Raw genomic sequence first — 56,969 nt, forward strand, 5'->3', positions numbered from 1 at the left:
GTTCAAGCGGGTCAACGACACCGCCGGCCACGCCGCCGGTGACGCGGTCCTCGTCGAGACGACGCGGCGGATGCGCGCGGTCCTGCGCGAGCAGGACACCGTCGCGCGGGTCGGCGGCGACGAGTTCGTCGTCGTCGTCGAGCCCTGGCAGCGAACGCCCGGCAACGGACCGACCGACGCGCCCTTCGACGACCGCGCGCTCGCGGTCGAGCTGGCCGAGCGCCTGGCGGAGGCGCTCCGGCAGCCCGTCGAGGTCGACGGGGTCGAGCACGTCGTGACGGCGAGCATCGGCATCACCTACGCCGGCACCGTCGCGGTGGCCGCCGAGGACGTGCTGCGCGACGCCGACGCCGCGATGTACCACGCCAAGCACGCCGGCAAGGACCGCTTCGAGGTCTTCGAGGACGGGCTGCGCGTCGACCTGGCCGAGCGGGGGCGCGTGGAGCAGCTCCTGCGCCGGGCTGTCTCACCCACCGTGGTGCCTGCACCCCGCGGGACTCCTACGCTGGCCGCGGCATACCAGGCGGTCGTGGACGCGGCGACCGGTAACCTGGTCGGCTTCGAGGCGCTGGCCCGACTGTCCGACGGCGAGGGGGGGACCATCCCCCCCGACGTGTTCATCCCGGTCGCCGAGAGCACGGCCCTGATCCGCCCGCTGGGCATCTTCATGCTCGACCAGGCCTGCCGACAGCTGGCCGAGTGGCGTCGGACGTTCCCCGGCATGGCGCACGTCACGATGGCCGTCAACGTCTCAGCGCTGCAGGCTCAGCACGCAAGTCTGCTGGACGACGTCCGCGGCACCGTGCGGGCCCATGGGCTCACGGGCTCGGACCTCGTCCTGGAGCTGACGGAGTCCTCGCTGCTGCAGGCGGCGCACTCCACCCTCTCCGCCCTTCAGGCCCTGCGCGACGACGGCGTCGGCATCGCCATCGACGACTTCGGCACCGGCTACGCCAGCCTGCGCTACCTCACGACGTTGCCCGTGTCCGCGGTCAAGGTGGACCGCTCCTTCACCGCCGGACTCCCCCACGACCAGACCTGTCAGACCATCGTGCGCGCCGTCATCGGCCTCGCTGCCGAGCTCAACCTCTCTTGCATCGTCGAGGGCGTCGAGACGGAGGAGCAGCGGGAAGCCCTCCCCGCCGGCGTGCAGCTCCAGGGCTGGCTCACCGGCAGACCCACCTTGGAGCCTGACATCGCCGCACTGCTCGTCGGCACGATCAGTGCTCGGCCGTATCCGGTGTTCATGGTGCGATGACCCGGGCCACTGCGCCAAGTAAGGAGACCCGGCTCAGCCGCTGCCCCTGACGTCAGATTCCCCGGATCTCCGCTGTGCTATACCGTCTTCCGGCCGATACCGACGAAATGACCCGCCCGCGCTCGAAGCTCAGGATGCCCGGACACAACCGATGCATCCTGCTGTCGTCACCCCGGAGCACCGAGGAAGCGGTGCTTCCTCTCTCCCTCGAGACGACCATGCCACTCCTGGGCGTGGTCACGGCTGGATGCATCCTCGTGGGGTTCGTCTCGCTATCGACGTGGCTGGGCCGCAAGGATGGCGACTACCTCATGCAGTGGGGGCCCAGGACGCTCCAGGTCGAGAGCGTGGCCGCCGAGCACGGGCCGGAGGAACGTACCTGACCCACTTGACTCCGAGTCGAGCAGGCAGCTCTCGACCGGTCAGGCGTAGACGTCCGCGACGTAGCGGCTGTGCTCCCGCTGCATCTCGATCATCCACGCATCGGCCCGCTCGGCCGTCGCGCCGGTCGCCTCGATGTAGATGCGGGTGCAGGTGTCGTAGACCGCCGGGGCCATCCGCTGACCGTCCCCGCAGACGAAGAAGATCGCCCCGGCACGGACGAGGTCGATCACCTCGGCGCGGTCGGCCCACAGCCGGTCCTGGACGAACGTCACGCCGTCGGCGGGGGTGACGGAGAACGCCGGCCGCACCGCGACGAGGCCCTGCTCCGCCCACTCGTCGAGCTCGTCGCGGTAGAGGAAGTCGACGTCGGGCTGGTCGCAGCCAAAGAACAGCAGGGCCGGCGCCGGAGTGACTCCCTGCTCCTGGGCCGCCAGCGCGCGGTCCTGCAGGAAGCCGCGGAACGGCGCGATCCCGGTGCCCGCGCACACCATCACGACCGGCGTGGCGAGCGACTGCGGCGGGTGGAACGCGACGTTCGACGGTCGCACGGTCACCGCGACCTTCGTCCCCGGACGCGCGCGGGCGAGATAGGTCGAGGCCGCGCCCTCGTAGGTGCCGGAGCCCGACAGCGCCGGAGCGGTCAGCACCGAGACGGTGAGGGTGACGTGGTCGGTGCTCCACCTCGGCGAGGAGGAGATCGAGTACTGACGGGGGGTCAGGGGGGTGAGCATCTGCAGGAAGGTCCCGAACGCCAATTGGCATGCGGGATAACGCTCGAGGAGGTCGAGCACCGTGATCCGCGGGGTCAGGATCTCGTCGGTGTATGCCGCGGGGTCACCGGCGAGGGCGGCCAGGGCCGCCTTGTCGGGCGGGCACACCGTGGCGTCGGCGAGCAGCTCGAGCTGCTTGCGGGTGGCGGGCAGGGACAGCTCGACGTAACTGGCCAGCAGCTCGCCCGCGGTCACCGGCGTGTCGGTGGGCAGGAACGTGTGGCCGCCCTCGCTGATGCGGATCACGGTCTGGGCGTCGTACGCGAGGTCGAACCGGCTGAGGGCGCGATCCACGGCCAGCGTCGGGTTGAGCGGCAGGACCGCGAGATAGTCCCCCGTCTCGTAGGTCATGCCGTCGGGGAGGGCGATCTCCAGGTGACGCTTGGACCGGGCGCCCGAGGCGTCCATGTCCACCAGCTCACGGTTGGCCACGACCGCGCCCAGCTGCAGGTGGTTCTGGCGCAGGATCGGGTCCCGGGTCGCCCCGACGAACTCGACCTCGAGCAGCGGGGTCGGCGCCGGGACCTCGTCGTCCTGGCCCAGCGCGGTGGTGACCGGTCCCCAGAACCCGGAGTACCAGTCGTCGAAGTCGCCGAAGAAGTCGCCGCGGGCGTTGGCCGCACCGCGGTCGACCAGGCGGGTGGCCCCGGCGCGGGCGAGGTGCTCGTCGATCGCGGTGGGGACGGCCTGGTAGGTGCGGGCCCAGTCCGTGTTGCCGCAGCCGAACACGGCATACCGCACTCCCTCGAGCGCGCCCTCGGGCAGCTCGCTCACCCAGGCGAGGAACTGGCGGGCGTTGTCCGGCGGCTTCCCCTCGTAGGAGGAGCAGACCACGATGACGGCGCCGTCGGTCGGGAGGGGACCCGCCGTGCTGTCGAGGGTGTCGACGCTGGGGGTGTAGCCGCGCTGCTTCGCGTCTTGGCGATCCGCTCGGCGAAGGCCTGCGAGGTGCCCGCGTTGGAGCCGAAAAGCACGCGGAGGGGGATCCCGTTCGCGGCGGCCGCTGCGACCTGCCGACCGCCGGACTGCTTGGCGGCTTCGGGCGCCGAGACGATCGTGGTGTCGCGGCGTCGCGCTCTCATGTAGAGCTCGTCCGGCTTGATCGTCAGGGTCTGCTTGATCTTCAGCTGGTAGTCCGGGTCGACGGGGCTGAGATCGAAGCGCTGCAACAGCATCGCGAGGAACACGACCGCCTCCTGCAGGGCGAACCCACGCCCGATGCACGACCGCTGACCGTTACCGAAGGGCTTCCAGGCGTTGGGCGGCAGCGCCTGGGCGCGGTCGAAGGCGAACCGGTCGGGGTCGAACGAGTCGGCGTCATCGCCCCATACGGCAGGGTCGCGGTGCAGCGCCGGTATGACGACGAGGAGCGCCTGCCCGGCGTCGATGGCGAAGCGGCCACCGATGACGGTGTCCTCGTAGGGCGTCAAGGAGAAGGCGGGCGCGGTGGGCCACAGCCGCAGGGACTCCTTGAGGACCTGGTCGAGGTAGGTCAGGTCGGCGAGGTCGGAGAACTGGGGGGCGCGCTCGCCGAGCACCTCGTCGACGTGCGCGCGGGCCTTGGCCAGCAGCTCGGGGTGACGCAGCAGCTCGTAGAGCGTGAAGGTCAGCAGCCCGCTGGTGGTCTCGTGCCCAGCGATCAGGAAGGTCACCATCTGGTAGCGGAGGTTCTCGTCCGAGAGTCGTTCTCCGGTCTGGGGATCGGTGGCCGTGAGCATCGTGTCGAGGATGTCGTGCTGACCCTCGGGCAGCGGGTGGCGTCGGCGGTCGGCGATCAGCTGGTCGGCGACGTCGTACATCACCCGCTTGTCTTCGTCGTACTGGTGACGCGTCTTCAGCATCAGCCGGGTCTGCAGCGGCAGCCGCTGCCCGCGCGCCCTGGACTCGATCAGGGTGCGGGTCATCGAGCCGACGAAGGGGTGGGTCTGCTCGGAGTACATGCTGTTGAAGCGATAGGAGAACGAGCACAGGGCGATCGTGTCCAGGGTCAGCCGCGTCGCGTCGCCGCCGATGTCGATGGAGTGCTCGGGGCCCTGTCGCTCCCACTTCAACAGCAGCTGGTCGGCGATGTCGATCATCCCGTCGAACATCCCGTGCAGGGCTGCCGGTCCGAAGGCGGGCATCAGGATCCGGTGTGCCGCGCCCCAGTTCGGCTCGTCGGTGTCGGCCGTGAACAGCCCGTCACCGGCGAAGTCGCGCACCTGCAGGAGCGCGCGGTTCAGCTTCTTGTCGAACCGGGTCTCGTCGCACAGCTCGTTGACCAGCTCCTGGGAGGTGACGATCAGCAGGTTGTTGCCGAGGACCTCCAGCCGGAAGAGGGGGCCGTACTCCTTCGCCAGCTCCGCGAGCCCGAACACGCCCTTGTCCTGGTCGACGTCATTGAGGTTGCCCACGATGGGTCGCGGCTTGGGCTGGGGAATCGGTTGCAGGACGGGGAGTGGGCATGTGCGTACCTTCATCGGGGAGCCGGGACCAGCAGTATCGGGTAACAGGCTAGGTCGGCCACCTGAGGTCGGCGCGAGCAGGGTCGCGCCACACCGTCCCGATGGGCACACCCCCACCGAGCTCCTCCCCCTCACGAACGGGTAGCGGTGCCCGGGCTCTAGACGGCGGAGTCTGCGACGACCGCCTTGGCCCGGGTGACACCGACCAGGCTGACGACCATCAGAACGGCTTCGACGACGAGGCTGATGAGGCCGAGCGGCTCGGTCCAGTTGCCCCGGTCGTCGGCGTAGTCGGGCAGGCCCGGGCCACGCGACAGGCAGTAGCCGACGATCGGCACGAGCCCGGCGAGGAAGGCGACCGCCCAGACCATGACCGAGTTTCGGGTCCGGGGGGCGAGCAGGAGGACGGCGACGATGACGGCGGAGATCTCGAGCAGGTAGTAGCCGATGCCGATGTCGCCCGGGTCCTTCGACCCGGGGACACCACCCTGGTCGATGAGGTGGATCGCGGCCACGCCCAGGCAGAGCACCGCTGCGATGGCGGCCAGGACGATGGGGACGTTCAGGGTTCGCGAGCTGGCGAGACCGGGGGGGGCCATGGTGCGGTCGGGACGCGAGGACATCGTGGTACTCCTTCGGTGGGGGAAAGGTGCACTCACAACCGTGTCTCCGGTTTCTTGGAGGGATCTGGGAAACGGGCTTTTCGCCCGGTTCTTGACCGAGTCCAGACGAAATCCCGGCGAAGGGCGGGATGAATCGTGAATGTCGGCGGGACCTTCGGCACCTGACACGGGTGGCGGCCGGGCACACGATGGGGTCATCGGCCGTCCACCAGCAGCGAGACCCGCGCTGGACCGGTCCGCGTGACGCTCCTGGCCAGTTGAGGTGCGACGCAGGACTCTCTGAGACAACCCCAAGATGCCCGGCGCATGCTCTGGTCCAGGAGGGAAACGCGTCGTCCACGCGCTCCTCCCCCTCCGCTCCGACCCGGAAGCGAAGGGGCACCACCCGTGAAGGGAACTGTCATGACATCCACCGGCAGGCGCGGCGCGGCAGTTCGCGCCTGGATCCTCCGCAACATCGTGGCCGACGATCCCCATCCCGTCCCGAGCGCCCTCGACGTCCTGGACCATGCGAACCCACCGAAGCCACTGACCACCCAGGCCACTGCGGCCGAAAGTGCGGCGAGCGGCACGAGGGGCTGAGCCGAGTGGCCGACCGCGAGCAGGGCGACGATCCCGAGGACTAGGCGTGCGCCGGACCCAGCGACTCGCGCAGGTGGATCAGGGCGTTGCGGATCCTCGTTCTGGAGGTGCCGAGCGGGATCTGCAGGATGTGCGCAACCTCGGTATGCGTATGGCCACCGAAGTAGGCCAGCTCGAGCGCACGCCGCTGGACCGGGGTCAGCACGGCCAACGAGGTCCGCACCCGCGCCGCCTGCAACGACCCGGGCGACGCCTCCGCGATGACGTCGGCCTCGAACCCCGAGCCGAGCTCCCGGTCCCGGGCGTCGCGCCGGCCGGACGCCTCGGGCGACCGGACCCGGTCCACGGCCCTGCGGTGCGCGATCGTCAGCATCCAGCCCAGAGCGCCACCGGAGGCTGCGTCGAATCCCCCTGCGGTGCGCCAGATCTCGAGGAACGCCTCCTGCGTCACCTCCTCGGCCTGGCCGCGGTCACGCACCACCCGCAGGACCAGCCCGAACACCCGTGACGCGTAGGCGTCGTAGAGCCTCGAGAAGGCGTCCCGGTCACCGCTCGAGACCTGAAGGAGAAGCTCTGCCGCCTGGGAGGACCCGGACAGCTGGTCGGGCGAGGGCGTCGGGATCACAACGACACGTCCTTCAGGATCGCGATGGTGACCCGGTGGTGGGTCGTGGTCGGGCAGGCCACACGGTAGATCCTATTTATCCATAATCGTCCGTTTATTACGATTTCTTGGTCGTCCTGAGACACAACCGCAAGAAACCCGGCTGCCATCCGTGTCGCGGCCCCGTCGTCCGCGAGGAAGCCGTTGACGAGCGAAACCACTACTTGACGAAATGGATCACGCATGAGTAATTTGATGGTGACTGGAAAGAGGCTCCTCGTGAATCGAGTGGCACGACTAAGGCTGGACGACCAGCTCTGCTTCTCAATGTATGCCGCCTCGAACGCCATCGTCCGGGCCTACCGGCCGTTGCTCGGCAAGATCGGGCTCACCTACCCGCAGTACCTCGTGATGATGGTGCTCTGGGAGGAGGACGGCCAGTCGGTGCGCGACATCGCCGATCGGCTGCTGCTGCCCCCTCATGCCCTCAGTCCGCTCCTCGAGCGGATGAGCACAGCGGGCCTGCTCACCCGCGATCGGGACCCGCACGACGGGCGGGTCGTCCGCATCCACCTGACCAGGGCCGGGACCCGGCTGCACGACGCTGCCTCGCGGGTCCAGGCCTCCGTCGCCTGTCAGACCCAGTTGTCGCCGGACGCCTTGGCCGGCATGCGCGACCAGCTCCAGGAGTTCGTGATGGTCATGGAGCAGCGGCCCGATCTCGTGCCGGGCTGAGCCGGTGCCCAGATCGGCGAGCGAGCGTTTACCGCGCACTTCGTGCCGCGGCCGCATAGCAAACCCCGAGCCAAGGGAGTGAGTCGATGGAGTCCGCACAATGGGGCCCACGATCCATCAGCGTGGACGACGACCTCCTGCTGACGCTGGAGCGCCTCGACGAGCAGGTGCGCAGCCTCCAGGCGGCACTGCTGTCCAACCGGCGCATCGGGGTCGCGGTCGGGATCGTGATGAACGAGCTGCGGATCACCGAGTCGGCGGCCTTCGAGGCGCTCCGACGCTTCAGCATGGACAGCAACCGCAAGCTGCGCGACGTCGCTGAGGACGTCATCGACACCGGTGAGCTGCCCGATGACCTTCGGCGGAGGGTCCTCGAGCCCATACCCCTGCGTCCGGCAGGTCGGTAGCCGAGGAGGCCACCGGCGTGCCGGACCCCAGGCTAGTGAAATCGATTACCAGCCCCTAGGGTTCGGTGATGGTCAAGATCAAGGACGTCGCCCGCCTGGCCGGCGTTTCCTCGGCCACGGTGTCCCGCGTCCTCAACGGCGTCTCGACCGTGGACGCCGACATGGCAGAGCAGGTGCGCGCGGCGGCCAAGAGCCTCGACTACCGCGCCAACGGGGTGGCTCGCAGCCTGCGCCTGCAGCGCACCGACGTCTGGGCGCTGATCATCTCCGACATCGGCAACCCCTTCTTCACCGCGGTCGCCCGTGGAGTGGAGGACGTCGCACAGCGCGAGGGCTTCTCCGTGGTGCTCTGCAACACCGACGAGAACTCCGACAAGGAGGCGCGCTACATCGACGTCGCCGAGCGGGAGCAGGTCGCCGGCGTCATCATGTCGCCCAACATGTTCGGCAGCGACATCTCGCGCCTGACGTCGGCGGGCATCCCGGTGGTGGCGATCGACCGGCCGCTGCGGGAGCCGGTCGACTCCGTCCTGGTCAGCTCGGGTGACGGCGCCCGCGACGCGGTGCTCCACCTGTTCGAGCAGGGCTGGACGCGACCGGCGTGCGTCACCGGCCCCGCCCAGGCCGACACCGCGGAGCAGCGGCTGGCGGGCTACCGCGAGGCGTTCGCCCGGACAGGTCGGCGCCCGGCCAGGTCGTTGGTGCGCCACGGCGACTACCGCGCCGAGGCGGCGCAGTCCGCGGTGGCGTCCCTGCTCGACTCTCCCCACCCCCCGGACTCCTTCTTCGTCGCCAACTCCTCGATGGCCCTCGGGGCGCTGGCGGAGTTCACCCGCCGCCGCCTGGTGCCCGGCAAGGACGTCGGCCTCGTCGCCTTCGACGATGCGCCGTGGGCCAAGTTCGTCAGTCCCCCGCTGTCCGTCGTGGTCCAGCCCACCTACGACATCGGGGTCCGTGCCGGTGAGCTCCTCCTCGAGCGGGTGCGCCGGCTCACCGATGCCAAGCCGCGGATCGTGATGCTGTCGACGGAGCTCGTCGTGCGCGAGAGCTCCCTGAGACGAGGTCGGCGACGGTCTTGACGCTACGGCGACCCGAACCGTAGGTTGGGACGAGAAATCGATTCCCCACGCATGGGCTCGTCGCTGTCACACCTCGCGCAGTCATACCAAGGAGCTCTCCGTATGCCGCTCGTCCCGCCCGCCGACATCTCGACGCTGCGTCGCGTCCGGACCCGCTCGATCTCCCCGGAGAACTTCGACGGAGCCAAGGGCGGCGGCGGACGGGCCACCGAGGGCACCGGCGCGAGCTGTGCCGTCGACCTCGGCCCGGGCTGGAAGATCTCCCCCAGCGTGGACATCGCCGCGGGCGCGACCTTCGACATGGCCACCATCGAGGGCGCGGGCCGGATCACCCACATCTGGCTGACGACCCACCGCAGCAACTGGCGCTCCCTCGTGCTGCGCGCCTACTGGGACGGCGCGAGCGAGCCCGCCATCGAGGTGCCCGTCGGGGACTTCTTCGCCAACGGCTGGGGCACGTTCGCCCAGGTGTCGTCGTCGATGATCGCCGCCAACCCGCACGGCGGCTTCAACTCCTACTGGCCGCTGCCGTTCCGCACCGGAGCCCGGCTGACGATCGAGAACCTCTCGGACGCCGTCACGACGGTCTACTACCAAGTCACCTACGAGACCGGCATCGACCCGGCAGACCTCGGCGACGCGGGCTACTTCCACGCCCAGTTCCGCCGGTCCAACCCGCTGCCCGACCGCGAGACCCACCCGCTCCTCCTCGACGTGCAGGGCCGCGGTCACTACGTCGGGACCTACATGGCCTGGGGCGTCAACAGCCCCGGCTGGTGGGGCGAGGGGGAGATCAAGTTCTACCTCGACGGCGACCTGCGCCAGAGCGACGGAGCGTTCCCGACGATCGCGGGCACCGGCACCGAGGACTACTTCGGCGGCGCGTGGAACTTCGACGTGCCCGACCAGGGCTACACCGAGTACTCGACGCCCTACCTCGGTATGCCGCAGGTGCTGCGACCCGACGGTCTCTACCACTCGCAGCAGCGTTTCGGTCTCTACCGGTGGCACGTCCTCGACCCCATCCACTTCGAGGAGGACCTGACCGTCGACATCCAGGCGCTCGGCTGGCGGTCCGGCCACCGCTACAACCTGCTGCACGACGACATCGCCTCGACCGCCCTGTTCTACCTCGACCGGCCGACCACCACGAGGCCGCCCTTCCCCGACCGGGACGCGCTCGAGCTGGCCGGCGAACCGATGGACCCGCTCACCTGATGATCGACTGGCCGGTCGTCCGGCGGTATGACGGTGAGTCGCTGCGCCGCATCGCCATGCCCGTGGGGGGCATCGGCCCTCAGCATCAGTCTCGGCGGCCGGGGTCAACTCATGGACTGGGAGCTGTTCAACCGGCCGGCGAAGGGCTTCGACCCGCAGTCCTTCTTCAGCATCCGCGTCGACGGTGCGCAGGGCACCGAAACCCGCGTGCTCGAGGGGCCCCTCGACACCATCGACTACGAGGGCCACCTCGGGAGCCCGGTCCCGGTCCACGGACTGCCGCGCTTCCGCACTGCCGGCTTCGCGGCGGCATACCCCTTCGGGCAGGTGACCCTCACCGACCCGGACCTTCCCGTCGTCGTGACCGTCGGGGCCTTCAACCCGCTCGTCCCCGGCGACCCCGAGGCCAGCGGCCTGCCGGCGCTCGTCTACCGGGTGCGGGTCGAGAACACCTCGACCGCCCCCCTCGCCGTCGACCTCGCCGGCAACCTCCTCGCGGTCGTCGGGCACGTCCCCCACGCGGACCTCCCGGAGGGCAACCGCTTCGAGCGCGTCGACGACGAGGGGCTCTGCCTGCTGGTCGGTCGCTCGACGCGGGTCGCCGACGACGCCGAGGCCTGGGGTAGCCCCGCCCTCGCGGTCCTCGACCACCTGGTCAGCAGCTCCCGACTGACCTGGGCCCGGCGCACCTGGGGTGACTCGCTGCTCGACTACTGGGACGACTTCGGTGCGGACGGGCAGCTCGACGAGCCGCACGTCGCGGCCCGCGTCCCGACCGGGTCCCTGGTCGTCCACGACGAGCTGGCGCCGGGCGAGAGCGCCGAGGTCACCTTCGTCATCGCCTGGCACTTCCCGAACCGGCGCGGCTGGAGCCACTCCTTCCGGGGTCCACCCGACTTCGGCCACAGGGACGACATCGTCGGCAACCACTACGCGCGCCTGTTCACCGACGCCGAGGGAGTCGTGCGGCACCTTGCCCGCCGGCTCGACGACTACGAGTCCCGCACCATCGCCTACGTCGAGACCGTCACCACCTCCGACCTGCCACGCGACGTGCAGGACGCGGTCCTGTCCAACGTCGCCGTCCTCAAGTCGACCACCTGCTTCCGCATCGCGGACGGCACGTTCCTGGCGTGGGAGGGCAGCAACCAGGACCACGGCAGCTGCCACGGCAGCTGCACCCACGTGTGGAACTACCAGTACGCCCTCGAGCAGCTCTTCCCCGACCTCGCCTGGAGCATGCGGGAGGTGGAGCTCCTGCACTCGCTGGACGTCCGCGGACTGATGAGCTTCCGGGCCGGGCTCCCGCTGGCGACCGAGGGCACCGGGTGGCGGATCGCCGCGGCCGACGGGCAGATGGGCGCCCTCGTGAGGCTGCACCGCACCTGGGTGCTGTCCGGGGGGGACGCGCAGCTCCGTCGGCTGTGGCCGCAGGCCCGCCGCGCGATGGAGTTCGCGTGGATCGTGGGCGGATGGGACGCCGACCAGGACGGCGTGATGGAGAGGTGCCAGCACAACACGATGGACGTCGAGCTCTTCGGCCCCAGCGGGGTCAACCAGTCGTGGTACCTCGCGGCCCTGGCCGCCTGCGCCGACATGGCGGAGTCCGTCGGCGACACCAGCTTCGCGCAGCGGTGCGCCGACCTCGGGCGACGGGGTGCGGCCACGACGGACGCGGAGCTCTTCAACGGCAGTTATTACCAGCAGACCGTCCTGCCGCCGGTGTCGGTCGAAGCGATCGCCGATGGCCTACGAATCCGTTACGCGGACAACGACGCCGACATGGGCTCGGACGACGTCACCGACCCCGACTTCCAGATCGGCCCGGGCTGCACGACCGACCAGCTGGCCGGACACGTCATGGGCCTGCTCGGCGGGCTCGTCGACGGGCTCGATGCCCGCCACGTGCGCACCGCGATGCGGTCCGTCGTCAGCCACAACCACCGCGACGGGTTCCACACCCACGTCAACCACCTGCGCAGCTATGCGCTGGGGTCGGAGCGGGGGCTGGTCAATTGCACCTATCCGCGTGGTGGCCGTCCGCTGCGTCCGCTCCCCTACTGCCACGAGGTCTGGACCGGCTTCGAGTACACCGCCGCCGTCGGGCTCGCCGCCCTCGGCGAGCACGAGGTGGCCGGCCGGATCGTCACCGACGTCAGGGACCGCCACGACGGACGCAGTCGCAACCCCTTCAACGAGGTGGAGTGCGGCAACCACTACGTCCGGTCGATGGCATCCTTCGGGCTCGCCCACGCCTGGAGCCGCGCCGTCGTCGACGCCGGCCGCGGCGTGGTCGTCGTCGATCCCGTGCCCGGCCGGTGGCCGGTCATCGCCGGGGGGCGGCTCGGCCACGTCGAGGTCTCGGAGTCCGCCGCCGGTCCCGTCGCGCGTTACCACCGCCTGCTCGGGAATGCGCTCAAGGTCGAGATCCGCTGATGCCACCACGGCAGAACACGTTCTGGTCTCGATCATTGACTCAGAAATCGATTTCTGATTCCCCTACGGACATGCGCAACGTTGCGACTCTGGGGGTCGATGTCGGCACCTCGAGCACCAAGGGCGTCCTTGTCGACCTCAGCGGTCGGGTGCTCCGTCAGGCGACCCGCGCCCACGCGCCCGCCCGCCCCCGGCCCGGCTGGGTCGAGTTGGACGGCGATCTCTGGTGGGCCGAGCTGGTCTCGATCTGCCAGGAACTGTTGGCCGGCGAGCACCCTCCGATCGCCGCGGTCGGCGTCAGCGGGATGGGTCCGTGCGTCCTGCTCGCCGACGAGGACGACGTCCCCGTCCGCCCCGCGATCCTCTACGGCGTGGACACCCGGGCGTCTGCCCAGATCGAGCGCCTCACCGCTGAGCTCGGAGCCGACGAGATCGCCCGACGCACGGGCGCCCCCCTGTCCAGCCAGTCCGCGGGCGCCAAGATCGCCTGGGTCGCCGAGACCGAGCCCGCCGCCTGGGCCCGGGCCGCCCGGCTGTTCATGCCGAGCTCGTGGCTCGTGCGCCACCTCACGGGCGCCTACGTGCTCGACCACCACTCCGCGAGCCAGTGCGCCCCGCTCTACGACCTCGCCGACCAGGACTGGTATGCCGCGTGGGCACCCGCCGTCGCACCGGGCCTCGAGCTGCCGCCCCTGCGCTGGGCCAACGAGGTGGCGGGCACCGTCACCGCGGTCGCTGCTGCGGTGACCGGCCTGCCCGTCGGCATCCCCGTCATCACCGGCACGATCGACGCCTGGGCCGAGGCGATCAGCGTCGACGCCCACGGGATCGGTGACCTCCTGCTGATGTACGGCACGACGATGTTCCTCGTCAACACCGTCGACGCGCAGGTCACCGAACCCTCCCTGTGGTCGCCGGTCGGGGCCTACGAGGGGACCCGCAGCCTGGCCGGGGGGATGGCGACGACCGGGGCGGTCACCACCTGGCTGCGCGACCTCGTCGGGTCGCCCGACCACCAGCGCCTCGTCGACGCGGCGGGCCGGGTCCCGGCCGGCGCCGACGGCCTGGTGATGCTGCCCTACTTCGCGGGCGAGCGGACGCCGCTGCTCGATCCCGACGCCCGGGGCGTCATCGCCGGTCTCGCCCTGACCCATACGGCGGCCGACCTCTATCGCGCGGCCCTGGAGGCCACGGGCTTCGGCGTGCGCCACAACGTCGAGACCATGCTCGCGGCGGGGGCCAAGATCAGCCGCGTCGTCGCCGGCGGCGGCGGCGTCCAGGGCTCGCTGTGGCCGCAGATCGTCTCCGACATCACCGGTCTCGAGCAGGTCATCCCCACGCAGACCATCGGCGCCTCCTACGGCGCGGCATACCTCGCTGCGCAGTCGGTCGCCGACGTCGCCATCGGCGACTGGAACCCCCCGCGCGAGGTGCTGGTGCCCGACCCGCGCCCCCGCGACACCTACGACGAGCTCTACCGGCTCTACCGCGAGCTCTACCGCGGGACGGCCGACGTCGTCCACTCGCTCGCACGGCTGCAGCAGCAGGCGGCCACGCCGCCCACCACCCCCCGCACCCCAGGAGCCAGCAGATGACCACCTACACCTTGCCCGTGGCGAGCACGCGTCCCGCCACCGAGACGGGGGTCGTCTACCTCGTCGCCAGCGGTGACCTCCGTCCTATGGCCAACCTCACCCGCTGGCCGACGCAGCAGCAGCTCGAGGCCGACCTCGGCGCCGCCGTCGCGAGCCACGGGTGGCGCGTCCACCGGGCCCACGACGAGGACGCCGACAAGGGTCACGGGTTCATCGACAGCCAGCGGGCCGGCATCGAGGTCTTCAAGCGCATCCCCCTCGACGCGCCGCTCATCGTCGCGGAGGGCGTGTGGCAGTACAGCCACCACGTGCTCGCCGGGCTGCGTTCGCACCGGGGCCCGATCCTCGTCGTCGCCAACTGGAGCGGCGAGTTCCCCGGCCTGGTGGGCCTGCTCAACCTCGCCGGGAGCATGACCAAGGCCGGCATCGACTACTCGGTGCTGTGGAGCAAGGACTTCACCGACCAGTGGGCCGTCGACGGTCTCAAGGCCTGGCTCGTCGATGGCACGATCGTCCACGACCAGAGCCACGTGCGCGACCTGACGCCGCTGCCGGAGTCCGCCGAGCGGGAGCTGGGGACCGCGCTGGCCACGCAGCTCCGCACCGACAAGGCCGTCCTCGGGGTGTTCGACGAGGGCTGCATGGGGATGTACAACGCGATCTTCGACGACGAGCTGATCAACCCGCTCGGCATCTACAAGGAGCGCCTCTCGCAGAGCGCGCTGGTCGCCGAGATGCTCACGGTGACCGACGACGAGGCGCAGGCCGTCTACGCGTGGCTGAAGGACGCCGGGCTGACCTTCCACCTCGGGACCGACGAGGCCACCGAGCTCACCGAGGCGCAGCTCATCAGCCAGTTCCGAATGTATGTCGCCGCCCTGCGCATCGCCGACGACTTCGGACTCGACGGGATCGGCATCCAGTACCAGCAGGGCCTCAAGGACACCGTCCCGGCCAGCGACCTCGCGGAGGGCCTGCTCAACAACGTCGAGCGGCCGCCGGTCCGCAGCCGCGACGGCTCCCGCGAGCTGTATGCCGGCGCCCCCCTCCCCCACTTCAACGAGGTCGACTGGGGCGTCGCGGTGGACTCCCTCGCCACCAACCGGATCTGGACCGCGATGGGCCTCGACCCGGCGACCACCCTGCACGACATCCGCTGGGGCGAGGACTACGACGGCACCTTCGTCTGGGTCTTCGAGATCTCCGGATCGGTCCCTGCCTCGCACAACGGCGGCTACGACAAGTCGTGGAGCATGCGGCAGCCCCCGATGTTCTTCCCGCTGGGCGGCGGCACCCTGAGCGGGGTGTCCAAGCCGGGCGAGATCGTCTGGTCACGGGTCTTCATCATGGACGGCCGGCTGCACCTCGACATCGGCCGCGCCTCCGTCGTCGAGCTGCCCCCGGAGGAGACCCGGCGCCGCCTCGATGCGACCAACCCGCAGTGGCCGATCATGCACGCCGTCCTCCACGGGGTCGCCCGCGACCAGTTCATGGCGCGCCACAAGGCCAACCACCTCAACGTCGCGTATGCCCCCGACGGCGGGACGGCCGACCGGGCCCTCGTCGCCAAGGCGGCGTTCTTCGCCGAGCTCGGTGTCGTGGTCCACCTCTGCGGCGAGGTCTCGGTCTAGGTATGCCGTTCCTGCACAGGGAGACTCGCGCATCGACGAGGTGGCCCGGGTTCACCAGGAGGACGATCCTGGTCGCCACCCTGACCGGCATCGTGGCGACGGTGGCCGCCTGCTCCACCACCCGCCCGGCCGCGTCACCCCGGCTCCGCGTCGCCGACCTGCCCTTCCTCCTCACGGGTCTGTCCGGGGTCCGACAGGTCGCCCAGCTGACCGGACCCACGTCGATCAACCGCACCGGCACGGTCGAGGTCGCCGGCCAGGACCTCGGGTCGATGTTCGACGCCGACGGCAAGACGTGGTTCGTCTTCGGTGACACGTTCGGGCAGCGCGCCGCCGACCAGACCGGGGGCGGCGGCACCGAATGGCGTTCCAACGCCATCGCGTTCGCCTCCGACCAGGACCCGTCCGACGGCATCACCTTCGACGGTTACATCACCGACAGCACCGGCTGGGCCAAGGAGCTGATCCCGGCCAAGCAGGTCGACGGCGACGAGATGACGATCATCCCGACCTACGGCTTCGCCGCCGGCGGGGCGATGTATCTCGCGTTCATGTCCGTGAAGCACTGGGGTGACCCCGGGGAGTGGGAGGCGAACTACGCGGGTCTGGCGAAGTCGACCGACGGCGGGCACACGTGGACACCGCAGGCCGCGCCGCGTTGGTCCGGGGACAGCGGCTTCGTCCAGGTCAGCGTGACCGGCATCGACGGCGACCTCTGGTTCTGGGGTGTCACCCACGGCCGCTTCGGCGGCGTGAAGCTGATGAGGGTGCCGGAGGGCGACGTCGAGTCGCAGGCGGCATACCTCTATTTCGCCGGTGTCGAAGCCGGCGAACCGACGTGGAGCCACGACCCGAGCCAGGCCGTGACCATCGTCGAGGGGACCGTCGGCGAGCTCTCCGTCGTGTGGAACGACCACCTCGGTCGGTGGCTGATGACCTCGACGGACGGCGCCGCCGCCAGCGCCGTCATCCGCGAGGGGATCGCCCCGTGGGGCCCCTGGAGCCCACCGATCACCCTGCTCGCCCAGAGCGACCTGCCCGGCGTCTACGCGCCCTACCTCCACCCCAGATACGTCGCCGACGGCGGCCGCACCGTCTACTTCACCGTCTCGCAGTGGGGTCCCTACAACGTGTTCTGGTATCGGGCCGACCTCGTCTCGGCGTCCTGACACCTCCGCTGTATCCAGCAGCATCCCGTCCACCACCCACCCACCGAACCACCAAGCAAAGGGAGCAGGACCATGCGTCACCGCAGACTCACGATCCTCGCCGCGGCCATCGTCGCAGCATCACTCGGCACCGCAGGGTGCAGCTCGTCCGGCGGCGCCGCCACCAACGCCAACGGCACCGTGATCGTCACCTTCTGGCAGCAGAAGTTCGAGGACTACCAGCAGAAGTGGTTCAAGGAGAACGTCGACAAGTTCAACGCGTCGCAGACCAAGGTCAAGGTCAACTACCTCGTCGTCCCCGCCGACACCTGGGCCCAGAAGCTCAAGGCCGCCCAGGCCGCCGGGACGCAGCCGGACGTCGCGACGACCAACTACGGCGGGATCGGCTCCGGCGTCGCCAGCGGCCAGTTCGCCGCCCTCGACGGCCTGATGCCGCCCGCCGCGTTCACCGACGTCAAGGACAACGTCAAGAGCTTCGTCACGATCAAGGACAAGCACTACGCCTACCCCATGCTCGTCGAGCCGTCGACGGTGCTGTACTACCGCACCGACCTCGCCAAGGCCGCCGGGCTCGACCCGACCAACCCGCCGAAGACGTGGGACGACCTCGTCACCTGGGCGACCAAGCTCACGGCCGGCAAGGTCAAGGGCATGACGATCGCCTCGGTCGCCGCCGACCTCGGCTGGTCGAGCTGGGGTCTGCAGTACAACGCCTGCGGCAGGCTGCCGCTCTCGACGGACTGGTCGAAGGCGCAGGCCACCGACCCCTGCTACACCAAGCTCTTCACCCTCTACCAGACCCTCTTCCAGAAGGGCCTCATGCCGACCACACCCAAGGTGGGGTATGCCGACGCCTCCCCCTACGGTCAGGGTGAGGTCGCGATGATGGCCGACGGCAGCTGGGCCATCGGCCAGCTGAAGACGAGCTTCCCGGCGATGATCGCCAAGACGGCCGTGGCCCCGTTCCCGTCCATCGACGGCGACCCGTCGAGGACGACGGCGACGCTCGGTGGCTGGTCGCTCACCGTCGACTCCAAGTCCAAGGCCAAGCAGCAGGCCGCCGATTTCATCTCCTACCTGCTCGCGGGCGACCCGGCGACGATGGCGGGCTTCTTCAAGCTGAGCGGGTTCTCGAAGTTCACCGTGCGCACCTCGGTGGACCAGGCCCTGTCCACCGACAAGGACGCCACCTCCGACCCCTTCATGAAGATCGTCGCCGACAAGATCGTCCCGAACGGGAAGGCGGAGCCGTCCTATCCCTTCGACGTCTCGCTCGCCTTCGGCACGGCCATCGAGTCCGCCATGAAGGGCAAGGCGGACGTCGCCACGGCCCAGCAGTCGGCGAACACCGCCATCGACCGCGTCATCCAGCAGCAGCACCTCGCCGGCACCAACGCCGGCAGCTGACCACCCTGGGGTGGGCGCCCGGGGACGGGCGCTTACCCCCCACCCGACGAGGAGGACCCGTGTCCGCCACCGACACCACACCCGTCACCCTGCCGACGGCCGCGCCGGCCGTCCCCCCGCCTGCCGGGCGGGCCCGACGACGGGGGGCCAAGGACCCGAAGCAGACGACCGCGCGCCACCTGCGGTCGAACCGCACGGCATACCTGATGATCGCGCCGATGGTGATCCTGCTGGCCATCTTCGTCATCTGGCCGCTGGGCTACGCGTTCTACCTCAGCCTGTTCGAGATCTCGTTCTACCAGGACGCCAAGTTCGTCGGGCTGCAGTTCTACACCTACGTGCTCACCGATCCGAGCTTCTGGCACTCCCTCGGCGTCGGGCTGCGCTACGCCCTCATGGTCGTCCCGACCATCCTCGTCCTCGCCCTCCTGCTGGCCAGCTTCATCAAGACGCTGTCGAAGCGGGCCGCCGCGATCATGAAGACGACGATCTACGTGCCCGCCGTCGTCTCCAGCGTCCTCACATCGGTGATCTTCCTCTTCATCTACCAGGACGAGGGCGTCGCGAACTGGTTCGTCGGGCTCGTCCACGCCAGACCCATCGCCTGGCTCAACACCGACGCCACGGCGCTCCCGTCGATCGCCGTGCCCGGTGTCTGGCTCGGCTTCGGCGTCTCGACGCTGATCATGCTCGCCGGCATCCTCGACATCCCCGAGAGCTACTACGAGTCGGCGCTGCTCGACGGGGCGAACTTCCGGCAGCGCACGTGGTACATCACCATCCCCGGGCTGAAGAACGTCCTGCTCTACCTGCTCGTGACGGGCTTCACCCTCGCCCTGCAGGAGTTCCAGCTCCCGCTCATCATGACCGGCGGTGGCCCCGTGGACGCGACCAACACCCCGAACCTCTACATCTTCAACAGCTTTCGCGACGCCACGCCCTTCGCCACCAGCTACTCGCTCACCGCGTCGCTCCTGCTGTTCCTCGTCCTGGGCGCCATCTCCCTGGTGATCTTCAGGGCCGTCAGCTCCCAGAAGTCAGCGGACAGCTGATGGCACCGATCGGAGACCTCTCGTGAACCACACCCGCAGCGTTCCCACCCGCGTCGTCTCGGCCGTCCTCGCCCTGCTCATCGCGGTCGCCGCGCTCTTCCCGCTCGCCTGGATGGCCATCTCCGGCTTCAAGGGCAAGACCGAGGTGCTGCGCAGCCCGTTCCAGTTCTTCCCCGACGTGTGGCAGCTCCAGAACTACACCGACATCCTCCACGACCCGGCGTTCGTCCGGGCGATGACGATCACCTTCCTCGGCGCCCTCGTCTTCACCGTGCTGAGCCTCGCCGTCAACTCCTGTGCTGCGTATGCGTTCGCGCGCCTGGACTTCGGGCTGAAGGGCCTGTGGTGGGTCTTCTGCATCATGCCGATGTTCGTGCCCATGACGGCCATCCTGCTGACGTCGTTCGTCGTCGTCACCAAGCTCGGGATGCTCGACACCCTGGCCGTGCTCATCATCCCGGGGCTCGCCTCGAGCGCGCAGATGTTCTTCCTGGGGCAGTTCTACCTCAACATCCCGCTGGCCGTGGAAGAGGCCGCCCTCATCGACGGCGCCAGCCGCTGGCAGATCTTCGTGCGGATCTTCCTCCCGCAGTCGCAGGGTCCCTTCGTCGTCGTGGGAATCGGCTCGTTCCTCGCCTACTGGAACGCCTACGTCTGGCCGATCCTCGTCATCCAGAACCCCGACCTGACGCAGATCATGCAGTATCTCGGCAGCTTCCGGTCCGACCGCGGCAACGAGTGGGGCCTGCTCATGGCCGGCTCGACCCTGGCGGCGCTGCCCACCGTCGTCCTCGTGCTGATCTTCCAGCGCTACATCGTCAACGGGGTCCGCATCTCCGGGATGAAGTGACCTCTCGGGTCGCGGCGGGACACCGTCGTGGTTACAGTCGTCAGTAATCGATTTCCCACATTGGACGTCACCACCGAAGGAGCAGCTCGATGACTGCAGGAGCAGACGGACCGGACCTCCACCCCGCACTGGTCTCCCGGCGAACACTGTTGCGGGGGAGGGCTGCTGCGGCCGGCGTGGTCGCCGGAGGCGCCCTCCTCACTGGTCAGGGCGCGATGGCCTGTGCCGCGGCAGGACCGGTGGCGACGAAGGTCAAGAACCTCGTCGGCACCCAGACCCCGGTGCAGTTCGGTATCGGCGCCACCGACCTCGGCATCCCCGCCCGCTGCCCGGACGGACGCACGCTCTGGGTCTTCGGCGACACCTTCGCCGGGGCGACGGTGGGCAGCGGCAACTGGCGCTCGCCCGTCGCGCTCTACTCCACCACCAGCAACCTCGCCTCGGGCGTGACCTTCAACGGCGCCGTGGGCGGCGCCACTGCGGCGCAGCTCTGGCCCTACACCCACGGCACCGACACCCAGACCGTCATCCCGTCCGACGTCATCACCATCGGCGGGACGATGTACCTCCAGGCCATCGTCAACGGGCCGTCCTTCGGCGCCGTCCGCCGGACCGAGATCTGGAAGTCCGTCGACTCGGGCGCGACCTGGGTGCTCACCGCCGCGCAGTTCCCGGGCGACAAGGACGGCGGCCTCTTCCAGCTCCTCAGCTGGGGGCTCGGCAACGACGGCTACGTCTACATCTACTCGACCGGTTTCCAGCGGAACGCGGGCTTCATCCTCCACCGGGTGGCCCAGGGGTCGATCGAGGACCCCGCGGCATACGAGCCCTGGGGGTGGAACGGCCGGGCGTGGCAGTGGAACGCCGCTGCCGCCTCGGTCATCCTCGACGGGAAGTTCGGCGAGCTCTGCCTGCGACCGATCGGCGGCAAGTGGGTCCTGACGTGGTTCGACGCCGGCAACTACCGCATCGACGCGATGGTGCTCAACACCCCGACGGACAACCTCGTCACCGCACCGAGGACGACGCTGATCTTCGGCGGGTCCTGGGGCGCCGAGGACAACACCCACGTGGCCCAGCTCTACGGCGGCTACCTCCTGCCGGGGTCCAGCCTCTCGGACCTCCACCTGTCGGTGAGCCAGTGGAACACCTCGACCAACGACGTCTACCACTCGATGCAGTTCCGGGTGCGCGGCCTCGCCTGACGCTGCGGTTCCGCTTGCGTCCGACGCGGGGCTCAGGCGTGACTCGTCGCCTCGTGCTGCGTGTGGCTGTCGGGCTCGAGCTGGAAGGTGGAGTGCTCGATGGTCACCTCGAAGTGCTCGGCGACGCAGGCCTGAAGCTGGTCGAGCATCTGGGGGGCGTGCCCGTCGAGGAAGCAGGAGTCCTCGACCACGACGTGGGCACTGAGCACCGGCAGCCCGGAGCTGATCTGACTGGCGTGCAGGTCGTGGACCGCGGTGACGTGGTCGAGGGCGAGCAGGTGCTCGCGCACCGACTGCAGGTCCAGCCCCCGGGGCGTGCCCTCGAGGAGCACCTCGACGGTCTCCCGCAGCAGCTTCAGGGTCCGCGGGATGATGAGCAGACCGATGAGGATCGACACCACGGCGTCCGCCCGCTGCCAACCGGTGAGGGCGATGACGAGGGCGGCCACGAGGACGGCGACGGAGCCGAGGGCGTCGTTGGCCACCTCGAGCAGGGCGGCCCGCATGTTGAGGTTGCCCGACCGGGCCCGGAGCAGGACCGCCATGGAGACGAGGTTGCCGACGAGGCCGACGGCGCCGAAGACCACCATGGCGCCAGAGGCGACCACTGGCGGCTCGACCAGCCGACGGACCCCCTCGACGAGCACGAACCCCCCGACCGCCAGCAGGATCGCGGCCTGCAGGGTCGCCGCGAGCACCTCGGAGCGGGCGTATCCCCAGGTGCGCCGGAGGGTGGCCGGCCGGAGCGCGAGGTTGGCCGCGATCAGGGCGATGAGCAGGCCGGCCGCGTCCGTGAGCATGTGGCCGGCGTCGGCCAGGAGCGCCAGGCTGCCCGAGACGACCGCGCCCACCACCTCGACGACCAGGATCAGCGTGGTGATGGAGAGCACGACCACGAGGCGGCGCCGGTGGTCGCCGGACGCAGGGGTATGTGAGTGTCCGCTCGCGCCGTGGGTGTGGCCGCTCACGAGCGGACGAGGCGGGCGATGGCGTCCGAGGCTTCCTTGACCTTGGCCTCGGCCACGTCGCCACCCTCGCGGGCGGCGTCGACCACGCAGTGCGACAGGTGGTCGTCGAGGAGGGCCAGCGCCACGGCCTGCAGCGCCTTGGTGGCCGCCGAGACCTGAGTCAGCACGTCGATGCAGTAGGTGTCCTGCTCGACCATGCGCTCGAGGCCCCGGACCTGGCCCTCGATCCGGCGCAGCCGCTTCAGCACGTCCTGCTTGTTGTCCTCGTAACCGACCACGGCGTGGTGTCCCTTCTCGGATGGGGTACCCCGCGGGCACTTACTGATCTTATACCCCCCAGGGGTTTGTTCAGAGCCGTCCACCACCTCGCCGGCCTCGCAGTGCTCCGACGGATGGCGTTGTGCCCGGCTGCTACGTTGCTCCTCCATGGACCTGACGCCGACCCTGTCGTCGCTCCTGGCCCAGGTCATCCCGGTGTTCATCCTGGCCCTGACCATCTCGCACGCCATCAACCGTGGGCCCCTGTGGTCGTTGCTCACCGTGACGTGGGTCCTGGTCGCACTGGTCGTCGGTGAGGTGGCAGCCCTGGTCGGCCCCTCCCTCTCAGCGGGGACAGCCGCATCGTGGTTGGCGGGGGTCGCCCTGTTCGCCGGCCTCCTCGGGGTGCTCGGGACCGCCATCGAGATCTGGCTGATCCTGCGCCGGCGCGACCATGAGCTGGGGAGACCGTGAGTCCACGGTCGGGTCACGGGAGGCGGCGGCACTTGACGCCGAGTCAAGTGGACGAGACGCGGTCCGCGTGAGGCTCGAACCCCATCGGAGCACAAGGAGATCGACACCGTTGCCGCTCAACGACGCCCACGACGAGGCGATCCGCACGATGGAGTTCGGTTCGCCCGCGGCGGCGACGCGGGTCGTCATCATCCCGGGTCTCGGGCTGCCCTCCTACGTGATTCCCACGGCCACGGCCCTGGCGGTGCGCGGGATGGCCTGCTCCGTCCTCGACCTCCCCGGGTTCGGGTCCACCTCGAGCCTCTCGTGCGCTCCGGACGTGACGGCGATGGGCCGCGCCGCCGCCGCCTGGATCGCGCGCCTCCCGGTCGCCACCCGGGTGGTGGTCATGGGCCACTCCACCGGGTCGCAGGCCGCGCTCACCGCCGCGCTCGACGTCCAGCACTCCCGTCCCGACGCGGCGCTGGTGATGGCCGGTCCGACGTTCCACCCCGCTCACCGCGGGCCGGTCGGGCTCGCGCTGGCGACCCTCACGGCATACCGGGACGAGACGCTCAGCGAGACGGTCACCGTCGTACCGGACCTCGTCCGCGGCCATCTCCGGGTCGTCCGCATCATCGCCTCGGGCATGCGCGACCGGCCGGAACGGCGACTGGCCGCGCTGCGGCTCCCCCTCGTGCTGACGGCCGGCGAGCACGACACCTACGCGCCGAGGTCATGGCTCGAGACGCTGGCCCGCGCCGCCTCTCGCTCCCCGGCCGTGACGAGCGCGGTGCTGGCGGGTTCGCACAACAACCTCTACACCCATCCCGGCGCCCTGGCCCGCCTGATCGACACCGCCCTGCGCGCCTGAGCCGGCGTCCTCGGCACAATGGGTCGCATGACCGCAGCCCTTGCCCGCCTCTGGCGAGGAGGTCTGCGGCAGCAGGCCACCGTCGCGGCGGGCGCCGTGGTCGCGGTGGCCATGGTCGTTGGCAGCCTCGCCCTGCTCCTGCTGCTGCAGAGCTCCTTGACCTCGACCCTCCAGACGAGCCTCACCGCCCTGGTCGACGAGGACGCGCAGACCCTCGTCGCCGAAGGCATGCAACCGATGGCCGCGGGGGAGGCCGACCGGGGTGCCGACAGCGTGCTGGTGCAGGTCCTGGCCACGGACGGCACCGTCCTCTACACCTCCGAACCCGGTCGCCGGACCCCACCCACCTCGCTGCGGCCGGCGCCGGGTCAGACGGCGGTGAGCGGGCAGCGTCTCCTGCCGGTGCCCGGGCACCTCGCCGACCGACTCGTCGTCGCCCGGGGCGTCGTCCTCGGTGGCGCCCCGGTGGTGGTGGTGGCGATGGCGTCGCAGGAGCCGCAGGAGGAAGCGGTGCTCACCACAGGACTCCTGCTCCTCGGGGGGACGCCCCTGCTGGCGCTGCTCGCGGCGTGGGTCACGTGGTGGCGGGTGGGTCGGGCCCTGCGCTCCGTCGACCTCATCACCAGCCAGGTGGAAGGCATCGGGGCCGCCCACCTCACCCAGCGCGTCCCGGTCCCCCCGACGCGGGACGAGATCGCGCACCTCGCGGCGACGATGAACGAGATGCTCCGGCGGCTCGAGGCCTCGGACTCGCGGCAGCGTCGGTTCGTCGCGGATGCGAGCCACGAACTTCGTTCTCCCCTCTCGACGTTGACCGCTTCGCTGGACATCGCGGAGGCTGATCCGACCGGTCGCACCTGGGCCGAGCTGGCCGGCGTCCTGCAGTCCGAGACGCACCGGATGACCCGGCTCGTCGACGACCTCCTGCTCCTGTCCAAGGTGGACGACGGGGGGCTCGTCCTGCGTCACGAGGACGTGGACCTCGACGACGTCGCCGACCGGGAGTGCCGCCGGCTGCGTCAGGTGAGCGGGGTGACGGTCGAGCTGGATGCCGTCGCCGTGCGGGTCGTCGGCGACGAGCTGCGGCTGGAGCAGGTCGTCCGCAACCTCGTCGAGAACGCGGCCCGCGCGGCCCGATCCGTCGTGCGGGTCGGTGTCAGGCGGCATACCGACGGGAGGGCCGGGTATGCCGCGGTCACCGTCGAGGACGACGGGCCCGGCATCCCGGAGGAGGATCGCGAGCGGGTCTTCGAGCGGTTCGTGCGCCTCGACGAGAGCCGCTCCCGCCGCTCGGGCGGATCGGGTCTCGGCCTCGCCATCGTCCGACAGATCGTCCAGGCGCACGGTGGCACCGTCCGGGTCGGCACCTCTGCCCTCGGTGGGGCGTTGGTCGAGATCGCTCTCCCCACCGGCGATCTCGTCACCGGCGATCTCGTCACCGGCGACGTCCTCACCGGCCACGACACACGCCCCCTGGGTCAGGTCGCCAGCAAGCGGTAGCCCACGCCGCGGACCGTCTCGATGGTGCGGCGGTCGAAGGGCGTGTCGATCTTCTTACGGAGGTAGCCCACATAGACCTCGACGATGTTCACGTCGCCCTCGAAGGCCGTGTCCCAGACGTGCTCGAGGATCTCGGTCTTCGTGACGACCTGGTCGCGGCGGTGCATCAGGTAGTTGAGGAGGGTGAACTCCTTCGGTGTCAGCGTGATCTCCGTGCCGGCCCGCGCGACCCGACGCCGCGCCGTGTCGAGGGTCAGGTCCCCGACCGACATCGTCGCGGGGCGCTCCGGGGCGCCCCGGCGGATGAGGGCCCGGAGCCGGGCGACCAGGATGAGGAAGCTGAACGGCTTCGTGAGGTAGTCGTCCGCGCCGAGGTCGAAGGCGTCGGTCTGGTCGTACTCACCGTCCTTGGCGGTCAGCATGAGGACCGGGGTCCACACGTTGCGGGCCCGGAGCTGCTCGACAACCTGGTAGCCGTTGAGGCCGGGCAGCATGATGTCGAGCACGATGACGTCGTAGGGCAGTTCGCTCGCCGCCCACAACCCGTCGACGCCGTTGCCGTAGACGTCGACCGTGAAGCCCTCCTGGACGAGCCCTCGACGGACGACGTCGGCGAGCGCCTCCTCGTCCTCGACGACGAGGACCTTCATGACCCAGCTCCCGACCCGTGCACCGGGCCCATGGTGTCAGGGCTGCGGTCTCGACTCGTCACGTGCTCAGGCTAGAGCGGGCGGACTGAACTGCTCCTGAGGACGGGTTCTGTGCGTCCTCCGGTCGATCTCAACGTTCTCAGGTCGATCTCAGCGGGCAGGCCCCATGATCGTCAGGTGACGAAGCGCTCCACGCCCCCACGCCTTTCGGCCATGCCCGCGGAGGCGCTCTCGCGGGTTGCGGCCCCGACCGTCGCCTTCTGGGTCGCGAAGGCGCTCTCCACAGCGATGGGCGAGTCGGTCTCCGACTGGTCGATCCGCGCGCTCCCCCCGGTCGTCGCGGTCCTCGTCGGCTTCCTCGCGTTCGCCGCCGCGCTGGCCGTCCAGCTGCGCACCGGCCGCTACGTCCCGTGGCTCTACTGGACCACGGTCGCGATGGTCGGCGTCTTCGGGACGATGGCCGCCGACGTCGCTCACGTCGTCCTCGGACTCCCGTATGCCGCCTCGTTCCTGCTCTGTGCGGCGTTGCTGGCCGGGCTCTTCGCGGCGTGGCAGCGGACCGAGGGCAGCGTCTCGGTGCACGACGTCACGACCACCCGGCGGGAGCTGTTCTACTGGTCCGCCGTCGTCCTCACCTTCGCGATGGGGACGGCCCTCGGCGACCTTGCTGCCGTGACCCTGCGCGGTTTGACGCATGGGTATGCCGGGTCGATCGTGCTGTTCACGGCCGCCATCCTCGTCCCCGTGGCCGGCTACCGGCTGCTGCACTGGGGCCCGGTGCTCTCGTTCTGGTTCGCCTACGTCCTCACCCGGCCGCTCGGCGCCTCGGTCGCCGACTGGCTGGGCAAGCCGGTCGCCGAGCGCGGGGTCGGTCTCGGCTCCGGCTGGGTCGGCCTCGTCCTGCTCCTCGCCATGGCCGCGGTCGTGGCCACGATGGGACGGCGCGGGGAGGTGCTGATCGACGCGGGGGGCGCGGTCGACGTCCATCGGACGGCCCCCGGGGCGTTGGCTGCCGAAGACTGAACAGTCCGAGCCGGGCACCGAGCGGCCAGACGGGGAAACGGAACAGCCCGTTCGGCGGAAGCGTTGGCGGCCGGGCCGCGCCACCAGAGACGGTCATTGGCGAGACGGCCACCGGCGAGACGGCCACTCAGGCCCCGAGGGTCCCGGCGTGGTCGGGGACGGCATGCTGCAGCGACCGGGCGGTCCGCACGTAGCCGTTCGACGGGGGGCGCTTGGGCAGTCGCAGCGACGGCGCCTTCACCTCCGCATACGGGATCTGGGTCAGCAGGTGGGCGATCATGTTGACCCTGGAGCGGCGCTTGTCGTCGCTCTCGACGATGTTCCAACGCGACTCGTCGACGTCGGTGTGCACCATCATCTCGTCCTTGGCGCGCGAGTAGTCCTCCCAGCGCGCGATCGACTCGATGTCGGTGCTCGAGAGCTTCCACCGCCTCATCGGGTCGGTCAGCCGGGACTCGAAGCGCTGTTGCTGCTCGACGTCGCTGACCGAGAACCAGTACTTGTGGAGGCGGATGCCGTCCTGGACGAGCATCCGCTCGAAGATGGGGCACTGGCGCAGGAACCGCTGGTGCTCCTCGGGCGTGCAGTAGCCGAGGACGTGCTCGACGCCGGCCCGGTTGTACCAGCTGCGGTCGAACAGCACGATCTCTCCCGCGGCGGGCAGCAGCTCGACGTAACGCTGGAAGTACCACTGGGTGCGCTGGCGCTCGGTCGGCGTGGGAAGCGCCACGATCCGGGCCTGTCGGGGGTTGAGGTACTCCGTGACACGCTTGATCGTCGACCCCTTGCCGGCGGCGTCGCGACCCTCGAAGATCACCACGACCCGCTCACCCTCGCGGCGGACCCACTCCTGCATCTTGACGAGCTCGCCCTGCAGTCGCAGCAGCTCGCTCTCGTAGACCGACTTCTTGAGGCGCTCCGGATTTGCCACGCTGGCCATCGTGTCACGCATGCGGTGACGGCAACCGATCGTCGGGCGCCCGAATCCACCACGGTTTGGCCGCGCTTCCGGCGGTGATCAGGGTTACGGTGGGCTCATGCCGGAACACGACATTTCAGACATTACTCTCGAAGAGATCCTCGGTGACCTCCGCGCCGAGGGCATCGACCTCGAGACCGGCACCGAGGTCACCCATCGCAGCGACGTGACCGGCGAGATCCGTCACCCGATCCTGTCACCCGACGCGGCCCTCACGCGGCGTCTCGACGTCCTCACCTCGCGTGCACTGCGCACCCTCCACGACCGCCGGCGGCCGTGGACCTTCCTCTCGATCAACCACCTCGTGGTCTGTCCGGCCGGGGTGGTCGTCGTGGATGCGCTCGACGCCCGCAGCCGTCCCTCGCTCCGGCTCGAGGGCGGGACGGGCGGACTGCGGGAGCGGCTCGTCGTCGGCGACCGCGACTGCACCAAGCGGGTGGAGTCGTTGCTCGACGGGGTCCGCGCCGTCACCAGGGCCCTCGCCCGTAGCCTCCCCGAACCGCGTGGCATCGACGTCCACGGGGTGCTCGCCTGGATGGCCGACGACCAGCCGGCACCCAGCGGCGCCTTCACCGTGAGGGGGATCCACGTCATCGGCCCGGACCGGCTCAGTGCCCGGGTCGCGGGGCCCGGCCCGCTCCGGTTCGACGAGATCGAGCTCGTCACGGCCGCGCTGGCCAAGGCGTTCCCGGCCGCCTGAGGGCACGACCTCATCGCGTATGCCGCGACGTCCCGCGGGGGCGCGCTGCCACACCGACGCACTACAGTTCCCCCATGGTCGGGCCGGCAGCGAGGACGCGAGACCCGGAGCGCAAGGGCAAGATCCTCGCTGCGGCGACCGACCTCATCGGCACCCGGGGTTTCAGCTTCGTCTCGATGGCCGACATCGGGCGGGAGTCCGGCATCACCGGGTCGGGGATCTATCGCCACTTCTCGAGCAAGGCGACGATCCTCGTCCACCTCTTCGAGCAGATCATCGACGACCTGATTATCGGCCAAGAGGCCGTCATCGCCGAGAACCACACTCCCGCAACGACGCTCACGCACCTCGTTGACGGCCAGGTGTCCTTCGTGGTCGACCAGCGCGAGCTGGCCCGGGTCTACTACAACGAGGTCCAGAACCTCCCGCGGGACGACCAGTCCCGGCTGCGTCGCAAGCAGCGCCACTACCTCGAGGAGTGGATCGCGCTCGTCGGCCGGTCCCGTCCGGACCTCGACGAGGCCGAGGCCCGCACCCTCGTCCACGCCGCGATCGGGGCCATCCAGTCGCCGCTCTTCCATCGCGTCGACCTCGACGACGAACGACTGCGGACCCGGCTGACGTCCGCGGCCCTCGCCGTCCTCGGCGTCCCGCGGCGCCGGGGCAGCACACGCCCTTGATCTAGTTAATCCCGATTCACTATGCTGGAGGAGCAGCAGCGGACGGCGGAGGTCCGTGCAGAGTCCCGATCCGACACCGGCGTCGTCAGGAGTCCAGATGACCATCGACGTGACCTCCCTCTACGACCGCCGAGCGGACAACCGGTGGGACCGGATCTGCGTCGCCGACCTCGTCGAGCGCGTGACCTGGAGCACGCCCGACAAGGAGGCCCTCGTCGGCTGGGAAGGTGCCTACGGCGACCCCCTCTACGCCCGCCTCACGTATGCCGCGCTCGACGCCTTGGCCAACCGCGTGGCCAACGGCCTGCTCGAGCGCGGGCTGCGACGCGGCGACCGGGCGGTGATGGTCGTCGAGAACTCCGTCGAGGCCTACGCGTTCGCGCTCGGCGCCTCGAAGGTCGGTGTCGTCGTCGCGCCCCTCAACCCGGCTCTTGCGGTCGACGTCGTCGAGCACCTGCTTCGCCGGCTCGCCCCCTCGTTCGCCGTGGTCGACGCGGAGCTGTGGCCGCGGGTGGCCCCGGCCTTCGCCCTCGTGGGTCTCGCGCCGACCGTGACCATCGAGATCGGTGGCGACGTCATCGAGGGGACGGTCGGCTTCACGGAGTTCGCCGAGTCCCCCTCCTCCGTCGAGCCCGAGGCCACGATCCACGGCGACGACATCTGGGAGATCCTCTTCACCTCCGGGACGACGGCGATGCCCAAGGGCGTGATGCTCTCGCACACGAGCAGCACGATGTCGGCTCACGGCTTCGCGCTGACCCTCACCCGCGGCACCCACCCCGAGACCGAGCTGCGGCTGGTCAGCTTCCTGCCGACGATCTACCACATCGGGCACGCCATCTTCGGCCTGTCGGTGCACGCCACCGGGGGCACGCTGATCCTCGGTCGCAAGCCGAGCGGGGCGGCCATCGCCGACGCCGTCGCGCGCGAACGGGCCACCGCACTCTGGGCCGGGTCGCCGATCATGGTGGCCGGGCTGCTCGCCGAGGTGGAGGCCACCCCGCGCGACCTGTCGACCCTGTCGGTCCTGATCTACGGCTGGGCCGAGGTGTCGCCGGCGGTCTACGACGGGCTGCGTCGGCACGCGCCCGACCTCCACATGGTCGAGATCTTCGGGCAGACCGAAGCCATTGCCTGCCACCGGTTCTGGCCCGACCAGCACGAGCAGCTCTTTCGCGCGACCGCTCCCCAGCTCAACGTCATCGGGCTCCCCAGCCCGCTGCTGGCCGCGCGGATCGTCGACGCGTTCGGCGAGCCCCTGGACGGCCAGCTCGGGGTCCCCGGCGAGGCCGTCTACCGCACACCGACTCTCACGGCCGGCTACTACCTCGACGAGGAGGCCACCCGGGCCGCCTTCGAGGGCGGCTGGTTCCACTCCGGCGACAGCTGCGCCGACGACGCGTCCGGCCAGCGGGTCATGGTCGACCGCTTCAAGGACATCGTGAAGTCGGGCGGCGAGAACGTCTCGACCATCCGCGTCGAGTCGGTTCTCACCCTCCACCCCGGCGTCGCGAAGGCCGCGGTCATCGGCCTCGCCGATGAGCGGTGGGGCGAGCGCGTGACGGCCATCGTCATCGCGAAGGAGGCGGGCAGCGTCACCCCCGACGAGCTCATCGCCTTCGCCCGCGAGCGCCTCGCCGGCTACGAGACACCGAAGCAGGTGATCCTCGTCGACGCCCTGCCGGAGACGGTGGGCGGCAAGGTGCTGAAGTACAAGCTGCGCCAGCAGTATGCCGCGCTGGCTGCGGCAGCGACGGCGCCCTCGTGATCCAGGAGGTGGCCACATCGAGCGCTGGAATCACGGCTGCGCACGGCCGAATCGTCCGTATCGGCAACGGAGCCGGCTTCTGGGGCGACTCCGCCCGCGGTCCCGCGCAGCTCGTGCACGACGGCAGCATCGACTACCTCACGATGGACTTCCTCGCCGAGATCACGATGAGCATCCTGCAGAAGATGCGGGCCCGGGACCCCGACAAGGGCTACGCGACGGACTTCGTCAGCCAGCTCGAGGCGATCCTCCCCGAGTGCGTTGCCCAGGGCATCACGGTCATCGCCAACGCCGGCGGGGTCAACCCGGAGGCGTGCGGCCACGCGGTCCGGGCGGTCGTCGACCGGCTGGGGCTCGACGCCGTCGTCGCGACGGTGGCCGGCGACGACGTCCTGCCGCAGCTCGACGAGCTCGTCTCTGCAGGACACGAGCTGCGCCACCTCACCACGGGTGAGCCGCTGGCCGCTCACCTGGACCGGGTGCGGAGCGCCAACGCCTACCTCGGCGCCTTCCCGATCGCCGAGGCCCTGAGGCGGGGAGCGGGGGTCGTCATCACCGGCCGGGTGGCCGACGCCTCCCTCACCGTCGCCCCCCTCATCCACGAGTTCGGCTGGGGCCCAGCTGATCTCGACAAGCTGTCGGCCGCCACCGTCGCCGGTCATATCATCGAGTGCGGGCCGCAGTGCACCGGCGGCAACCTCGACCGGTGGCGCGAGGTGCCCAGCCTCGAGACCATCGGCTACCCGATCGTCGAGGTGACCGAGGACGGCACCTTCGTCGTCACGAAGCCGGTCGGCACCGGAGGCCTCGTCGACGTGGACAGCGTGACCGCGCAGCTGCTCTACGAGATCGGCGACCCGCAGCGCTATCTCACCCCCGACGTGGTCGCCGACTTCACCTCGGTCGTCCTCACCCAGGCAGGCCCCGACCGGGTCCGGGTCACGGGCGTCCGGGGCACCGCGCCCACCGACTCCCTCAAGGTGTCGGTCAGCCTCCAGCAGGGGTGGAAGATCACGGGGGTCCTCACCGTCGGGGGCCCGGACGCCGTCGACAAGGCCCACGCCACGGTGCGCATCCTCTTCGCCCGGCTGGCTGAGGCGGGCGTCACCTTTCCCGAGCAGGACTGTCTCGTCGAGGTGCTCGGCACCAACGTGCTCTATCCCGGCATGCTGCCGAGCCCACCCGGCATACCGTCGGAGGTGCTGCTGCGGATCTGCGTCCGGGGTCCCGACCGGGCCGCGCTCGACCGGCTCGGCGCGGAGATCGCCTCGCTCGTCACGTCCGGCCCACCGGGGCTGACCGGGTTCTCCGGGGGGCGGCCCCGGGCCAGCGAGGTCATCGGCTTCTGGCCCGCGCTGCTCGATCGCGGCGTCGTGTCGGCGACGGTCTCCGTCGGTGACCCCGTGGCCACCGCAGCGGGGGTGCCGGCGTGACGGGCGCGACGGTGCGGCTCGGCGACGTCGCGTTCGCGCGGTCCGGGGACAAGGGCAATGAGGCCAACATCGGCGTCTGGACCCATGACGCGGGGACCTACGCGCACCTGGGTCGGGTGCTCACCGAGGAGGTCGTGGCGGCGCACTTCGCGGCGGTCTGCGACGGCGGCGTGACCCGCTACGACCTGCCCAACCTCAGCGCGTTCAACTTCGTGCTGCACGACGCCCTCGGCGGTGGCGGACTCGTCTCGCTGCGCACGGACGCCCAGGGCAAGACCCTGTCCCTCGGGATGCTCGAGCTGCTCATCCCGACACCCCCGATCACCAACGACCCATCACTGGAGGAGTGAGATGGACTTCGACGAGACCGAGGAGCACACGGCCCTGCGCGAGAGCGTGGCCAAGATCAGCCGGAGCTTCGGTGACCCCTATTTCCGGCAGAAGATCGAGGAGGACGGCCGCACCCACGAGCTGTGGCTGGCCCTCGGTGAGGCCGGGTTCATCGGCGTCAACCTCCCCGAGGAGTACGGCGGAGGTGGGGCCGGCGTGGAGGAGCTCGCGATCGTCGTCGAGGAGACCGCCGCGGCCGGCTGCCCGCTGCTCCTGCTCCTGGTGTCCTCGGCCATCTGCGGCGAGGTGCTCAAGGAGTTCGGCACCCGCGACCAGCAGGCCGCGTGGTTGCCGGCGATGGCCGACGGCACCGACAAGATGGTCTTCGCCATCACCGAGCCCGACGCCGGCAGCAACACCCACCGGATCACCACCACCGCCCGCCGTGACGGCGACGACTGGGTGCTGTCCGGCACCAAGTACTACATCAGCGGCGTCGACGAGGCCTCCCACGTCCTCGTCGTCGCCCGCACCGGGGGTGACCGGACCAAGGGCCGGATGACCCTCTTCGTCGTCGACACCGACGCGCCGGGTCTCGGGCGGTCGCGCATCTCGGTCGAGGCCAAGGCGCCCGAGAAGCAGTTCTTCCTCACCTTCGACGACGTCCGGGTCGGCGACGACCGCCGCGTCGGCGAGGTGGACGCCGGCATGGACATCGTCTTCCGCGGCCTCAACCCCGAGCGGATCACCGGCGCTGCGATCGAGAACGGGATCGGTCGCTACGCCCTCGAGAAGGCGTCCGCCTACGCCCGCGACCGGGTCGTCTGGGACGTCCCGATCGGCTCGCACCAGGGGCTCTCGCACCCCCTCGCCGCAGCCGCCGTCGACGTCGAGCTGGCCCGGCTGATGACGAGCAAGGCGGCCTGGCTCCACGACCGCGGCCGCCCCGCCGGCGAGGCCTCCAACATGGCCAAGTATGCCGCCGCCGAGGCCGCGCTCAAGGCCCTCGACGCCGCCATCCAAACCCACGGCGGCAACGGGTTCGCCTCCGAGTACGGCCTGGCCCACCTCTGGGGGATGGCCCGGCTGCTGAAGATCGCCCCGGTCAGCCGCGAGATGGTCCTCAACTACGTCGCCGGCCACACCCTCGGCCTCCCCCGTTCCTACTGAACCCGTCTACGTCTCCATCTGATTGCTACTGAAGGGAACTCGCTCCCGTGAAGACCCTGACGAGCGTCGTGGACCTCACCTCCGACACGGCCACGGCCAATCGGGCCGGCAACACCGCTCGCCTCACCGAGCTCGCCGTGCAGCAGGCCCTGGCCACCGCCGGCGGCGGTCCCCGCTACGTCCAGCGGCACCGCGACCGCGGCCGGTTGCTCCCCCGCGAGCGGATCGAGCTGCTCCTCGACCGTGACGCCCCCTTCCTGGAACTCGCCGTCGTGGCGGCCTGGGGGACGGAGTATCCCGTCGGCGCGAGCGTCGTCACGGGGATCGGGGTCGTCAGCGGGGTCGAGTGCATGATCATCGCCCACGACCCGACTGTCAGGGGTGGCGCTTCGAACCCCTATACGTGGAAGAAGGTCCTGCGGGCGATGGACGTCGCCCGCGAGAACCGGCTCCCGCTGATCAACCTCGTCGAGTCCGGCGGCGGCGACCTCACCCGCCAGGTCGAGCTGTTCGTGCCGGCGGGACGGCTCTTCCACGACCTGTCGGCGATGTCGGCGGCCGGCATACCGACCATCGCGCTCGTCTTCGGCAACTCGACCGCCGGCGGCGCCTACGTCCCCGGCATGTGCGACTACACCGTCATGGTCAAGGGGCAGGCCAAGGTGTTCCTCGGCGGGCCCCCGCTGGTGAAGATGGCGACCGGCGAGGACGCCGACGACGAGAGCCTCGGCGGCGCCGAGATGCACGCTCGCACATCGGGACTCGCCGACTACCTCGCGGCCGACGAGATCGAGTGCCTGGCCCTCGGCCGGGAGATCATCGCGCACCTCGGGTGGCGCAAGCTCGGCCCCGGCCCGACCGCACCGGCCGACGAGCCGCTCCACCCCGCGGAGGAGCTGCTCGACATCGCGTCGGTCGACCTCAAGGTGCCGTTCGACCCACGCGAGGTGCTCGCCCGCGTCATCGACGGGTCGCGGTTCGAGGAATACAAGCCGCTCTACGGCACGGCGCTCGTCACGGGCTGGGCCTCGGTCCACGGCTTCCCGGTGGGGGTCGTCGCCAACGCCCGAGGGGTGCTGTTCAACGAAGAGGCCAAGAAGGGCACCGAGTTCATCCTGCTCTGCAACCAGTCCGATACCCCGATCGTGTTCCTGCAGAACACGACCGGCTTCATGGTCGGCACGCGCTACGAGCAGACGGGGATCATCAAGGACGGCGCCAAGCTGATCAACGCCGTCACCAACAGCACGGTGCCCCACATCACGATCAACCTCGGAGCGTCCTACGGCGCGGGCAACTACGGCATGTCCGGGCGCTCCTACGACCCCCGGCTGTTGTTCACCTGGCCCGCGTCCAAGACGGCGATCATGGGCCCCGAGCAGCTCGCCGGGGTGATGTCCATCGTCGCCCGCCAGGCCGCCGCCTCCGCGGGCCGCCCCTTCGACGAGGAGGCCGACGCGGTGCGCCGGGCCGAGCTGGAGGCCAAGGTCGAGGCCGAGTCGCTGGCCCTCTTCATGAGCGGCCAGGGCTACGACGACGGCGTCATCGACCCGCGCGACACCCGGTCGGTGCTCGGCATCGCCCTGTCTGCCTGCCACTCCAACGAGATCCGGGGGGCGCGGGCATACGGCGTCTTCCGGATGTGAGGGGCGCACCGTGATCCGCAAGGTCCTCGTCGCCAACCGCGGTGAGATCGCCCGCCGCGTCTTCCGCACCTGCCGGGAGATGGGGATCGCGACGGTCGCGGTCTACTCCGAGCCCGACGCGCAGGCCCCCTTCGTCCTCGAGGCCGACGAGGCCGTGCCGTTGGGCGGCTCGACCCCTGCCCAGTCCTACCTCCGGGCCGATGCCGTCGTCGCTGCGGCCCTGCGCGTCGGCGCCGACGCCGTCCACCCGGGCTACGGGTTCCTCTCCGAGAGCGCCGACTTCGCGCGTGCCGTAGCCGAGGCGGGCGTCACCTTCATCGGCCCGGGGATCGAGGCCATCGAGCTGATGGGCTCGAAGCTCACCGCCCGCGAAATGATGGAGAGGGCGGGCGTCCCCGTCCTCCCGGGAGCCGACCTCACCGGCATCGACGAGCTGGCGTATGCCGCCCTGGCCGACCGCGTCGGCTGGCCCATCCTCGTCAAGGCCTCCTTCGGCGGGGGTGGCCGCGGGATGCGCGTGGTCCGCGACCACGACGCCCTGCGGGGCGCGGTGGCCTCGGCCCGCCGCGAGGCCGGCTCGGCCTTCGGCAACGACACCGTCTTCCTCGAGCACTACGTCGACGAGCCGCGACACGTCGAGATCCAGATCTTCGGCGACCGGCACGGGACGATCGTCCACCTCAACGAGCGCGAGTGCTCGATCCAGCGGCGCCACCAGAAGATCATCGAGGAGTCGCCATCGCCGGCCCTCGACGACGAGCTCCGGACGACGATGGGCCGGGCCGCCGTCGACGCCGGGAAGGCGCTCGGCTATCTCGGGGCGGGGACGGTGGAGTTCCTCCTCACGCCGACCGGCGACTTCTACTTCCTCGAGGTCAACACCCGGCTGCAGGTGGAGCACCCGGTCACTGAGCTCGTCACCGGCCTCGACCTCGTGCGCCTCCAGATCATGGTCGCCGACGGCGAATCACTTCCCGCAGAGGCGCTCTCGCCGCCACCGCGCGGTCACGCGGTCGAGGCCAGGCTGTATGCCGAGGACCCAACCCACGACTTCCTCCCGGCCGCAGGTCGCCTCACCGCCTTCGACGTGCCGCTCGGGCCGGGCATCCGGCTCGACAGCGGCGTCGAGCCGGGCGACGTGGTGTCGACCAACTACGACCCGATGCTCGCCAAGGTGATCGCGCACGCGCCGACCCGGCGCGAGGCGATCGCCCGGCTGGCCAGGACGCTGCGCGCGACCCGGGTCGAGGGTGTGACGACCAACCGCGCCCTGCTCGTGGGCATCCTCGAGCACCCCGACTTCGTCGGCGGGGCGATCGACACCCACTTCCTCGACCGCTTCCCCGTGGCCGAACTCGTCGGCGTCGAGGCGGCGGGGGGTCACCTCGACGCCGCGCTCCTCGCGGTCGCCCTGACCGATCAGGCCCAGAACCGTGCGGCAGTAAAGGTGCTCGGCACCATCCCCTCAGGATTCCGCAACAACCGGTCGCAGCTGCAGACCCGGCGGTTCCACAGCGTCGGCCATGTCACCCCGGACCACGGGCCCGCCGAGGTCGAGGTCGGCTACCTCGTCGCTGCGGCCGAGTCCCGCTACGAGGTCGATGGCCGGCCGATCGACGTCGAGGTGCTCACCACCACCACGGACGAGGTCGACCTCCTCGTGGACGGGGTACGACGCCGCTACCGCGTCGCGCGAGCCGGGCACACGGCATACGTGTCATGGGCGAGTGACTCGCTGGTCCTCGAGATGGTCCCGCGGTTCCCTGACGCGAGAGACGCGCTGGTGCCCGGCTCCCTCGTCGCCCCGATGCCGGGGACCGTCGTCCGCATCGAGGTCGCACCCGGAGACGCGGTCCGGGCCCACCAGACGCTGCTCGTGCTCGAGGCGATGAAGATGGAGCACCCGGTGGCCGCGTCGACGGACGGCGTCGTCGCCAGCATGTCCGTCGTGATCGGTCAGGCGGTCGACAACGGCGAGGTGCTCGTCGTCCTCCAGGAGGATTCCGTCGTCAGCCATTCCGTCGCCACAGACAGCGCCGTCCCGACGGAGGCGACGACGTGAGCCCGGGGAGCGACGTCGTCCGCTACGAGGTGACGGACGCCGCCGCGTGGATCACCATCGACAGACCGGAGGCCCGCAACGCCCTCAGTCGGGCGGTGCGCGAGGGGCTGCGCGAGGCGTTCCTGCGCGCCGAGTCCGACGACGAGGTGGCGGTCATCGTGCTGACCGGCGCCGGTGACCGCGCCTTCTGCGCCGGCGGCGACCTCAAGGAGATGGCGGACGGCAGCCTCACCGTCCCGCCGCCGGACTACGTCCCACAGCCGGGACGGACGCTGCACCTGACCAAGCCGGTCGTCGCCGCGGTCAACGGTGTGGCCCTCGGCGGCGGCTTCCTCCTCGCGCAGTCGGCTGACCTCGTCGTCGCCTCCGAGACGGCCACCTTCGGCATCACCGAGGCCCGTGTGGGCCGGGGCGCGCCGTGGGCGGCTCCCCTCCCCTGGCTCGTGCCCCCACGGGTGGCGATGGAGCTCCTGCTCACCGGCACGCCGATCTCGGCCCGGCGGGCGCTCGAGGTCGGGCTGGTCAACGCCGTCGTGGCTCCGGACGAACTCCGCTCTCACACTGAGGCGCTCGTCGCGACGATCGTCGCCAACGCCCCGCTCTCCGTCCGAGCCGGCAAGGCGATGGTGTATGCCGTGGCCGAGCACGGCCGCTCCGCCGCCTTCGAGGTGGCCGAGGAGATCTGGCGACCCGTCTACCTCAGCCGCGACGCCCAGGAGGGCCCACGAGCGTTCTCGGAGAAGCGTTCCCCGCGGTGGGAGGGCCGGTGACGAGCCTCGTGGTCGCGTCCCTCGTGACCGACCTGGACGCCGAGCGAGCCTCTCTGCTGGGCGTGCTCGACGGCCTCACCCCCGACCAGTGGCACCTGGCGACGCCGGCGCCGGGATGGACCATCCACGACCAGGTCGCCCACCTTGCGTACTTCGACACGGTGACCCGGCTGGCGGTCGAGGACCCTGCGGCGTTCGCGGTCTTCCGGGACGGGCTGGCCGACCTGCAGACCGCCGTCGACGCGGTGGGCCCCGACAACCGCCACCGAGACGCAGCCGCGATGCTCGCGTGGTGGCGGGATGAGCACGCCGCGCTGACGGCGGCCTTCCTGGCCGCCGACCCGGCTGTTCGCGTGCCGTGGTTCGGCCCACCGATGAGCCTGGCGTCGAAGGTGACCGCCCGCCTGATGGAGACGTGGGCCCACGGCCAGGACGTCGTGGACGCGGTCGGCGCCCGGCGTGAGCCGACCGACCGGCTGCGGCACGTCGCGCGCATCGGCGTCCTGGCCCTCCCCAACAGCTTCGTCGCCCGAGGGCTCGAGGTGCCCACCACGCCGGTCCGGGTGAGCCTCACGGCTCCGGACGGCGCATCGACGTGGGACTGGGGCCCGGCCGAGGCGACGGACGTGGTGTCGGGGACCGCCCTCGACTTCTGTCTCGTCGTCACGCAGCGGCGTCACCTCGCCGACACGGCGCTCATCGTGTCGGGCCGGACAGCCCGGGCCTGGATGGACGTGGCCCAGGCCTTCGCCGGGCCGCCCGGCCCCGGTCGACGGCCCGGCCAGTTCGCCTCTGGGCGTTGAGTCGCGGCGGCCGAGACGCCGTCGCCCACCCCCGGTGCAGCCTCAGTGCCCTTCCTGACGGAGCCGACGGGCCGTGGTCGACGACCAGGTCCGCTCGTGATGTGACAGGGCCCCTGGCCGACGTGGCTGTCAACTGGCAGAACCTGATCGCGTCGACGCCCGGGGCGATGGCCCTCGGCCGGCTCCCCGAGGATCGGGATGAGCGTGAAGCTGGTCGAGGACGGGTGCCATCCGGTCGACGACATGGGACCACAGCATGTGGTCGGTGACGCGTTGCCTCCCGGCGGCTCCCATGCGGGCGGCCGTTGCGAGCTCGGTCAGCAGGTGGCTGAGGGCGTCGGCCAGCTCGTCCACGTCCACGGCTGGGACGTCTGGGGGCTCGTCACCTGCCGCGTCAGTGGCCGTGGATGCGGGTCCGGTCCGGGCCGGGTTCTTGTCCCAGCCGACCATGGTCCCGGTGACACCGTCCAGGACGATCTCGGGGATCCCGCAGGACCGCGTCGTGACACACGGCAGGCTGTGGGCCATCGCCTCCAGGATCACGAACCCGTAGGGCTCGAACGTCGACGGCAGACACATCACGTGGGCGGCGGCATACAGCGCCGACATCTCCTCCCGGCCCTGGACCCGGCCGATCACCTCGACCCCCGGTTGAGGGGCGATGGCGTGAGGGGTCCCGACGATCCGCAGCCTTGCCTGCGGGACGCGCTGCCGCACGATGGCGAACGCCTCCAGCAGCTGAGGCCCGCCCTTGCGGACGAAGTCGTTCCCCACGAACAGCACCGTCGGAGGCAGCTCAGCCGGTCGCGGCCCGACCTCGGAGGGCAGTTCCTCGAAGTTCAGACCCGCCCCCACGACCGTGACCCGCTCCGGGGCGACCTTGTAGTCATCGACCAGGCAGACCCGCGTCTCGTCGGAGAACGCGAACAGGTGTCGAGCCGCGCGGTACTGACGCCGTTCCCGCTTGTACCAACGGCGCAGCGCAGCCCCCCGCAAAGGGTTCCAGTCCGGCCACTGCTGCGCGGACTGCCGGTGGGTGCAGTCGATGTAGATGACGGTGCGCGGGTCGGCCACCTCGAACAGAGCATGGATCTGGAAGACCACCTCAAACCGCTCCCCGATGCCACGCAATGCCTTCGCCGCATTCCGGGACCGCAGCCACGCCGACAGCTCGCTCTTGTAGAACCGCTCCACCCACCCACGCCCGACGCGACGGCCGGAACGTGACGACCGCCGACATCAACCGCTGCACCTGCGACAGCTCCGCATCCACCTCACCGACCAACGCATACCGCGCACCCAGAGCGGCGAGCAGGAACGGACCGAACCCATCCCCCCGACCCGCCATGACCAACCGCGGGGTATCGGGCGAGGTGAGCTTGCTGGGACTGCCAGAAGAGTTGGACACAACTTCTTCCCTGAGTGTAGGTCAGGGCTTTCGGCCGCCCTCTGGACGAAGAACGTGCGAGTCCAGAACTCTGGACATAGGCGGCAGGTCGGTCAGCCATGTTGTTGTCTTGCAACGGTTTTCGCGCCTCCCCGATGCTGGAGGTGCAGCGGTAGGTGAGAAGAACGCTGTGAGCTTTGGAGGTCCAATCCTTGCCCGCGACTTGCCTTGACTCCTCGACATGAGAGCCGGCAAGCCGTTGACCTGCAGCGATACAACCCGGCCCGGCCAGAATGACGGTGTCCGCGGCCTGCTCCGATTGCGTGAATTTTCTCACCATGTCCAGAGTTCTGGAGTCTGGCGGGACCCTTTCGAGACGTATGACAGGGTCTCACGCAAACATGTCGTTGACGCAAAGATTTTAAGCGGTGCCCCGGGCGACCAGGACATTATCGACGTAGGTGCGAACAGCTTGCGGTCGAGCCCCAGCAAGAATCACAGCACGGTCCTTTTCGATCCTCACTACGTGCTTTTCGGCAGCACCAAGAAGCGGCACCAGTTCTCAGGCGCGCTTCAAAGAAAACATCCAAATCTCCCGGATGACGGGCGCGTCACCGACAGCAAGTCTCATAGTCCCCCAAAACTTGTTGAACTCAAAGTCCACCCGATGACTCTCAACGTTCCCTACGTCGAAGGTCATATTCATGGGTCTCGATCTCACCCCTGAGGCTAAGGCTGTGAATGAGACCAGAAGCATGAGGCCAACGAGGATCCAGCGCCTGCCCAGGACGGCGGTGCCAAGCGTGAAGATGACGAAGACAATGAGGGGAACTGTTCGCCAGACCCCTGTCCACGCTGGCTGTCGACGTGAGTCGTATTCGCTCACTTCCGCGACCTTTCCTTGAGCGAAGGCAAGACTTTGCCGCCTCGTTACCGGTCCCAGGGCAAACCCGTCCCCGGACCGGCGACGTCCAGATCGGCGCCCCTTCAGGGCCCCACCGGCAACAGTGCGGTATGCCGCTCCGGTCAGCCAAACATACAGATGACGCTTGCGGTGGCGGCATACCGGGACATTGTGGGGCAGCGGGCGGAGGCGCAGGCCACGGTCGCGGGGGTGCGAGCGGCAGCCGACGGACCTAGCCGACCTCGTCGCGCCAGGAGTGCTCCGGCTCGAACCCGAGCACCGACCGCGCCTTGTCGATCGAGAGCATCGTGTCGTGCTCGCCGAGGTCGCCGCGGACCTCGACACCCGGGAACACCGCAGCGACGAGCTCGGCATTGGGCCGGCCCATGACGGTGTCGGCGTTCGCGATGATGAAGACGTCCATGCCGGGCTCGCCGTACCCCAACGCGCGCCGAACGGCCTGGGCGCCGTCACGCGCGTCGATGTAGCCCCAGAGGTTCCACTTGCGCAACATCGGGTCGGCGTCGTAGGACGGGAACTGTTGGTAGTCATGGGGTTCCATCACGTTGGAGAACCGCAGCCCGATCATCGTCAGCTCCGGGTCCCACCGGCACAGCTGGGCGGCCATCGTCTCCTCGAGGGTCTTCGTCAGCGAGTAGGTCGACTCGGGCCGCGGCGGATAGGCCTCGTCGACCGGGATGTAGGGCGGCGGCGTGTCGAAGGGGAGCCCGAGCACGGTCTCGCTCGAGGCCCAGACGATGGTCTTCACACCGGCCCGACGTGCTGCCGTGAACACGTTGTAGGTCGTGTTCATGTTGTTGGCGAACGTCGCGTGGTCACCGATGATGCCTGGCGCGGGCACCGCAGCGAGGTGCACCACCGCGTCGATGTGGTCGTAGCGCTCCTCGACCCCGAGCATCGCGTCGAGCACCTGGGCGTAGTCCGTCAGGTCCAACGGCACGACAGTCACGGCCTGCTCGACCTCGTCCGCCAACCCGGCCGGACGGACCCTGTCGAAGACCACGACGTCCCACTCGTGCGCGACGAGGTCCGTCACGACCGCCCGCCCCAGCTTGCCGGCGCCGCCGGTGACCACCACTCGTGCCATTGCAACCCACATCCTCGTGATCGGCCCCGGCCAGCTCTTGGCCACACCACCCTCTCACCCGGCTGCGGACGCCCCACCCCCGGTAGCCTGCAGTCGGGTTCGAGTCGAGTCCCCGGGGTGAGTCCGAAGGAGGTGGCAGCAAACGATGCACGTGGCCGCCATGATCGACCCGCACGCCGACGGCGCCGCGGAGTTCGCCCGGGCGGCAGAGCGCATCGGCGTCCGCTCGCTGTGGGTGCCGGAGGTGTGGGGCTACGACGCCCTGACCGGTCTGGCCTTCCTCGCCGCCCACACCACGACGATCGGGCTCGGGACGTTCGTCGTCCAGCTCGGCTCCCGCAGCCCGGCGCTGCTCGCCACCTCCGCCCTCAGCCTCGAGCAGCTGTCGGGCGGACGGTTCTCCCTCGGCATCGGCGTGTCCGGCCCGGCGGTGATGGAAGGGTGGCACGGCGTGCGCTTCGCCCGGCCGGTGCAGACCACCCGCGAGACGATCGAGATCCTGCGGATCGTCAGCCGCGGTGAGCGGTTGGTGCACGACGGCGAGGTCTACCCCCTCCCGCTCCCGGACAGCAGGGGCCGCCCCATCCGCCCGGCCACCGCCCCCGCCCACGTCCCGGTATACGTCGCGGCGATGGGGCCGGCCAACCTCCGGCTGACCGGCGAGCTCGCCGACGGCTGGCTCGGCAACGCGTTCCTGCCGGAGTCGGCCGAGGCGTTCTTCGGTCCGCTCCGCGAGGGGGCCGCGCGATCGGGCCGCACCCTCGCCGACCTCGACCTCGTCGCCCCCGTCGCGCTCGAGGTGGCGACGGACGAGGCGGACGCTGCAACCCGCGGACGACGACACGCCGACGGCTACGCCTTCACCATCGGCGCGATGGGCACCGGCGGCACGAGAGGCACGAATTTTTACAGCGAAGCGTGCGCCCGACTCGGGTTCGCCGACGAGGTGGCCGAGGTGGCCCGGCTCTGGGCCGCCGGTGACCGGACGGCCGCCGCTGCGGCCGTCCCGCTCGAGCTGGGCACCCATACCAACCTCGTCGGCACGCCGGAGCAGCTCGCCGCCCGGGTCGAGGTCTACCGGGCCGCGGGCATCACGACCCTGCTGGCCAAGCTCGAGGGCCCGTATGCCGCCCAGCTCACCGCCCTCGAGCTGCTCGTCCAGCTCGTCCAGCTCGCTGGCGACCCTGCACCCGACACCGAAGGCGGACCCTGATGCGCTACCGCGACTGTCCCACCGTCGAGGTGACGAGGCGCGTCGAGGCGACACCGGCGGCCGCCTGGGCCGTCGTCTCCGACATCACCGTCCCCGCGCGGTTCTCGCCCGAGCTGCAGTCAGTTGCCTGGGTGGGCGAGGGAACCGGCCTCACGGTGGGCCGCCGGTTCCGCGGGACGAACAGCAACGCGATGCTCGGCGAGTGGACCACCGAGTGCCAGGTCGTCGAGGTCGAGGAGGGCCGACGCTGGGTGTGGGAGGTCGAGAACGGCTCGGGGTCGCCGAGCGCCACCTGGGGCTTCGAGGTCGAGCCGACCAGCACCGGAGCGCTCGTGCGGCAGTGGGGGCGGATGGGCCCGGCGCCGTCGGGGCTCACCGCAGCCATCGTCGCCATGCCCGCCAAGGAGGCGCGCATCGTGGCCGGCCGGATCGAGGAGTGGCGTGCCGGCATGACCGCCACCCTCGACGGCATCGCGGAGCTGCTGGCCGGCCGCGGTTGACCACACGGTGCCGCGGCTGACCCCTCTGCGGCGGGGACGGAAAGTGGTGGTCGCGGCCGGCTGGGCGCGCCGAGAACCCCCCGGGGGGCCGCGAGGGGCCGCAGTCTGACCTAGGCTGTCACTCTATGTGTCGTCAACGGGGGCTCCAGCGCGCCAGCGCCCGTTCCCGGGGACGGGGCGCCCGGTGAAGATCGCCCACGTCACGGATTTCTACCTCCCCCGGCTCGGCGGCATCGAGATGCACGTCAGCGAGCTCTCGGGACGCCAACGCGCCCTCGGGCACGAGGTCGCGATCCTCACCAGCTCGCCCGGTCGGTGCGCGCACGAGGCCTACGTCCACCGGGTGACCGACGCCTATCGACGACCCCATGCGCTCCACCCGCTGGCCGTCCGGGCCGGCGTCGCGGAGCTCGAGCGGCTGGCGCCCGACGTCGTCCACGCCCACCTCGGCGTGGGGTCACCGCTGGCCTTCTTCCTCGCGCGGGCGGCGGCGCGACGCGGCATACCGACCGTCGTCACCGTCCACTCGATGTGGGCCGGGGTCCGGCCCATCATGCGCACGATGGACGTCCTCGGGGGCTGGTCCGACCTGCCCATCACCTGGACCGCGGTCAGCCGCGCCGCCGCGCAACCCGTGGCCAACATCCTTCCCGCAGGCACCCAGATCCACATCCTCGCCAACGGCATCGAGCAAGAGGAGTGGCGGCGGCCCGCACCGGTCGAGACGCCCGGTGAGATCACCCTCGTCGCCGTGATGCGGCTCGCGCGCCGCAAGCGGCCCATCGCGCTGCTGAAGATGGTGCGACAGGCGCAGCAGGCGCTCGAGGAGCAGGGCGACCCGACCCGCCTGCGGCTCGTGGTCGCGGGGGACGGGCCACGGCGAGAGGCGATGGAGGGCTGGATCCGGCGCCACGGGATGCAGGACAGCGTCTCGCTGCTCGGCCGCCTCGAGCGGGGCGCGGTCCACGACCTCCTCGGACGCTCTCACGCCTTCCTCGCCCCGGCCGATCTCGAGTCCTTCGGGATCGCCGCCCTCGAGGCCCGCTGCTCCGGCCTGCCCGTCATCGCCAAGGCGCAGGGCGGGGTCGGGGAGTTCGTCCGGCACGAGCAGGAGGGCCTGCTCGTGGACTCCGACGCCGACATGGTCGACGCGATCGTCCGGCTTGCGAGAGACCCTCAGCTGCGCCGCTCCATCGCCGCCCACAACCGCACCCAAGCCTGCCCCGTGGCGTGGGCGCCGCTGCTGGCGGCGACGGATGCGGCATACGCGCTCGCGACGAAGGCGGCTCACGACCGCCGCGGGGCCGACCCCCTCACGGCGGTCGCCGCGGTGACCCGGTGACCCGCGTGAACAGGTGACGACGTGAACTTCGCCGCGGTCCTCATGGCGTCCATCGGCTCTGCCGCGTTCTTCTCCCTCGCCACCGCGCTCAAGCACCGCAGCGCGGGCCAGATGCCCCACATGGAGCACCTCAGCCCGAAGAACATCGCCAACTACATCTGGGCCACGCTCCGGCACCCGCTCTATCTGGGGGGCATCGGCTCCGACGTCTTCGGGCTCGGCCTGCAGGTGTATGCCCTCCACATCGGCCCGCTGTCCGTGGTCCAGCCGTTGCTCGTCAGCTCGGTCCTCTTCAGCCTCATCGTGTCGCACTGGATCGCCGGCACCCGGGTGAGCAAGCGCGAGATCGCGCTCGGTTCGGTGCTCGTCGTGGCGGTCGCAGGGTTCCTCCTCGTGTCCGGCGCCTTCGAGATCCGCGAGGGCCGGACGCACTTCTGGTCGACCGTCATCGCCTCGGCCGTCGCGGTGCTGATCGTCGTGGGCTGCGTCATCGGCGCGCGTCGCGCCAGTCACCAACCCTTGGGAGCGCGACGGGCGGCGGCCCTGCTGGGCATCGCCGCGGGCACGATCTACGCCTGCACGGCGGCCCTCATCAAGTCCTGCACCCACGTCCTGCAGCTGCACGGCCCGGTAGGCCTGCTCACGACCTGGCAGCCCTACGTGCTCATCATCGCCGGCGCGACCGGCCTCTTCCTCGCCCAGATGGCCTTCCAGGCGGGTCCGCTCGCCGCGAGCCTGCCGGCGACAGCGACCACCGACCCGCTGGCGAGCGTCGCCCTCGGGCTCGTCATCTTCCACGAGCGGCTTCACAACGACCCGCTCAGCGTCATCGCGTCCCTCATCTGCCTCGGCGCGATGACGACGGCGGTGGTGCACCTGAGCCGGGTCCGGGCCCAGGTCGAGGACACGAACTCCGCAGCCGCGCACCATCAGCGGACTCCCTAGCGGCGCTTGCCCCCCGCCCCCTCCCCGCCCCGCCCACCCTTCTTGCTGAGGTCGTGGGGTTACTGCGTGACAGAGATCCGGCGCAGCGCCGGGGCGAGGTATGCCGCCCCGGGTGCCCCTGGGGAGGTGGCCGCCCCGTCTCTCGGGTTGGAGATCGCGCACCGCTGCAACGACAGGCAGCCGCAGCCGATGCAGGAGTCCAGGCCGTCCCGCATCTGCTGCAGCGCCGCGATCTGCTCGTCGAGCCGGGAGCGCCAGTGCCGCGTGATCCGTTGCCAGTCAGCCTTGGTCGGCGTGCGACCGCTCGGCAACCGGTCGAGCTCCTCGCGGATCTCGTCGAGGGACAGGCCGACATTGCTCGCCGCCCGGATGAAGGCCAGCCGACGCAGCACGCCGCGCTGATAGCGGCGCTGCCCACCCGAGCTGCGGGTGGCGTCGATGAGGCCCTGGCTCTCGTAGTAGCGCAGCGCCGAGGCCGCGAACCCGCTTCGGTGGGCGACCTCGCTCACGGCCAGCACATCGTGCGCGTCCATGACCCGCCCCTCACTATGCTTGACTTCAAGTTGAGTTGAACTTGAAGGATGGCAGACATCACCCCCTCAGACAAGGAGATGCGATGCCTGTCGCACTGATCACCGGTGGGTCCGCAGGACTGGGGCTCGCCCTCACCACCACCCTCGCCGCCGACGGCTGGAGCGTCGTCACCGACGGCCGTTCGGCCGACCGTCTGCGGGACGCCCTCGGCGCCACCCCCGGCGTCATGACGATCCCCGGTGACGTCGCCGACCCGGACCACCGCGTCGCCCTGGCCGCGGCCGTCCGGACACTGGGGCGGCTCGACCTGCTCGTGCACGGGGCCAGCACCCTGGGGCCGCTGCCCATGCGCGCGCTGCGCGACCTGGAGCCCGCTGACCTGACGCGCGTCTGGGAGGTCAACGCCGCCGCTCCGCTCGCCCTCACCCGGCTGCTGCTCCCCAGCCTGCAGCACTCCCGCGGGGTCATCCTGTCCATGTCGTCCGACGCGGCGGTGGAGAACTACGGCACCTGGGGTGCCTACGGCGCGACCAAGGCGGCACTCGACCACCTCACCCTCACCCTCGCGGCCGAGGAGGCGGTCACCGCGTATGCCGTCGACCCGGGTGACATGCGGACCGGCATGCACCAGGACGCCTTCCCGGGCGACGACATCTCCGACCGGCCGCTGCCGGAGACGGTCGTGCCGCACCTGTTGGCGCTGGTGCGCCGACGCCCACCGAGCGGTCGCCACCGGGCGGTCGACGTGCCGATCTCCGACGAGCCGGTCTCCGACGTGGCAATCCTCGAACCGGTCGCCGGCAGGACGGGGATCTGACGTGCCCCTCCTCACCGGGCACCCCACCACGCGGTTCGCGGCGCCGGGCAGCAGCGTCGCCCCCGCGCCCGCTGAGTACCGCGGAGTAGCCCGGGACGGCGTGCGTCTGCTCGCGGCGCGGCCGGGCGGCCTCGCCCACACCACGTTCCGCCATCTGGCCGACCACCTCGACGCCGGAGATGTCGTCGTGGTCAACAACTCCCAGACGGTGGCCGCGGCGTGGGACGCCCGGTCGGACGTGCGCGGCCCGGTCGTGCTGCACGCCGCGACCCCGCTCGACGACGGCACCTGGGTGGTCGAGCTGCGGACGGCTCCGGATGCCGCCCGCGCCGTGCTCGACGGACGACCGGGCGAACGCCTGACCTTCGGCCACCTCGAGGTGGTGCTCCTCGCGCCCTACCCGGAGGACGGGTCCTCCCCCACCGGAGCCGGCAACCGGCTCTGGAAGGCCTCGGTCCGGCCATCGCGCGACGACCTCGCGGCACACCTGCTCCGGCACGGTCGCCCCATCGCCTACGGCTACCTCGACCGGCGCTACCCGCTCGCCGACTACCAGACCGTCTTCGGGACCCGCCCGGGCAGCGCCGAGATGCCTTCTGCCGCCCGGCCGTTCACCCCCGCGATCGTCACCGAGCTGGTCTCGCACGGGGTCGCCATCGCACCCATCACCCTCCACACGGGGGTGTCCTCCCAGGAGGCAGGAGAGGCACCGCTGGCCGAGCGCTTCGAGGTCACCGACTCCACCGCCCGCCTCGTCAACGCCGCGCGTGCCGGCGGCAGCAGGGTCGTCGCGGTCGGCACCACCGTCACCCGCGCCCTCGAGTCTGCGGTCCTCGACAACGGCCTCCTCGTGGCCCGGTCGGGGTGGACCACCCGGGTCGTCACTCCTGCCGACCCGCCACGCGTCGTCACCGGTCTCGTCACCGGCTGGCACGACCCGCAGGCCTCGCACCTGCTGCTCGTCGAGGCCGTGGCGGGGGCGGCGCTGACCCAACGGGCCTACGACGCCGCCACGGCCGGGGGCTACCTCTGGCACGAGTTCGGTGACGCAGCACTGCTGCTGCCCGATCTGACGGACAGCAGCAGTGCGGCATACCCGACCTGACCGGCTCGAGCCCGGGTGAGGCTCACCCCTTGGTCGCGCCGAGCGTCAGACCGGAGACGAACTGCTTCTGGAGGGCGAAGAAGACGATGAGCGTCGGAAGGGCCACGAGCACCGAGCCGGCGGCGACGAGGTTGTTGTCGGTGAAGAACTGACCACGTAGGTTGTTGAGCGAGCTCGTCACCGGATACTTGTCACCCGACGAGAGCAGCACCGTGGCCCAGAAGAACTCGTTGTAGATCCAGGTCACCTCGAGCGTGGCGAGAGCCGCGAGCGGCGGGCGGCAGAGCGGCAGGGTCAGCTGGAAGAACTGCCGGGTGACGCTGGCGCCGTCGACGACGGCCGACTCGTAGAGCTCGCGGGGCAACGTCTTCATGTAGTTGCTGAGGACGAAGGCGCAGAAGCCGGTCTGGAAGGCGACGTTGACGGCGATGAGGCCGTAGTAGCTGTTGAGCAGCGTGCCGGAGTCACTGATCCAGTAGGGCACGTTGATGGCCTTGAACATCCGGAACACCGGGATGAGCAGCGCCTGCGGCGGCAGGAGGTTGGCCGCCGTGAAGAGCCCGAGCAGCGCCAGGTTGAACTTGAAGTTGAACCGGGAGACGACGAAGGCGATGCAGCACGAGAGGAACAGTGTGAGGAGCACGGCCGGGATGGTGATCATCGCCGAGTTCGCCAGCGTGTGCGCGAAGTTCGCCTGCTGATAGGCCTGCACGTAGTTCTGGATGGTGAACCCGCCGAAGGACACGTAGCCGTGTTGCGCCGTGTAGGAGTAGTCGCGGAACGAGCTGACGACGGCGAAGAAGACGGGGAAGAGCCAGACCAGGGCCATCACGATGAGGAACGCCTGCAGGCCCACCCGGCCCGCGGTCATCGGCCGCTTCTGGGCGGTCTGGCCCTTGCCCGGACCTGGGCTCTTGCGGGTCTTGGCGTCCTGGGGGGTAACGGTGGTGGCGGTCATCGCTGGTCCCTCATGACGATCCTCAGATAGATGACGATGAATACGGACGAGATGAGCAGCATGAACGTCGCGAGGGCCGAGCCGAAGCCGATCCGGCTCGCCTCCCCGACGATGTTCTGGGTCACGAGGGTCGAGATGAGCTCGAGCCCGTTGCGGCCCTTGTTGATGATCCAGACGAGGTCGAACGCGCGCAGCGACTCGATGACGCTCACGACGAGAACGATGATGTTGATCGGTCGCATGACCGGGAACACGATCTTGAAGAACGTCGTCCGCTCGTTGGCCCCGTCCACTTTCGCGGCCTCGCGCAACGACGGGTCGACGCCCTTCAGGCCCGCCAGATACAGCAGCATGATGTAGCCGGTCTGCCGCCAGCTGGACGCCACGAGAGCAGCGCCGAGGTTGTAGCGCTGGTCGCCGTACCAGTCGATCGAGCTGCCGGTGACGGCGTTGAGCAGGCCTTGGTCCTTGCTGTAGATCAGCTGCCAGATGAAGCCGATGAGGGCGAGGGAGAGCACGACCGGGAGGTAGAAGGCGGTCTGGTAGATCCGGCCACCCTTCATCTCCCGGTCGAGGAGCACCGCGAGGAAGACCCCCAACGGGGTGGCGATGAGGAACGTCACCGCCAGCCAGATGAGGTTGTGCTGCACCGCCGGCCAGAACGGCGGGTATATCGAGACGACGTTCTGATAGTTCGTCAGCCCGATGAACTTCGCCGAGCTGATGCTACCGATGCCGTTCCAGTTGGTGAACGACAGCAGCACCGAACCCACGGCGGGGAACCAGACCAGGGCAACCACCAAGAACGTCGGGATGATGATCATCAGGGCTACGACGACACGGTCGACGCCGTTCAGCTGGTCGATCCCGCGGTAGCGGGAGCGCCTCGGCTGCTTGGAGCGCGGGGGCTTCTCGGTGGTGTCGGCGGGCAGCGCCACGGGAGCAGTCATGGTCAGCTCGTGAAGATGGTGAGCTTTTGCTTCTGGATGGATTTCACCAGGCCATCGATGTCGTCGGGCGACTTGATGAAGCTCTGGATGGCCGGGATCATCACCGTGGAGGCGAAGTCGGGGCGTGTGTCGCGGTCCATGAACTGGGCGATCGACTTGGCGGACTTGACGAACTCCGCCGACTTCTTCTGAAGGGCGGTGTATCCCGTCTGGTCGGCCTTGTCGCTCGTCGCGATGACGCTGGGATCGGCCTTGACGGCGAGGTTCTGGGCGTCGGCGGAGCCGAGGTAGCCCAGCAGCTTCTTGGCGCCCGCCTCGTTCTTGAGCTTCGCGGCCAGCATGTAGCCGTCGATCGGCGCCTCGATCGCGTCGCTGCCGACGGTGGAGTCGACCTCCGGGAAGTTGAAGAAGTCGAGGTCGTCCTGCTCGGCGCCCTTGGTGAACTGCTGGGCCACGAAGGCGCCGAGCACATACATGCCGGACTTCTTCTGCTGGAGGCTCTGGGCGGCCTCCTGCCAGGTGCGTCCGAGCGAGTCGGTCTGGTGCAGCGGGAGGATGCCCTTCCAGGTGTCGAAGACCTTCTTGACCTTGGCGCCGCTCCAGTCCTCCTTGCCGGCCATCAGGCTGACGTGGAACGCGTAGCCGTTGACGCGCAGGTTGAGCTGGTCGAACGTGCCCATCGCGGGCCAGCCGTCCTTGTCGCCGAACGCGATCGGGATGAGGCCATCCGCCTTCATCTTGGTCCCGAGGGTGTTGAGCTCGTCGAGGGTCTTCGGGATCTGGTAGCCCTTCGCGGCGAAGACGCTCTTGCGGTAGAAGATGGCCCACGGGTAGTACGTCGAAGGCATGAAGTACTGCTTGCCGTCGTCGCCCGTCGACGCGGTCTTGAGGGCGGCGCTCATGTCGGTCTTGCTGCCCCACAAGTCGCTGACATCGGTCGCGAGCCCCTGCGCGGCGAAGAACCGCATGCGGTAGCCGGAGAACCAGGTCCAGACGTCGTCGGGAGCGCCCTGGAGGTAGTTGTTGATGTTTTCCTGGAAGGTGTTGTGGTCGATCGTGTTGATCTTGACCGACAGCCCAGTGTTGGCCTTGGCGAAGGCGTCCATGACCGCCTGGACAGCGGCCTTCGGCACGGCGTCCGACTGGTTGGACCCGAGGGTGACCGTGCCGGTCGCGGAGGCGGCACCCGATCCGGTGCCGGTACTCGTGCTGCTGCTGCAGGCGGCCAGCGCACCGGGGACCGCGAGCAACGACCCCGCGCCGACGGCGCCGCGCAGCAGACTCCGCCGGGAGAACGCGCCCTGTGAGGCGGGGACCAGACGGGCGAGGTACTCGGCCTCGGTCGAGGGGCGGGGCATGGTGATCTCCTTCGTCGTTGAATGAGCGTGGCGCGTCGGCAGACGAGTCAGAGGGCGACACGATCCACCAGAAACGACCACTTCCGCACCGAAGGATGACTCTGCCAGCGCGTCGTGTCAAGCACACGAGGGCAATTCTCGGCATGGCGTGTCCGAACCGAGACCGTTTGCTGGCAACGAATCCCGACGAGTCGGCCTGTCGTGGTCAACCTCCCACGGGCGCCTCGGGGCCCATGTTGCTTTCTGTTGACTTTCAGCAGGATCACCTCCACGATGGCGCCCATGCGTTCGTGGCCCGAGGATCGTGTCGCGTTCGGCGGCGACTACAACCCCGAACAGTGGCCCCGTAACACCTGGACCGACGACATCGAGCTGATGCGTCGGGCACAGGTGTCCTTCGTGACCCTGGGGGTCTTCTCCTGGTCGTGGCTCGAGCCGGCCAAGGGGGAGTACGAGTTCGACTGGCTCGACGAGATCATGGACCGGCTCGCCGAGGCCGACATCGCCGTCGACCTCGCGACCGGCACCGCCACGCCACCACCATGGTTCTCGCTGGCCCATCCCCAGGTCCTCCCCGTCGACCACGACGGGCACACCCTCTGGGCCGGCAGCCGGCAGGCGTGGTGCCCCAGCTCCCCGGTCTACCGAGAGTACGCGCTCGCCCTGACCACCCAACTGGCACAACGGTTTCACGAGCATCCCGCCCTGGCGATGTGGCACGTCTCCAACGAGTACGCGTGTCACAACCTGCCCTGCTACTGCGACACCTGCGCGGGAGCGTTCCGGGTCTGGGCGGAGCGCCGCTACGGCGACCTCGAGCGCCTCAACGACGCGTGGGGCACGGCCTTCTGGAGCCAGCGCTACACCGCGTGGGAGCAGATCCTGCCCCCGCGCCGGACTACGAGCTTTGCGAACCCGACCCACCAGCTCGACTACCACCGCTTCGGATCCGACACGCTGCTCGACTTCTTCCGCGCCGAGAAGCAGGTCCTCGGCACCCTCTCCCCCGGCGTGCCCGTCACGACGAACTTCATGACGACGACGGCGTTCCGGCTGCTCGACTACCACCAGTGGGCACCGCACCAGGACGTGGTGTCCACCGACCACTACCTGCTCGAGTCGCTGCCCGACCCGCGGGCCGAGCTGTCGTTCAGCGCCGACCTCACCCGCGGGATCGCCGGCGGGCGCCCGTGGCTGCTGATGGAGCACTCGACGTCGGCGGTCAACTGGCAGCCGGTCAACCGCGCCAAGGCCCCCGGCCAGACCCTGCGGGACAGCCTCGTGCACGTCGCCCGGGGCGCCGACACCCTCGGCTTCTTCCAGTGGCGCCAGTCGCTCTCGGGGTCGGAGGAGTTCCACTCGGCGCTCGTGCCCCACGCCGGGCCCGACAGCGCGCGCTTCCGCGAGGTCTGCGCTCTCGGCGAGGTCGCCGAGCGGTTCGGTGAGCTGGTGGGCAGCACGGTCGAGGCGCGGGTCGCGCTGCTGTGGGACTACCAGGCCGGCTGGGCAGCCAACGGACCGGCCATGCCTTCCCAGCTGCTCGACTACCCCCTGACCGGCCGGCTCCTGCACGCGGCCCTGCGGCGACGCGGCGTGACCTCGGACATCGTGCACCCGAGCGCCGACCTCGCGGCATACGACCTGATCGTGGTGCCCACCCTCTATCTGGTGAGCGACGAGCACGCACAGGCGATCTCGCACGCGGCAGAGGCCGGGGCGCATGTCCTCGTGACCATGTTCAGCGGCATCGCCGACGGCGACGACCACGTGCGACTCGGCGGATATCCCGGTGCCTTCCGCGACCTGCTCGGCGTCCGCGTCGAGGAGTTCTTCCCCCTGCCCGAGGGGGAGACGGTCGCCCTCGATGCCGGGGTTGCTGGACGCGGCGGCGGCGAGGGGCGCATCTGGAGCGAGGACCTGTATGCCGTGGACGCGGAGGTCACGCACCGCTACGCCTCCGGCCCGCTGCGCAGCCGGCCGGCAGCGACCCGTCGCGTGGTCGGGTCCGGCACCGCGTCCTACCTCAGCACCCTCCCCGACGAGGAGAGCCTCGACGGCCTCCTCGGCGACCTGCTCGAGGCCGCTGGAGTCACCCCGGCCGCCGTGGTCCCACCGGGGGTCGAGGTGGTCCGGCGCCGGAGCGGCGAGCGGTCCTGGCTCTTCCTCGTCAACGACACCGACGAGCCGCAGCAGGTCGCGGTCACCGGCCACGACCTCGTCTCGGACACCGCGGTCAGCGGCTCCCACACCCTGGCGCCCGGCGGCGTCGCCGTCGTCCGAGAGGGCTGAGCACCATGCTCGCGAGCCAGCGCCGCACGGCGATCCTCGGCCTCGTCGAGGAGTCCGGAGCGGTACGCGTCTCGGAGCTCGTGGAACGGTTGAGCGTCTCGGACATGACCATCCGGCGCGACATCGAGCACCTCGCCCGCGAGGGTCGGATCGAGCGCGTCCACGGTGGAGCGCTGGCGGTCGGTGGGGCCAGTGCCCACGAGCCCGGATTCCTCGCGAAGTCGTCGCTCATGACGAGCCAGAAGAGGGCGATCGCCGAGCACGCCGCCACCCTCGTGGAGCCCGGCTCGGCCATCGCCATCTCGGCGGGGACCACGACCTACGAGCTCGCCCGCTGCCTGCGCGCCGTTCCCGACATCACCGTCGTGACCAACTCGGTGCCGGTCGCGCAGCTGCTCCACGAGTCGAGCACACCCGGTCAGACGGTGGTGCTCACCGGCGGGCTCCGCACTCCCTCGGACGCGCTCGTGGGACCGGTCGCGGTTGGTGCCCTGCGCACGCTGCACGTCGACCGGCTCTTCCTGGGGGTGCACGGCATCGACCTCCACGCCGGGCTGACCACACCCAACCTCGTCGAGGCCGAGACCAACCGCGCCATGATCGCCTCCGCGCGACAGACGATCATCATGGCCGACCACACCAAGTGGGGGGTCGTCGGCCTCAGCACCATCGTCGACCTCGAGGAGATCGACCTCCTCATCACGGACAGCGGCCTGTCGTCCCGCGCCCGCACCACCCTCGCCGACACCGTCACGCAGCTGGTCGTCGTCAGCGCCGGGCGGCGACAGCAGGCCTGACCCGCACGCCGATCCGACACCACGGCTCGTTCTTTCCACTCCCACCAGGGATCGGGTGGAGATGACCCTGCCCTGACGTGGTCACGTCCACCCGATCCTGAGGGCTCAGGCGGAGGCGACCGACGGCATACCGGCGTCCCGCAGCTCCTTCTTGAGGATCTTGCCGCTCGGCCCCTTCGGCAGCTCCTCGATGAATCGCACCTCACGGGGATACTTGTAGGCGGCCATGTGCTCGCGGCAGAAGGCGATGATCTCGTCGGCGGTGGCGCTCGCCCCGGGCTCGAGGGCGACGACCGCGACGACCTCCTCGCCGAGGCGCTGGTCCGGCTTGCCGATGACGGCGGCCTCGGCGATCGCAGGGTGGGTGTAGAGCACCTCCTCGACCTCCCGGGGGTAGACGTTGTAGCCGCCGCGGATGACGAGGTCCTTGCTGCGGTCGACGATGAAGACGTAGTCGTCCTCGTCCTGGTAACCGAGGTCCCCGGTGTGGAACCAGCCCCCGCGGAACGCCTCGGCCGTCTCTTCGGGGCGCCCCAGGTAACCCTTCATCACGACGTGGCCGCGCACGACGATCTCGCCGATGTGCTCCGCGCCACGAGGGATCGTCACGTCGTCGTGGTCGACGACGCGGACCTCGACACCCCACTGCGGCTTGCCGATCGAGAGGATCCGTCGCTCCTCGGCGCTCTTGTTGAAGGTGCAGACCGCTCCGGTCTCGGACATCCCGAACCCCTCGAGGACGACGATGTCGAACTTCTCCTCGAACGCCCGCAGGATGTCGCCGGGCAGCGACGCCCCACCGGAGATCGCGACGCGCAGCGAGCTGACGTCGCGGCCGGTCAGGTCCTGGGCCAGCAACGCCTGCAGCATGGTCGGGACCCCGAGCACGACGGTCACCCGGTCGCGCTCGATCGCGTCGAGCACGGCGCCCGCCTCGAAGCGCGGCACGACCGAGAGGATCCCGCCGAAGCGGATGTTGGTGTTGAGCACCGCGGCCAGACCGAAGACGTGGAAGAAGGGCAGCACCGCGAGCGCGACGTCCACCTCCGACGCCCCGAAGGTGCTCCCACCGACGGACGCGCCCATGAACATCCCGAAGTGGGTGAGCTCGGCGCCCTTGGGGTGACCGGTCGTCCCGCTCGTGTAGATGATGCAGGCCGTGTCGTCGGCGTTGGTGGGGGCGACCTCGTCGTCGGGGTCAGGGTCGGTCGCCAGGAGAGAGGCGAAGGGCGAGAACCCTTCCGGC

53 protein-coding genes and 1 pseudogene (1 of these 54 running past the window's edge) are annotated in these 56,969 nt (G+C 70.1%); 37 read left to right on the forward strand and 17 right to left on the reverse strand.

Going from position 1 to position 56,969, the window contains the following annotated elements; all coding sequences use genetic code 11:
* A partial coding sequence (locus Q0R63_RS09755) for a bifunctional diguanylate cyclase/phosphodiesterase (RefSeq protein ID WP_295696808.1) occupies window positions 1-1,258 on the forward strand: 1,258 nt, incomplete at its 5' end.
* 233 nt (window positions 1,259-1,491) lie between these two features.
* Window positions 1,492-1,641 (forward strand): hypothetical protein, encoded by a 150-nt coding sequence (locus tag Q0R63_RS09760; RefSeq protein WP_295696809.1) that lies wholly within the window; start codon window positions 1,492-1,494, stop codon window positions 1,639-1,641.
* Window positions 1,642-1,680: 39 nt separating this feature from the next.
* On the opposite strand, the gene Q0R63_RS09765 is transcribed toward Q0R63_RS09760, so the two are convergent.
* The 4 genes and pseudogenes from Q0R63_RS09765 to Q0R63_RS09775 all read right to left on the reverse strand — a co-directional run bounded on the left by Q0R63_RS09765 (window position 1,681) and on the right by Q0R63_RS09775 (window position 5,479).
* Window positions 1,681-2,820, reverse strand: coding sequence for a hypothetical protein (locus Q0R63_RS09765; protein ID WP_366521101.1), 1,140 nt, complete (start codon window positions 2,818-2,820; stop codon window positions 1,681-1,683).
* A 258-nt stretch (window positions 2,821-3,078) separates the two neighbouring features.
* Window positions 3,079-3,264, reverse strand: a pseudogene (locus tag Q0R63_RS24570) (flavodoxin domain-containing protein); the annotation flags it as partial.
* Entirely contained in the window at window positions 3,183-4,871 is a 1,689-nt protein-coding gene (locus tag Q0R63_RS09770) for a cytochrome P450 (protein ID WP_366521099.1), read from the reverse strand. The pseudogene Q0R63_RS24570 and the gene Q0R63_RS09770, both read right to left, overlap by 82 nt.
* Before the next feature lie 143 nt (window positions 4,872-5,014).
* Complete coding sequence (locus Q0R63_RS09775; RefSeq protein ID WP_295696813.1) at window positions 5,015-5,479, reverse strand: hypothetical protein; 465 nt, start codon at window positions 5,477-5,479, stop codon at window positions 5,015-5,017.
* Between the two features lie 402 nt (window positions 5,480-5,881).
* Here Q0R63_RS09775 and Q0R63_RS09780 point away from each other — a divergent pair, with 402 nt between their 5' ends.
* Window positions 5,882-6,061, forward strand: coding sequence for a hypothetical protein (locus tag Q0R63_RS09780; RefSeq protein WP_295696815.1), 180 nt, complete (start codon window positions 5,882-5,884; stop codon window positions 6,059-6,061).
* A 40-nt stretch (window positions 6,062-6,101) separates the two neighbouring features.
* On the opposite strand, the gene sigK is transcribed toward Q0R63_RS09780, so the two are convergent.
* The gene (sigK, locus tag Q0R63_RS09785; protein WP_295696817.1) at window positions 6,102-6,686 is read right to left on the reverse strand and encodes an ECF RNA polymerase sigma factor SigK; all 585 of its coding nucleotides are present in this window, start codon (window positions 6,684-6,686) and stop codon (window positions 6,102-6,104) included.
* Window positions 6,687-6,944: 258 nt separating this feature from the next.
* On the opposite strand from sigK, the gene Q0R63_RS09790 reads away from it, so the two are divergent.
* From Q0R63_RS09790 to Q0R63_RS09845, 12 genes are all read left to right on the forward strand, one after another.
* The gene (locus Q0R63_RS09790; RefSeq protein WP_295696819.1) at window positions 6,945-7,400 is read left to right on the forward strand and encodes a MarR family transcriptional regulator; all 456 of its coding nucleotides are present in this window, start codon (window positions 6,945-6,947) and stop codon (window positions 7,398-7,400) included.
* Between the two features lie 86 nt (window positions 7,401-7,486).
* Window positions 7,487-7,807, forward strand: coding sequence for an ANTAR domain-containing protein (locus Q0R63_RS09795; protein WP_295696820.1), 321 nt, complete (start codon window positions 7,487-7,489; stop codon window positions 7,805-7,807).
* 68 nt (window positions 7,808-7,875) lie between these two features.
* On the forward strand, window positions 7,876-8,886 hold the full coding sequence (locus Q0R63_RS09800; RefSeq protein ID WP_295696821.1) for a LacI family DNA-binding transcriptional regulator: 1,011 nt from the start codon (window positions 7,876-7,878) through the stop codon (window positions 8,884-8,886).
* Window positions 8,887-8,988: 102 nt separating this feature from the next.
* Window positions 8,989-10,104 (forward strand): glycoside hydrolase family 172 protein, encoded by a 1,116-nt coding sequence (locus Q0R63_RS09805; protein WP_295696823.1) that lies wholly within the window; start codon window positions 8,989-8,991, stop codon window positions 10,102-10,104.
* Between the two features lie 27 nt (window positions 10,105-10,131).
* Window positions 10,132-12,540 carry a GH116 family glycosyl-hydrolase gene (locus tag Q0R63_RS09810; protein ID WP_295696825.1) on the forward strand — a complete coding sequence of 803 codons (2,409 nt, stop codon included), beginning with the start codon at window positions 10,132-10,134 and terminating at the stop codon, window positions 12,538-12,540.
* Between the two features lie 71 nt (window positions 12,541-12,611).
* Window positions 12,612-14,135 (forward strand): FGGY family carbohydrate kinase, encoded by a 1,524-nt coding sequence (locus Q0R63_RS09815; RefSeq protein ID WP_295696826.1) that lies wholly within the window; start codon window positions 12,612-12,614, stop codon window positions 14,133-14,135.
* Window positions 14,132-15,766 (forward strand): fucose isomerase, encoded by a 1,635-nt coding sequence (locus tag Q0R63_RS09820; RefSeq protein WP_295696827.1) that lies wholly within the window; start codon window positions 14,132-14,134, stop codon window positions 15,764-15,766. The genes Q0R63_RS09815 and Q0R63_RS09820 overlap by 4 nt, the downstream gene beginning before the upstream one ends.
* A 2-nt stretch (window positions 15,767-15,768) precedes the next feature.
* Window positions 15,769-16,935: a DUF4185 domain-containing protein gene (locus tag Q0R63_RS09825; RefSeq protein WP_295696828.1), complete on the forward strand. Its 1,167-nt coding sequence runs from the start codon at window positions 15,769-15,771 to the stop codon at window positions 16,933-16,935.
* 72 nt (window positions 16,936-17,007) lie between these two features.
* Entirely contained in the window at window positions 17,008-18,342 is a 1,335-nt protein-coding gene (locus tag Q0R63_RS09830; RefSeq protein WP_295696830.1) for an extracellular solute-binding protein, read from the forward strand.
* A gap of 59 nt (window positions 18,343-18,401) precedes the next feature.
* Window positions 18,402-19,394, forward strand: a complete 993-nt coding sequence (locus tag Q0R63_RS09835; protein ID WP_295696832.1) for a sugar ABC transporter permease — start codon at window positions 18,402-18,404, stop codon at window positions 19,392-19,394.
* A gap of 22 nt (window positions 19,395-19,416) precedes the next feature.
* On the forward strand, window positions 19,417-20,244 hold the full coding sequence (locus Q0R63_RS09840; protein ID WP_295696834.1) for a carbohydrate ABC transporter permease: 828 nt from the start codon (window positions 19,417-19,419) through the stop codon (window positions 20,242-20,244).
* A gap of 89 nt (window positions 20,245-20,333) precedes the next feature.
* Window positions 20,334-21,449 (forward strand): DUF4185 domain-containing protein, encoded by a 1,116-nt coding sequence (locus Q0R63_RS09845; protein WP_295696836.1) that lies wholly within the window; start codon window positions 20,334-20,336, stop codon window positions 21,447-21,449.
* Between the two features lie 32 nt (window positions 21,450-21,481).
* Here the strand turns inward: Q0R63_RS09845 and Q0R63_RS09850 are convergent, their stop codons facing one another.
* Window positions 21,482-22,417, reverse strand: coding sequence for a cation diffusion facilitator family transporter (locus tag Q0R63_RS09850; RefSeq protein WP_295696838.1), 936 nt, complete (start codon window positions 22,415-22,417; stop codon window positions 21,482-21,484).
* A complete protein-coding gene (locus tag Q0R63_RS09855) occupies window positions 22,414-22,695 on the reverse strand; it encodes a metal-sensitive transcriptional regulator (RefSeq protein ID WP_295696840.1) in 282 nt (93 codons plus the stop codon). The genes Q0R63_RS09850 and Q0R63_RS09855 overlap by 4 nt, the downstream gene beginning before the upstream one ends.
* 148 nt (window positions 22,696-22,843) lie before the next feature.
* On the opposite strand from Q0R63_RS09855, the gene Q0R63_RS09860 reads away from it, so the two are divergent.
* The 3 genes from Q0R63_RS09860 (at window position 22,844) to Q0R63_RS09870 (ending at window position 25,502) form a co-directional block, all read left to right on the forward strand.
* Window positions 22,844-23,149 carry a hypothetical protein gene (locus tag Q0R63_RS09860; protein WP_295696842.1) on the forward strand — a complete coding sequence of 102 codons (306 nt, stop codon included), beginning with the start codon at window positions 22,844-22,846 and terminating at the stop codon, window positions 23,147-23,149.
* Between the two features lie 109 nt (window positions 23,150-23,258).
* Window positions 23,259-24,002 (forward strand): alpha/beta hydrolase, encoded by a 744-nt coding sequence (locus Q0R63_RS09865; protein WP_295696844.1) that lies wholly within the window; start codon window positions 23,259-23,261, stop codon window positions 24,000-24,002.
* 27 nt (window positions 24,003-24,029) lie between these two features.
* Window positions 24,030-25,502, forward strand: a complete 1,473-nt coding sequence (locus Q0R63_RS09870) for a HAMP domain-containing sensor histidine kinase (RefSeq protein WP_295696845.1) — start codon at window positions 24,030-24,032, stop codon at window positions 25,500-25,502.
* Here Q0R63_RS09870 and Q0R63_RS09875 read toward each other — a convergent pair.
* The gene (locus Q0R63_RS09875; protein WP_295696847.1) at window positions 25,481-26,152 is read right to left on the reverse strand and encodes a response regulator transcription factor; all 672 of its coding nucleotides are present in this window, start codon (window positions 26,150-26,152) and stop codon (window positions 25,481-25,483) included. The two genes, Q0R63_RS09870 and Q0R63_RS09875, sit on opposite strands and share 22 nt — an antisense overlap.
* 177 nt (window positions 26,153-26,329) lie before the next feature.
* Between Q0R63_RS09875 and Q0R63_RS09880 the strand changes: the two genes are divergently transcribed.
* Window positions 26,330-27,175, forward strand: a complete 846-nt coding sequence (locus Q0R63_RS09880; protein ID WP_295696849.1) for a hypothetical protein — start codon at window positions 26,330-26,332, stop codon at window positions 27,173-27,175.
* A 127-nt stretch (window positions 27,176-27,302) separates the two neighbouring features.
* Here Q0R63_RS09880 and ppk2 read toward each other — a convergent pair whose 3' ends face one another.
* Window positions 27,303-28,127, reverse strand: a complete 825-nt coding sequence (gene ppk2, locus Q0R63_RS09885; protein WP_295696850.1) for a polyphosphate kinase 2 — start codon at window positions 28,125-28,127, stop codon at window positions 27,303-27,305.
* Between the two features lie 85 nt (window positions 28,128-28,212).
* Here ppk2 and Q0R63_RS09890 point away from each other — a divergent pair, with 85 nt between their 5' ends.
* The 10 genes from Q0R63_RS09890 (at window position 28,213) to Q0R63_RS09935 (ending at window position 39,516) form a co-directional block, all read left to right on the forward strand.
* Complete coding sequence (locus tag Q0R63_RS09890; protein WP_295696851.1) at window positions 28,213-28,854, forward strand: hypothetical protein; 642 nt, start codon at window positions 28,213-28,215, stop codon at window positions 28,852-28,854.
* 74 nt (window positions 28,855-28,928) lie between these two features.
* On the forward strand, window positions 28,929-29,534 hold the full coding sequence (locus tag Q0R63_RS09895; protein WP_295696852.1) for a TetR/AcrR family transcriptional regulator: 606 nt from the start codon (window positions 28,929-28,931) through the stop codon (window positions 29,532-29,534).
* Window positions 29,535-29,631: 97 nt separating this feature from the next.
* A complete protein-coding gene (locus Q0R63_RS09900) occupies window positions 29,632-31,302 on the forward strand; it encodes an AMP-binding protein (RefSeq protein WP_295696853.1) in 1,671 nt (556 codons plus the stop codon).
* 8 nt (window positions 31,303-31,310) lie between these two features.
* Entirely contained in the window at window positions 31,311-32,735 is a 1,425-nt protein-coding gene (locus Q0R63_RS09905) for an acyclic terpene utilization AtuA family protein (RefSeq protein WP_295696854.1), read from the forward strand.
* The gene (locus tag Q0R63_RS09910) at window positions 32,732-33,085 is read left to right on the forward strand and encodes a hypothetical protein (protein ID WP_295696855.1); all 354 of its coding nucleotides are present in this window, start codon (window positions 32,732-32,734) and stop codon (window positions 33,083-33,085) included. Before Q0R63_RS09905 ends, Q0R63_RS09910 begins: the two co-directional genes overlap by 4 nt.
* A gap of 1 nt (window position 33,086) precedes the next feature.
* Window positions 33,087-34,235, forward strand: coding sequence for an acyl-CoA dehydrogenase family protein (locus tag Q0R63_RS09915; RefSeq protein WP_295696856.1), 1,149 nt, complete (start codon window positions 33,087-33,089; stop codon window positions 34,233-34,235).
* Between the two features lie 47 nt (window positions 34,236-34,282).
* Window positions 34,283-35,881: a carboxyl transferase domain-containing protein gene (locus tag Q0R63_RS09920; protein ID WP_295696858.1), complete on the forward strand. Its 1,599-nt coding sequence runs from the start codon at window positions 34,283-34,285 to the stop codon at window positions 35,879-35,881.
* 10 nt (window positions 35,882-35,891) lie between these two features.
* Entirely contained in the window at window positions 35,892-37,943 is a 2,052-nt protein-coding gene (locus Q0R63_RS09925) for a biotin carboxylase N-terminal domain-containing protein (RefSeq protein ID WP_295696859.1), read from the forward strand.
* Window positions 37,940-38,713, forward strand: a complete 774-nt coding sequence (locus Q0R63_RS09930; protein ID WP_295696861.1) for an enoyl-CoA hydratase-related protein — start codon at window positions 37,940-37,942, stop codon at window positions 38,711-38,713. Before Q0R63_RS09925 ends, Q0R63_RS09930 begins: the two co-directional genes overlap by 4 nt.
* Entirely contained in the window at window positions 38,710-39,516 is an 807-nt protein-coding gene (locus tag Q0R63_RS09935; RefSeq protein ID WP_295696862.1) for a TIGR03084 family metal-binding protein, read from the forward strand. Before Q0R63_RS09930 ends, Q0R63_RS09935 begins: the two co-directional genes overlap by 4 nt.
* A gap of 129 nt (window positions 39,517-39,645) precedes the next feature.
* Here Q0R63_RS09935 and Q0R63_RS09940 read toward each other — a convergent pair whose 3' ends face one another.
* The 3 genes from Q0R63_RS09940 to Q0R63_RS09950 form a co-directional block, all read right to left on the reverse strand.
* Window positions 39,646-40,710 carry a glycosyltransferase family 4 protein gene (locus Q0R63_RS09940; RefSeq protein WP_295696863.1) on the reverse strand — a complete coding sequence of 355 codons (1,065 nt, stop codon included), beginning with the start codon at window positions 40,708-40,710 and terminating at the stop codon, window positions 39,646-39,648.
* Window positions 40,711-41,465: 755 nt separating this feature from the next.
* On the reverse strand, window positions 41,466-41,789 hold the full coding sequence (locus Q0R63_RS09945) for a hypothetical protein (protein ID WP_295696864.1): 324 nt from the start codon (window positions 41,787-41,789) through the stop codon (window positions 41,466-41,468).
* 250 nt (window positions 41,790-42,039) lie between these two features.
* The gene (locus tag Q0R63_RS09950) at window positions 42,040-42,915 is read right to left on the reverse strand and encodes an NAD(P)-dependent oxidoreductase (RefSeq protein ID WP_295696866.1); all 876 of its coding nucleotides are present in this window, start codon (window positions 42,913-42,915) and stop codon (window positions 42,040-42,042) included.
* Between the two features lie 145 nt (window positions 42,916-43,060).
* On the opposite strand from Q0R63_RS09950, the gene Q0R63_RS09955 reads away from it, so the two are divergent.
* The 4 genes from Q0R63_RS09955 (at window position 43,061) to Q0R63_RS09970 (ending at window position 46,915) form a co-directional block, all read left to right on the forward strand.
* A complete protein-coding gene (locus tag Q0R63_RS09955; RefSeq protein ID WP_295696868.1) occupies window positions 43,061-44,128 on the forward strand; it encodes an LLM class flavin-dependent oxidoreductase in 1,068 nt (355 codons plus the stop codon).
* Window positions 44,128-44,628, forward strand: a complete 501-nt coding sequence (locus tag Q0R63_RS09960; RefSeq protein ID WP_295696869.1) for an SRPBCC family protein — start codon at window positions 44,128-44,130, stop codon at window positions 44,626-44,628. The genes Q0R63_RS09955 and Q0R63_RS09960 overlap by 1 nt, the downstream gene beginning before the upstream one ends.
* A 184-nt stretch (window positions 44,629-44,812) precedes the next feature.
* Window positions 44,813-45,970: a glycosyltransferase family 4 protein gene (locus Q0R63_RS09965; protein ID WP_295696870.1), complete on the forward strand. Its 1,158-nt coding sequence runs from the start codon at window positions 44,813-44,815 to the stop codon at window positions 45,968-45,970.
* Window positions 45,971-45,991: 21 nt separating this feature from the next.
* Entirely contained in the window at window positions 45,992-46,915 is a 924-nt protein-coding gene (locus tag Q0R63_RS09970) for a DMT family transporter (protein WP_295696871.1), read from the forward strand.
* A gap of 59 nt (window positions 46,916-46,974) precedes the next feature.
* Here Q0R63_RS09970 and soxR read toward each other — a convergent pair whose 3' ends face one another.
* Window positions 46,975-47,448, reverse strand: a complete 474-nt coding sequence (soxR, locus tag Q0R63_RS09975; protein ID WP_295696872.1) for a redox-sensitive transcriptional activator SoxR — start codon at window positions 47,446-47,448, stop codon at window positions 46,975-46,977.
* Window positions 47,449-47,531: 83 nt separating this feature from the next.
* On the opposite strand from soxR, the gene Q0R63_RS09980 reads away from it, so the two are divergent.
* Window positions 47,532-48,266, forward strand: a complete 735-nt coding sequence (locus tag Q0R63_RS09980; protein ID WP_295696874.1) for an SDR family oxidoreductase — start codon at window positions 47,532-47,534, stop codon at window positions 48,264-48,266.
* A gap of 1 nt (window position 48,267) precedes the next feature.
* Window positions 48,268-49,371: an S-adenosylmethionine:tRNA ribosyltransferase-isomerase gene (locus Q0R63_RS09985; RefSeq protein WP_295696876.1), complete on the forward strand. Its 1,104-nt coding sequence runs from the start codon at window positions 48,268-48,270 to the stop codon at window positions 49,369-49,371.
* Between the two features lie 22 nt (window positions 49,372-49,393).
* Here Q0R63_RS09985 and Q0R63_RS09990 read toward each other — a convergent pair whose 3' ends face one another.
* From Q0R63_RS09990 to Q0R63_RS10000, 3 genes are read right to left on the reverse strand one after another with little or no spacing between them, the layout of a single operon-like run.
* Window positions 49,394-50,329 (reverse strand): carbohydrate ABC transporter permease, encoded by a 936-nt coding sequence (locus Q0R63_RS09990; RefSeq protein ID WP_295696878.1) that lies wholly within the window; start codon window positions 50,327-50,329, stop codon window positions 49,394-49,396.
* Complete coding sequence (locus Q0R63_RS09995) at window positions 50,326-51,279, reverse strand: sugar ABC transporter permease (RefSeq protein WP_295696889.1); 954 nt, start codon at window positions 51,277-51,279, stop codon at window positions 50,326-50,328. The genes Q0R63_RS09990 and Q0R63_RS09995 overlap by 4 nt, the downstream gene beginning before the upstream one ends.
* A 2-nt stretch (window positions 51,280-51,281) precedes the next feature.
* A complete protein-coding gene (locus Q0R63_RS10000; RefSeq protein WP_295696891.1) occupies window positions 51,282-52,637 on the reverse strand; it encodes an ABC transporter substrate-binding protein in 1,356 nt (451 codons plus the stop codon).
* 282 nt (window positions 52,638-52,919) lie between these two features.
* On the opposite strand from Q0R63_RS10000, the gene Q0R63_RS10005 reads away from it, so the two are divergent.
* A complete protein-coding gene (locus tag Q0R63_RS10005; protein ID WP_295696892.1) occupies window positions 52,920-54,926 on the forward strand; it encodes a beta-galactosidase in 2,007 nt (668 codons plus the stop codon).
* 5 nt (window positions 54,927-54,931) lie between these two features.
* Window positions 54,932-55,723, forward strand: a complete 792-nt coding sequence (locus Q0R63_RS10010) for a DeoR/GlpR family DNA-binding transcription regulator (protein WP_295696893.1) — start codon at window positions 54,932-54,934, stop codon at window positions 55,721-55,723.
* Window positions 55,724-55,828: 105 nt separating this feature from the next.
* On the opposite strand, the gene Q0R63_RS10015 is transcribed toward Q0R63_RS10010, so the two are convergent.
* Window positions 55,829-56,969, reverse strand: the 3' portion of a protein-coding gene (locus Q0R63_RS10015; protein ID WP_295696895.1) for a long-chain fatty acid--CoA ligase. 398 nt of this gene lie beyond the right edge of the window; only the last 1,141 of its 1,539 coding nucleotides appear in the window; the start codon falls outside the window, past its right edge; its stop codon occupies window positions 55,829-55,831.

The sequence above is a fragment of the Lapillicoccus sp. genome (assembly GCF_025353065.1).
GTDB lineage: Bacteria > Actinomycetota > Actinomycetes > Actinomycetales > Dermatophilaceae > Lapillicoccus.

Bases quoted from the DNA above. Each gene is read 5' to 3' on its own strand.
- Q0R63_RS09765 (WP_366521101.1), bottom strand. From the start codon at position 2,820: ATGGACGCCTCGGGCGCCCGGTCCAAGCGTCACCTGGAGATCGCCCTC.
- Q0R63_RS09770 (WP_366521099.1), bottom strand. From the start codon at position 4,871: ATGAAGGTACGCACATGCCCACTCCCCGTCCTGCAACCGATTCCCCAG.
- Q0R63_RS09775 (WP_295696813.1), bottom strand. From the start codon at position 5,479: ATGTCCTCGCGTCCCGACCGCACCATGGCCCCCCCCGGTCTCGCCAGC.
- Q0R63_RS09780 (WP_295696815.1), top strand. From the start codon at position 5,882: ATGACATCCACCGGCAGGCGCGGCGCGGCAGTTCGCGCCTGGATCCTC.
- Q0R63_RS09795 (WP_295696820.1), top strand. From the start codon at position 7,487: ATGGAGTCCGCACAATGGGGCCCACGATCCATCAGCGTGGACGACGAC.
- Q0R63_RS09800 (WP_295696821.1), top strand. From the start codon at position 7,876: ATGGTCAAGATCAAGGACGTCGCCCGCCTGGCCGGCGTTTCCTCGGCC.
- Q0R63_RS09805 (WP_295696823.1), top strand. From the start codon at position 8,989: ATGCCGCTCGTCCCGCCCGCCGACATCTCGACGCTGCGTCGCGTCCGG.
- Q0R63_RS09810 (WP_295696825.1), top strand. From the start codon at position 10,132: ATGACGGTGAGTCGCTGCGCCGCATCGCCATGCCCGTGGGGGGCATCG.
- Q0R63_RS09815 (WP_295696826.1), top strand. From the start codon at position 12,612: ATGCGCAACGTTGCGACTCTGGGGGTCGATGTCGGCACCTCGAGCACC.
- Q0R63_RS09820 (WP_295696827.1), top strand. From the start codon at position 14,132: ATGACCACCTACACCTTGCCCGTGGCGAGCACGCGTCCCGCCACCGAG.
- Q0R63_RS09825 (WP_295696828.1), top strand. From the start codon at position 15,769: ATGCCGTTCCTGCACAGGGAGACTCGCGCATCGACGAGGTGGCCCGGG.
- Q0R63_RS09830 (WP_295696830.1), top strand. From the start codon at position 17,008: ATGCGTCACCGCAGACTCACGATCCTCGCCGCGGCCATCGTCGCAGCA.
- Q0R63_RS09845 (WP_295696836.1), top strand. From the start codon at position 20,334: ATGACTGCAGGAGCAGACGGACCGGACCTCCACCCCGCACTGGTCTCC.
- Q0R63_RS09860 (WP_295696842.1), top strand. From the start codon at position 22,844: ATGGACCTGACGCCGACCCTGTCGTCGCTCCTGGCCCAGGTCATCCCG.
- Q0R63_RS09870 (WP_295696845.1), top strand. From the start codon at position 24,030: ATGACCGCAGCCCTTGCCCGCCTCTGGCGAGGAGGTCTGCGGCAGCAG.
- Q0R63_RS09875 (WP_295696847.1), bottom strand. From the start codon at position 26,152: ATGAAGGTCCTCGTCGTCGAGGACGAGGAGGCGCTCGCCGACGTCGTC.
- ppk2 (WP_295696850.1), bottom strand. From the start codon at position 28,127: ATGCGTGACACGATGGCCAGCGTGGCAAATCCGGAGCGCCTCAAGAAG.
- Q0R63_RS09890 (WP_295696851.1), top strand. From the start codon at position 28,213: ATGCCGGAACACGACATTTCAGACATTACTCTCGAAGAGATCCTCGGT.
- Q0R63_RS09895 (WP_295696852.1), top strand. From the start codon at position 28,929: ATGGTCGGGCCGGCAGCGAGGACGCGAGACCCGGAGCGCAAGGGCAAG.
- Q0R63_RS09900 (WP_295696853.1), top strand. From the start codon at position 29,632: ATGACCATCGACGTGACCTCCCTCTACGACCGCCGAGCGGACAACCGG.
- Q0R63_RS09915 (WP_295696856.1), top strand. From the start codon at position 33,087: ATGGACTTCGACGAGACCGAGGAGCACACGGCCCTGCGCGAGAGCGTG.
- Q0R63_RS09950 (WP_295696866.1), bottom strand. From the start codon at position 42,915: ATGGCACGAGTGGTGGTCACCGGCGGCGCCGGCAAGCTGGGGCGGGCG.
- Q0R63_RS09955 (WP_295696868.1), top strand. From the start codon at position 43,061: ATGCACGTGGCCGCCATGATCGACCCGCACGCCGACGGCGCCGCGGAG.
- Q0R63_RS09960 (WP_295696869.1), top strand. From the start codon at position 44,128: ATGCGCTACCGCGACTGTCCCACCGTCGAGGTGACGAGGCGCGTCGAG.
- soxR (WP_295696872.1), bottom strand. From the start codon at position 47,448: ATGGACGCGCACGATGTGCTGGCCGTGAGCGAGGTCGCCCACCGAAGC.
- Q0R63_RS09980 (WP_295696874.1), top strand. From the start codon at position 47,532: ATGCCTGTCGCACTGATCACCGGTGGGTCCGCAGGACTGGGGCTCGCC.
- Q0R63_RS09990 (WP_295696878.1), bottom strand. From the start codon at position 50,329: ATGACCGCCACCACCGTTACCCCCCAGGACGCCAAGACCCGCAAGAGC.
- Q0R63_RS09995 (WP_295696889.1), bottom strand. From the start codon at position 51,279: ATGACTGCTCCCGTGGCGCTGCCCGCCGACACCACCGAGAAGCCCCCG.
- Q0R63_RS10000 (WP_295696891.1), bottom strand. From the start codon at position 52,637: ATGCCCCGCCCCTCGACCGAGGCCGAGTACCTCGCCCGTCTGGTCCCC.
- Q0R63_RS10005 (WP_295696892.1), top strand. From the start codon at position 52,920: ATGCGTTCGTGGCCCGAGGATCGTGTCGCGTTCGGCGGCGACTACAAC.
- Q0R63_RS10010 (WP_295696893.1), top strand. From the start codon at position 54,932: ATGCTCGCGAGCCAGCGCCGCACGGCGATCCTCGGCCTCGTCGAGGAG.